Source organism: Microbulbifer jejuensis, from assembly GCF_047289955.1.
GTDB lineage: Bacteria > Pseudomonadota > Gammaproteobacteria > Pseudomonadales > Cellvibrionaceae > Microbulbifer.
This window is the reverse complement of sequence record NZ_JBLBUB010000001.1, coordinates 1-57,671: the sequence shown is the minus strand read 5'-3', so window position 1 is coordinate 57,671 and position 57,671 is coordinate 1. Positions and strand designations below refer to the sequence as shown.

The window sequence follows — 57,671 nt, the reverse complement described above, 5'->3', positions numbered from 1 at the left end:
GTGGCTGACCTTTGTGCCGACATTGGCCAACCAGTTTAATTGTCGGGTGAATAATCACGTATACTGGACCCATTAACATGGAGTTGGGGGTTGCCTCTGGGAACATCCCCCAAGTCATGGAGCGAAACACCAGCCCGATGGCGACCGTTTCAATGCTCGACCCGGAGCGACGGGGCCTATAAGGACAAGTTGAGGAGGTAGTAAGTGCACTCTACATCGGTATTAATTCTAGTTGGCATCCTCGGCCTGACACTGGGTGCCTTTCTGGCATTACTGACAGTCCGCGGGCGTACCAGTGTTGAGCGTTCCCAGGAGCTGGAGCAACGTCTGCAAGAAGCCAATGACAAGCTCCGAGACTTCCAACTCCAGGTCAACGAGCACTTTGACCAGACCGCCCAACTGGTCCACAACCTCACTGAAAGCTACAGGGACGTGCACGAATACCTGGCCAATAGCGCCCTGCGCCTCTCCAATCAGGATATCGGACGGCAAATGCTCGAAGCCGGCAGCGGCAAGCTGCAGAATGACGATAGTCAACTGAAGGATATGAAACCACCCCGGGATTGGGCGCCAAAAGAGCCGGGCACCAAAGGGACCCTGGCCGAGGATTACGGCCTGGACAAAGAGGCCCACGCCGGAAGCTGAGCGGCTGCCCCCATGCCTGGAACAGGGACGGAGCGACCCGGACTACAAACAAAAAAGACGGGGATCAACCCGCCTTTTTTGTTTGCGCCCTTACAGGCTTTGGTAGTAATCCATCAGGATTTTAGCCACTTCCGGGCGGGAGAATTCCGGCGGAGGTGCAATACCGCCCCCGAGCATTTCGCGCACCTTTGTGCCGGACAGGAGAATAAAATCCTCCCTGGAGTGATCCGGTACATCGCGCATCATCACGACTTTATTCAGCTTCTTTGAGTAGGCTGTGTGATCGGCGCGAAAAATCTCGATCTCCAAGGCGCCTTCGGGGACTTGTTCGTCGAAGATAGTCTGTGCATCAAAGGCTCCGTAGTAGTCACCCACACCAGCGTGATCACGACCGACAATCAAATGGCTGCAGCCACAGTTCTGACGAAATACAGCGTGCAGTACCGCCTCGCGCGGGCCAGCATAGAGCATATCGAAGCCGTAACCGGTTACCATCACCGTATTTGCGGGGAAATATAGCTCTACCATCTTGCGGATAGAGGCATCGCGCACCGGGGCGGGAATATCCCCCGGCTTTAACTGTCCCAGCAGCATGTGGATCAACACACCCTCTGCCCCCACGCTCTCCAGGGCCATTTTGCACAGTTCTTCATGGGCGCGGTGCATGGGATTGCGGGTCTGGAAGGCGACAACCCGGCTCCAGCCACGCTCAGTAAATTCATTGCGGATTTCAACCGCTGTGCGAAAGGTATCCGGAAAATCATTCTGGAAATAGCTGAAATTAAGCACCTCAATGGGGCCGGAAATCAGCTTGCGACCTGTTGACTGAAAAGTCGCCACACCGGGATGCTGCTTGTCCAGGGTCCCAAATACCTGTTTGGCCATCACGTCCACTTGCTCGCTGGATAGGGTTTCAATGGCTTCCACATCCATCACCGCCAGCACCGGGTTTCCTTCAACATTCGGGTCGCGCAATGCGATACGGGAGGCCCCTGCAATCGCACTAGTTTCCTCCACGAGATTTAAAATGGGCACCGGCCAGAACAAACCATCCACCGTGCGCAGTGTCTCCGCCACACTCAGGGCATCCGCCAGATTCATAAAGCCGTGCAAGGGATTAAAGTAGCCTGCACCCAGCATCACGGCATTGGCGGCAGCGGCAGAACTAACCACGATAGAGGGCAACGACTCCGCCTCATGCATTAACCGGTGATGCCTCTCACTGTCATAGACAAAGCGCGGCTGCAGCTCAACACTGCCGTGGGGGCGAACAAGGGACATTCTGGTCTCCAAAAACTAAAGTTACCGGTTAATCTTAAATTTTCGACCGGCCATTATACGCATCCATTCAAGCACACCAATGCCACGCCCATACAAAATGTGCCCGCATACTATGGGATGACAATACTGTGCTGTGGACGAGTCCCCAAGCGGAATGTCAGTGGCACCGCAACTTGCGAATGGCAACCAAGCGGCCGTGTCCCGGCTGCCACAAAACAGCCTCCCCTCGACAGCAACACCCTATTCCCAGCGAATCCTTGTCGAGACGTGTGTATAATCGGCACAAGGAGGAGTCGAGAGTGTCGCAAAATCGCTTTTTACAGGACTGGGTCCTACCCGTGTTGGTAGGCGTTGTCGTAGCAGCCCTGTTACTGGTTGTATTTCCGCAATTGCGCGGCCGTACACCCTCCCCTGCAACGGAAGATTGGCAAGGACCAATATCCTATGCCCGCGCGGTGAATCTCGCCGGCCCCGCGGTCGTCAATATCTATACCCGTACTGCCGTGCCACAACGGCGGCACCCCCTTTTTAACGATCCCCTGTTCCGCCGGCTGTTCGATAATATGAATGTGCCCCAGCGGGAACGCATGCAATCCAACCTGGGCTCCGGAGTCATCGTCAGCGATACGGGCTATATCCTCACCAATCACCATGTGGTCGATCAGGCTGACGCCATCGTCATCCTGCTGGCTGACGGCAGAGAGGCGCAGGCACGGCTGGTAGGTAGCGATGCAGATTTTGACCTGGCGGTGTTGAAGATCGAACTTACCGATCTCACCTCAATCGCCGTCGGGAAGCCGGAAACCGCTCAGGTGGGGGATGTCGTTTTGGCCATAGGCAACCCCTTTGGAGTTGGCCAGACAGTTACTCAAGGAATCATCAGCGCCAAGGGGCGCCACCTGGAAAGCTCTGGCAGGGGGGGATATTTCCAGAACTTTCTGCAAACAGACGCCGCCGTAAACCCTGGCAACTCCGGTGGCGCCCTGGTTGATTCACAGGGACGTCTGCTGGGGATCAATACCTCAATCCTCAACCAGTCCGGCTATTCCGGGGGGATCAGTTTCGCCATCCCCGCCAATATCGCCTTTAAGGTGATGCAGGACATTATTACCTACGGCCGGGTGGTACCCGGCTGGCTCGGCATAGAGGCCAGTGCTATCAACCCGCAGAGGGCCAGGGAACTCAACCTGAACCCAGCGGCTGGGGTCATGGTCACAGCCATCTACAATGAAGGCCCCGCCCACACTGCAGGACTCAGGCCGGGGGATGTCATTACACATATTGACGGTCTCCCAATCGGCGATGGCAAGCGGGGCGAGGCTACAATGGCAACCTTGCGACCAGGCGACACGGTCTCCATCACTTTTGTTCGCGACGGTTCCGCACATACCGTGGAAGCAACGGTCTCAGTCAAACCCAAGCCATCCACTGCCACGGATTAACCACTGAGATTTTATTATGCGCGCAGTATCCCTGGCCCTGCTTCTGATACTGGCCACCGCCCCGGCCAAAGCTGACGACCAGCAGAAACTTGAGCAGCTTCTAACCCACTTTCTCAGTCACGCTGCCAGCGATGCGGAAGTCCACCGCCGCTTTTGGGCCAAAGAGCTGGTCTATACCAGCTCAGCGGGCAAACGATTCGGTAAGCGCCGGCTTATGCAGGGATTGGAAAACCCAACCAGTGATCCGGTATCCGTGCGCTACACCGCCGAGGATATTGATATCCGTCTGTTGGGAGACACCGCCATTGTGGCATTCAGATTGCTGGCCAATGACAGCGCCAGCGGGGAAGCCAGCCACTATTTCAACACCGGAACCTTCGTCAAACGAAAGGGAGAGTGGCGCGCACTTGCCTGGCAAGCCACCAAAATTCCGCACAAAGACTGAATCCATCAGGGATCGACGTGAAAACTGTACAAAGGGATCAAAACGCTATTGGCCCGGCAATCCAATAGGTTGGACCAATACGGCTCAGGGCGTTGCCGCCACCGGTCGGCGCGAGTCCTGGAAGTACGAGCGACGCCTCGCAGTTACGCCAGTCATTCAAAGGCGACGGCAAGTACCCAACAGGTCATAGAGGGCTGGCTCAATTGTCGGATGCATTGCGCTTTATGCGAAAAGCTGCGGAGCGCGCATGGGCCTCGAAACCCTCGCCGCGGGCGAGCGTGCCGGCCACACGTCCCAGTTTGTCGGCGCCCTCCGCGGAACAATAAATAATGGAGCTGCGTTTCTGAAAATCATACACCCCCAACGGGGATGAGAAGCGGGCAGTACCGCTGGTCGGCAGCACATGGTTGGGGCCCGCGCAGTAGTCCCCCAGTGCTTCCGCACTATAGCGGCCGAGGAAGATAGCCCCGGCATTGCGTATCTGGGGCAGAAAGCGCTCGGGGTCGGCGACAGAAACCTCAAGGTGCTCCGGGGCTATACGATTTGAAAGCTGTATGGCCTCCTCCAGCGAGCCAACCTGTATCAGAGCCCCCCGTTCGACCAGGGATTTCTGTGCGATCTGCGCCCGCGGCAGATCGCTCAGCAGGCGTTGCAGCGAAGCCGCCACCCTATCGAGGAATTGTGCATCCGGGCACAGCAAAATCGACTGCGACAGTTCATCGTGCTCGGCCTGGGACAACAGGTCCATGGCAATCCAGTCTGGATCAGTGGCGCCGTCACAGATCACCAGTATCTCCGATGGCCCTGCGATCATATCGATGGCCACACGGCCAAACACTGCGCGCTTGGCAACAGCCACAAAAATATTGCCGGGACCGACAATTTTGTCCACCGCAGCAATAGTCTCGGTTCCATACGCCAGTGCCGCCACCGCCTGGGCACCACCGATGGTATACACCTGATTGACACCGGCAATCGCCGCAGCCGCCAGAACCAGATCGTTCAATTTCCCATCCGGCGCCGGCACCACCATATTCACACACTCAACGCCGGCAACCTTTGCCGGAATGGCATTCATCAATACCGAGGAGGGATAGGAAGCCTTGCCGCCGGGGACATAAATCCCCACCCGCGCCATCGGGCTAATCTGCTGCCCCAGCACCGTGCCATCGGCCTCGGTGTAGCGCCAGGATTTTTGCACCTGGTGTTCGTGATAGTCCCGCACCCGCCGGGCAGCGACTTCGAGCGCTTCACGCTCCTCCGGGTTGATGCGCTGCAGGGCCGCATCCAGTTCGGCCGATGTCACAGCAAAGTCACCTGCCCGAACCAGCTCACGGCGATCAAAGCGGTTGGTGTATTCGATAACGGCGGCATCGCCGCGGCTGCGTACCTGTTGCAGTATCTCCGCAACCGAGGACGCCACCGCATCGCTGGCAACCGCTTCCCAGACAAGCAATTGGTCCAGTTGCGCATCAAAGTTTTTTTCCGCTGTGCTCAACCTGCGAATGGATTTACTTGTCATGGTATCTGAAAAATTTCTATCCCTGGGTGCGGGTGATTGCCATTGCCAGCTTTTCAATCAGGTCGCTGATCGGGTGGTATTTCATTTTCATGGCGGCCTTGTTAACGATAAGGCGGCTGCTGATATGCGCAATGATCTCTCGCGCTTCGAGGCCGTTGGCCTTAAGGGTGTTGCCACTGTCCACGATATCGACGATTTCATCGGCCAGACCCATCAGCGGGGCCAGCTCCATGGCACCGTACAATTTGATGATATCGACCTGGCGCCCATTGGCGGCGTAATGGCGTTTGGCACTCTCTACAAACTTGGTTGCCACCCGGATTCGGCCATTGGGTAACTCCGTCCCCTTGAGACCGGCCGTCATCAAGCGGCAGCGGGCGACCCCGAGATCCAGAGGCTCATAGAGGCCATCGGAGCTGTGCTCCAGTAAAGTATCCTTGCCCGCCACCCCCATATCCGCTGCACCATGCTGGACATAGGTGGGTACATCCACACCCCGCAGGAGAAGCAGGCTCACGCCCTCACACTGGGTGGGGAAAGTCAGCTTGCGACTCTTTGTGAGATCCTCCAAGGGCGCCAGCCCAGCCGAGGTGAGTAGCGGCAGGGTTTCCCTCAGGATTCTGCCCTTGGTTAAGGCGATGGTGATTGGCATGGTCATTGGTATTTCTGCACCGATTTCTCGATTGTTCGCCGCCTCCGCAGTACACAGGCTGGCTCTGCTTTATAAGTGCCTAACCGGCCAGGCGGCGGATATTCGCCCCCAATTGCTGTAATTTTTCCTCGATGCACTCATATCCCCGATCGATATGGTAGATGCGATCGACAATGGTCGTCCCCTCGGCAACTATACCCGCTATGACCAGACTCGCCGAGGCGCGCAGGTCAGAGGCCATCACTGGAGCGCCTTTGAGCTTTTCTACCCCGGTGACAATCGCAGTATTGCCCTCCAGGGTAATATCCGCCCCCATGCGGTTCAGCTCGTGTACCTGGATCAGGCGATTTTCAAAGATCGTCTCCACCACCGCACCCTTCCCCTCAGCTACGGCATTCATGGCGGTAAACTGCGACTGCATATCTGTGGGAAATGCCGGATAGGGGGCTGTGCGAAAGCTGACCGCTTTCGGACGGTTGCCTTTCATATCCAGCTCAATCCAATCCTCTCCACAGCTCAGGTGCGCACCGGCCTCCTCGAACTTGAGCAGTACCGCATCGAGAATATCCGCACGGGTATGCAGCAGGCGCACTTTTCCCCGCGCTGCGGCAGCGGCTGCAAGAAAGGTCCCAGTTTCAATGCGATCCGGCATCACCGTAAAGGTGCAGGGATGCAACTTGAGAACACCGTGGATACGCAAGGTATCGGTACCCACCCCCTCAATCTGCGCACCCATGGCAATCAGGAATTCCGCCAGATCGACAATTTCGGGTTCCCGTGCAGCGTTGTGTAACACGGTTGTGCCCTCAGCCAGCACGGCAGCCATCAACAGGTTCTCTGTACCGCCAACAGTGACTTTCTCCATCACGATATTGGCGCCTTTCAAATGGCCATGGGAACGCGCACGTATAAAGCCGCCGTCTATGGTGATTTCCGCACCCATGGCCTCCAGGCCCTTGAGGTGGATATCCACAGGACGGCTGCCGATGGCACAGCCCCCTGGAAAGGAAACATTGGCCACACCGTGACGTGCGAGCAGGGGACCCAGCACAAGAATCGACGCGCGCATGGTTTTCACCAACTCGTAGGGCGCGGTCAGATCATTGACCGGACGGGGGTCAATCTCGACCCCCAGTTGTTCATCGACTGTGACATCACAGCCCATACAGCGCAGCAGCGTGATCATGGTGGTGATGTCATTCAAGTGTGGCAGATTGCGAATATGTACCGGCCCATCCGCCAACAGGGCCGCAGCCAAGATAGGCAGTGCGGAATTTTTCGCACCAGAGATTCGCAATGTTCCGGACACCGGGCTGCCGCCCTCGATTAATAACTTATCCATTCGGTCTCTTATTTGGGACGCCGCGCGTTTCAAGGCGACAGGTTAGCGACCGGCTTCTTCCGGGGTCAGGGTCTGCATCTGAACGGCGTGCAAGGTGCCATCGGCAATCTTTTCGCTGAGCGCTGCATATACCAGCTGCTGCTTTTTTAAACGGGTGAGGCCTTCGAAGGCACTGCTCACCACGGTCACCACAAGGTGGCTACCTTCAAAGGCGACATTCACAGCACTCTCGGGGATATGCCCCTCAATCAGGGCTTTGATTTCATCAGGTTGCATAGGCGGATTTGAGTTGAAGTAAAAACGGTACGCAAGTGTACTTGATTCACGCAGGACACGCAGCAGAGCGCCCCGATGCCCGCCAGTTAGCTCACTTGATCGGCAACATCCTGCGCTGCGGACCAACTGGAAATCACCTTGTCGATATCGCCATGGGTCCGCATTGACTGGGCAAACTGACTGCGGAAGGTTTTACCCAGATTGACCCCGTTGAGAATGACATTGATTAGCTTCCACTGCCCGGCGCGATTGCGCACCAGGGTATAAGACACCTTGGTAATCCCCTCTTTACTGCGCACCTCCTGTAGGACATTGACCCGGTTTCTGGTGGGAACTGTTCCCGGATTCACCACTTTCACATCCAGATCACCAAAATTCGCCACTCCACGGGCAAATGTTGCCACCAGATCCCGACGGAACGTACTGGTAAAACGTGAGCGTTGGCTCGCCGTAGCCTGTTTGGCATAGCGCCCCATAACACCGATCGCAATAAAATCAAAATCCACAATTGGTATCAGTACATTCTCTACCGCGTTGTAATACCGCTGTGGGTCACTATTGGCATATGGCGCATTCGAGCGAATCACATTCAACAATTTTTGGGATACCCCTTCGATCACCACATAGGGGTTTTGAGCGGCCTTCGCTGCGGGGCTCAGCGCAGCTACCAAGAGTGCGCAGAGCGCATACTTCAGCCACTGTGACAAACCACGTCGCTCAATCCAAAATGATGTGTTCACAAAGGGTCTCCCGTTATCCAATTTTTCCTTGGACGCAAACAGCGTAAATAAGTGCCATATCGATATTGCCGTCCGGTGCCTCAGAAGAAGCGCTTTGACGTTCGTCCATTGAATGACAAAGCTGACAGCAGCGGCGGCAGACTATACCATGGCCGCGCCTGAAGGTGTGGGGGGTGTACTGGAATGTCATTTGACCACCCCTCCCGGTTGTCTGGCCGGTTTCCGTGCCAGAAACCCGCTAATAATATAGATTAGCACGACAACAGAAGAGCAGGAGAGGGGAAGCCGGCCAGCTGGGAATCGGTATCCAAAAACCGTACGATGCCGGTGGCAAAGACTGATAGGGCGATCACAAGATGGTCACTATACAATCTGGCAGTCCAACAGGTCTTCCACGATTGATTGGGTTGCCACTTTTTGAAAACTGTCGCAGCTAGGGGTGATGCAGGTATTTCCGGGGTTTTCACAGATCCCGGAGCAGTGGCGACATTTTCCTGTGCTGCATCGTTTCCGCAGCCTATCCGGCTGAAGGATTACTATTTGTACAGGCCTTGCGTAAAGTAGGTAAACGTTAAGTAACCAGAGGCATTCGATGACCCAGGATCTAATATTGCAGGCGGGACGCCGCACCGTTCGCATGGAAACAGAGGCCGTAGCCGGACTGGAAAAAAGAATCAATGGCGACTTCCAACGCGCCTGCGAGATGATCTTGCAGTGCCCTGGCCGCACCATCGTGACTGGCATGGGAAAATCCGGGCATATTGGCCGCAAGATGGCCGCAACCCTGGCCAGCACGGGTACGCCGAGTTTTTTCGTACACCCGGGCGAGGCCAGCCACGGGGATCTGGGAATGATTACCCGCGACGATCTGGTTGTCGCAATTTCCAACTCGGGCTCCTCGACAGAAGTGCTCACCCTGCTGCCGCTGCTGAAGCGGCTTGGCATCCCGATGATAAGCATGACTGGCAAGACCGACTCGCCTCTGGCACAGGCTGCCGAGGTCAATCTGGATATCTCGGTACAAACGGAGGCCTGCCCACTCAACCTGGCCCCAACGTCCTCTACAACCGTCACCCTCGTGATGGGTGATGCATTGGCAGTGGCCCTGCTTGAGGCCAGGGGGTTTACCGCCGAGGACTTTGCTTTTTCCCACCCTGGGGGAGCCCTGGGGCGACGCCTGCTACTCAAGGTTGAGGATGTGATGCACGCCGGGGAAGAGCTGCCCCGAGTGCACCCGGAAACCTTGTTGTCCAGGGCTCTCCTGGAAATGACCAGCAAGGGTTTTGGCATGACTACGGTTGTCGACCACAGCGGGGAATTACTGGGTGTATTCACCGATGGCGACCTGCGCCGCGTAATCGATCAGAAAGTGGCACTTGACAAGGCAACCATGGCGCAAGTGATGAGCCGACGACCGAAGACAGTTTCCGCCGAAACCCTGGCCGCGGAAGCGCTGCGCATTATGGAGGATTACAAAATCACCGCCCTTGTTGTGGAAGATGCAGCACATTTTCCGACCGGCGTATTACATATGCACGATATACTGCGCGCCGGCGTCATCTGAGATACACACACGTACACGGAGCGGAAAAATAACCTACAAGGAATATTCCGGTGACCCCAGAAGAACGATTAAATAACGCATTGAAAAGCATTCGCTGGCTGGTAATGGATGTGGACGGAGTCCTTACCGACGGCAAACTCTACTTCGACAACAGCGGTAATGAACTCAAAACCTTCAACTCCCTGGATGGACACGGTATAAAAATGCTGCAAAAATCCGGTGTGCATGTGGCCATTGTTACCGGCCGACGCAGCAGTGTGGTGGAGCGCCGCGCCCACGACCTTGGCGTCAGCAAATTGATCCAGGGTCGCGAGGACAAATTTGATGCCCTACAGGAGCTTTTGGCCGATGCACCCTGCCGGCTTGAGGATATCGCCTATATCGGCGACGACTATCCCGATCTTCTGGTCATGACGCGCGTTGGCTGCCCTATTGCCCCCCCTAATGCTGCTCAACCGGTACGCGAGCACGCCCTCTGGATCACGGATGCCTGCGGCGGTGAGGGAGCTGTGCGCGAAGCTTGTGATCGTATCATGCAGGCTCAGGGTACATTTGCTGCGGCGCTTGCCCCCTACCTTGGAGAAGAGTGATGCGCCGCACCTGGCTGCCATTGCTTATGGTGATACTGCTGATCAGTGCGGGGCTCTGGTTCTCTGAAAGTCCGCCAGAGCAGTTGCTGGGCATTCGTCCCACGCCCCAGCAGCAGGACCGTGCCGCCGAACTCATTATTCGCGACGCTAAGACCCGGCACTTTGATCAAGAGGGAAACCTGGCCTACCGGGTGGATGCCCAGCAGATTACCTACTACCAGTTCAAACCCCGTGACCGGGCCGACCTGACCGAGCCGCGCCTGCTCTTTTACGAGGATGACCAGCCAAAGTGGCACACCGAATCTCGGCGGGGTACGGCTTACAATCGCGGTGAACGGGTGGTTCTAGACGGAGAAGTGGTCATTGATGAACTACCCGCCCCAGGTGGTATCAAACTGGAAACACCCAGTATGACCATCCTGCCAGACAGGGAGTTCGCCGAAACCGACGAAGTTGTTAGTATCACCTCCGGCCCCAACCGCACTACCGGCAAGGGCATGCGCGCCTACCTGAATGAAGACCGGGTGGAAATCCTATCCGATGTTAAGAGCAGCTATGACACCAACTAATCTATTCCGTCACCTGTACAAGATTTCCACCGCTGCGACCCTGATATTCCTCACCGCAGCGGTCTATGCATTACCCGAGGACCGTGAGCAGCGCGTCAATATTAAATCCGACGCGATGAATGCCGCTTTGAGCAGCAACCTGGTCGTTTACAGCGATAACGTCATCATTACCCAAGGCTCCCTACAAATACGCGCAGATCGTGTCGAGGTCTACTTCACCCCCGACAAAGAGGTCCAACGCGTCATCGCTGAGGGAAAGCCCGCTCACTTCGAACAGAAGATCCTCGAAGGGGAAAACCCCGTCAAGGCGCGCGCCCGGCGCATTGAGTATTCTGTCAGCTCGGAAGAGCTTTATCTTACCGGCGAGGCCCTTGTAGACCGGGATGGTAATACTCTGGCAGCCGAAAAGATCAACTATGACCTCACCACCGAGCAAATGAGCGCCCGGGGGCAGACCGGCAAGGGCCGCGTGGAGATGATCTGGAAGCCGGAAAAGAAAGAGAGCCCTGACAACGGGAGGAGAGGCCAATAGATCCCGACCCGGGCCTGGATACAGCACCAAATAACTGCCAAACCTTTATCGGAGGGCACTCTGTGCCCACGGCAAGGAAAGATTTCGGAACACACTATGCCAACGCTCAAAGCGTTACACCTCGCCAAGCAATACAAGAAAAGAAAAGTCGTTCAGGATGTCTCCGTCAGCGTCACCAGTGGCCAGATAGTCGGCCTTCTGGGCCCCAATGGTGCCGGGAAAACCACCTGCTTTTACATGATCGCCGGCCTGGTCCGGGCCGATACCGGGCGGGTATTAATCGATGATGAAGACATCACCGGCCTCCCCATGCACGGTCGTGCACGCAAAGGGATCGGCTATTTGCCCCAGGAGGCCTCGGTATTCCGCCGCCTGTCAGTGCGCGACAATATTCTCGCCATCCTTGAGACCCGCAAGGACCTGCCCCGCTCTGAACGCCAGCGGCAGGCCCAGGCACTGCTCAAAGAGTTCAATATTGCCCATATCGAGCACAGCCTGGGTATGGCCCTATCCGGCGGGGAACGCCGCCGGGTGGAGATCGCCCGGGCACTCGCCACAAACCCCAGGTTCGTCTTGCTGGACGAACCCTTCGCCGGGGTGGACCCGATCTCGGTCAACGATATCAAAGACATTGTTCGCCACCTGCGCGATAGGGGCATCGGTGTCCTGATCACCGACCACAATGTGCGCGAAACCCTCGATATCTGTGAAACCGCCTATATCGTCAGCGAAGGCCATATTATCGCCGCCGGCACCCCGGACGAGATACTCGTCAACCAGCAGGTACGTGAGGTCTATTTGGGACACGAATTTACCATCTAGAGAAAAGCTGCCACTTTTACGATCGAATCCCGCGTATGGCAGGATTTATAGGCACGTTTATTGCTTGTGTTATCCTGGGAAGCGGGGTAGTCTGCGCCATTTCGGGTAACTTTTGCTGAATACCGGCCACCTCGGTTTGTAGCGCCCCCAAATATGAAGCAGTCTCTTCAGCTTAAACTCGGCACCCAGTTGACCATGACTCCGCAGTTGCAGCAGGCAATACGCCTATTGCAACTGTCGACCCTGGACCTGCAACAGGAAATCCAGGCCGCTCTGGACGGCAATCCAATGCTGGAGGTCGAGGCTGACGAGGCCCTTTCAACAGTCAGCGTCGCAGAAAGTAACACCCAACAGGAGCGAACAGCTGACTCAGAGAGCGCAATCGCCCCCTCCAGTGGTGAGCACGAAATCGGTGAAGACAACTGGAGCCAGAATATTCCCGACGAGTTACCACTGGACTCCCGCTGGGATGACATCTACGGCAACTACAGTAGTGGCGTCGACGGTGACAAAGTAGATATTGAGCACAATGCCGCAGGAAGCAGTTTACAGGATCATCTGCACTGGCAGCTCAACCTCACCACACTATCCCGACACGACAAGCTGATTGGCGAAAACCTGATTGATGCGATCAAGCCCTGCGGAATGCTGGGCACTTCCATTGCACAGATCACAGCCTCACTCCATGCTGATGAGGACGAGGTCCTCGCCGTGCTCAAAGCGATCCAACAGTTTGAGCCCACTGGCTGCGGCGCGCGCAACCTGCAGGAATGCCTGCTGCTGCAGTTGCAGCATTTTCCAGCCGCTACGCCCTGGCTTCAAAAGGCCAAGGACATTATCGAACGCCATCTCGAACTGCTCGGCAAACGGGACTTCCGCCAACTGAGCCGGCGCACAAACCTCAGTGAAGCCCAGTTGGGCGCGGTGATTCGCCTGATCCAAACCCTAAACCCCACCCCCGGGGAGCGCTATGGCAGAGAGGAGACCGCCTATGTCATTCCCGACATCCTTGTTACCCGCAAAGGGCCGCGCTGGCAGGTCGACTTGAATGGGGAGATCACCCCGAAAATCCGTATTAACAATCACTATGCCGCCCTGGTCAGACGTGCAGACAATTCCACAGAAAACAGCTTCCTGCGCGACCATCTCCAGGAGGCGCGCTGGTTTTTGAAGAGCCTGCAGAGCCGCCACGAGACCCTGCTCAAGGTGGCGACCTGTATTGTTGAGAAACAGCGGGCATTTCTCGAAGAAGGCCCCGAGGCCATGAGGCCGATGGTACTGGCAGATATTGCCAAAGCCATCGGCATGCATGAATCCACCATCTCCAGAGTCACCACGCAGAAGTACATGCTGACTCCCCGGGGTGTATTCGAGCTCAAATACTTCTTCTCAAGCCATGTCAGCACCGATTCCGGCGAGGACGCCTCGTCAACAGCCATTCGCGCATTGATTCGCAAACTGATCGATACGGAAACCCCGCGCAAGCCCCTTTCCGACAATAAAATCGCCCAGAAACTCGACAAGCAGGGAATCAAAGTGGCACGCCGCACAGTAGCAAAATACCGGGAATCCATGGGAATCCCCTCTTCCAGTGAGCGCAAACGCCTGACCTGACCTGCTACCACCCGCTCTTAACGGCAATGCTGCCCGTTGCCGGACCTATCACAATGCCAAACCCGCCCCGATTGTTTATATGACTTAAGGATTTCATGCAGTCACAAACTGATTGGCGTCCTGTCTGTTCAATCCCCAACCGAAACCCAAACTTTGAGTGTATCCTTCCATTCTGACCCACTTCCTAGTAGGGTTGCGGCCCGAAAGGTAGCCGCATGCCGGTAGGCGATGCACTCGGTAAGGAGAAATCCATGCAGATCAACATTAGTGGTCACCACGTCGATATCACCCCGCCCATGCGCAGCTACTGCGAAAACAAACTGGAAAAGCTGTCCCGACACTACGGCAAAATAACTAACGCCCAAGTTATCCTATCCGTTGAAAAACTGATCCAGAAAGCTGAAGCCCGGGTACATATCAATGGTCATGATCTCTGCGCCGGCTCAGAGGATAGCGACATGTACGCGGCCATTGATGCACTCACGGACAAACTGGATCGCCAACTCAAAAAGCACAAAGAGAAGTTGCAAAACCACCGCTGAATTATGACACTCGAAGCATTACTTTCACCCCGCCTCAGCCTTTGCCATCTGGCCGGGAGCAGCAAAAAGAAGTTACTGCTCAATATTGCCCAGGCGATCGCCGAACAATATCCACAACATGACGCCGATACCATCTTCAATCAGTTGATTGCCCGCGAGCGCCTGGGTTCCACCGGTATCGGGGATGGTGTCGCCATACCACACTGTCGCCTGCCTGGTTGCAGACATCCCATTGGGGTACTCTGCACCGTCAAACCTGCAGTAGATTTTGACGCTACAGATCGCCAATCCGTGGATTTACTGTTTGCCCTGCTGGTCCCCGAGGATGCAGAGCAACAACACCTTGAGACTCTCGCGGAAATCGCCGCTCTGTTTTCCGACAATCTGGTGAGGGATAAGTTAAGGCAGGCGAAAACCAGCGATGAACTCTATGCGCTGGCCATAGATAGCGCCGCCGCCGCCTGAACTGAACGCTAAACTTCAGCGCAAGTAACCCAACATCGGCGAAGCAATGATTCCGGTTTACAACCTCAGTGTGTCGACCTCACAAGGGGATACCCCATGCGCCTGGTGATTATCAGTGGCCGCTCCGGCTCCGGTAAAAGCTCCGCTCTTCAGTTGCTGGAGGACGTGGGATTTAACTGTATCGATAACCTGCCAGCCAGTCTGCTTCCCGAACTGGTCAAATGGGCAGGGGGCCAGCCGCCACAGGAAAATACCCGTTTGGGCCTGGGTATTGATGCCCGCAACCTGTGGCAGGATATCAAACAGGCGCCTCAGGTGATTGAATCCCTGCGTGCAAATGAAGTGCAGTGCGATGTGATCTATCTGGATGCGCGCGAGCCGATACTGGTGCAACGTTTCAGTGAAACCCGTCGCAAACATCCCCTTAGTAATAACTGCACCCATCTGCTCGAAGCGCTCAATCAGGAGAGGGAACTGCTCTCCCCCATCGCAGCCATGGCAGATATAGTGATCGACACAAGCAGCCTGAGCCTGCACGACCTGCGTGAATTGATAAAAAACCGCGTGGTGGGTAAACAGTCTGAGGGCATGGCCATTCTGTTCCAGTCATTTGGCTTCAAATACGGGGTACCGGTGGACGCGGATCTGGTATTCGACCTGCGCTGTCTGCCCAACCCCTATTGGGAGCCGGCCCTGAGAGAAAAAACCGGCCGGGACCCTGAGGTGATACAGTTTCTGCGCGCCCACCCAGAAACCGATAAGATGGAGGCCGATATCACCCGGTTCCTGCAACAGTGGCTGCCTTCCTACCAGAAAAGCAATCGTAGCTACACCTGTATCTCCATTGGCTGTACCGGCGGACGCCACCGCTCTGTGTATATGGTGGAACAATTGGCCAAAACCTTCTCACCGCAGTTCGACAGCTTGCAGATCCGCCATCGCGAGCAGCGGAGATAGCCACCCCAGTGCGTGAAAGCCCCCTATGCAAAAACAGCACCTCACCATTATCAACAAGCTTGGCTTGCACGCTCGCGCAGCCAGCAAACTTGCACAGGCTTCAGCGCGCTTTTCCTCCGATATCAAGGTGCACTGCCAGGGCAAGTCCGTCAATGCCAAAAGTGTGATGGCGCTGATGCTGCTGGCAGCGGGCAAGGGTACCGAGTTGGAACTGGAAATTAACGGCCCCGATGAAGATGAAGCGCTCAGCGCCATCTGCACTCTGATATCGGACCGCTTTGGCGAAGCCGAGTAGACTGCAAAGGCAGGCGGCTGGCTTGAGTCCCTCGAAGCACATAAAATCGCCACAGCTTTATCGCGGCGGCTGCCGCCTTCCCAACCACCGCAGTAAGGATTCGTTGTGTCCAGCCCACCCCAAGCCGAAATCAAGTTCCGTGCCCAAAACCAGCTGAGCACGCTGTTTGCCGCGCTCGATAGCGGCACAGGGCAGGAAGTACGGCGCATGCTCAAAACTCTGACACCCCAGAGCATCGCACAACTGCTGGAGAGTTCTCCCCCCCGCATCCGCCAGGTTCTGTGGGGCCTTATCGACCGGGATATCGAAGGTGAGGTGCTGCAGGAGCTCAGCGACGAGGTGCGCAGCCAAATCCTTAACACCATGGATACCGAGGAGATGGTGGAGATCATGGAGGGGTTGGATGCGGACGATATCGCCGACATCCTCCAGCAACTTCCCGAGCGCATCGTCGCAGAAGTACTCTCATCCATGAGCGAGACAGACCGCCTGCGGGTGGAGAGTGTGCTCGCCTACGATGAGAATACCGCCGGTGGCCTGATGGACACCAATACCATTTCCGTGCGCCCCAACCTGAGTCTGGATGTCGTCCTGCGCTACCTGCGCCGCCACGAACAACTGCCGGAATCCACGGACAGCCTGTTCGTGGTAAACCGCAAAGGGGAATATATCGGTCTGCTGCCCCTGTCAAAACTGCTTACTACAGATCCTTCAGTCACGGTGCGCGAGGTGGTCAATACCGATGTGGAACCCATCCCCGCGGACATGCCCGATACCGAAGTGGCCCGATTGTTTGAGAAATACGACTGGATCACGGCCCCGGTGGTAGATGAAGATAAACGCCTGCTGGGGCGTATCACCATTGACGACGTGGTGGATGTGATTCGCGAGGACGCCGATCACTCGCTGATGAGTCTCGCCGGCCTGGATGAGGAGGAGGACACCTTTGCCCCCGTACGACGCACCGCCCGCAGGCGCGCCCTGTGGCTGGGTATCAATCTGCTTACCGCCCTTCTCGCCTCCTGGGTGATCAGCCTGTTTCAGAATACCCTGGAGAAGGTGGTGGCCCTGGCTGTACTGATGCCCATCGTCGCCAGCATGGGCGGTGTGGCCGGCAGCCAGACACTCACCGTGGTTATCCGGGGCATGGCACTTGGGCAAATCGGTAAAAGCAATCTGAATTGGCTGCTCTCCCGGGAATTGGGTTCGGCCGCCCTGAATGCCCTGCTCTGGTCTCTGGTCATTGGACTGATTGCGGCCCTGTGGTTTGGCGACATACACATCGCCCTGATCCTTGTCGCAGCAATGGTGATCAATCTGATCACAGCAGCCCTGGCTGGAGCCATACTTCCAGTAGTACTGCGCGCCATACACATTGATCCAGCCCTCGCTGGCGGCGTGGCCCTGACAACTGTGACAGATGTTGTGGGTTTTATGTCCTTTCTCGGGCTCGCCACCTGGTACTTTGGCTAAATGAACAAACACCACCAGAGGCTGAGCAGAGCCGGGGTAGCCTCCGAAATAAACACACGGAATCCACAATGACCGAGTACGACGACCTGTCGAAGAGCAAAACCCAGATCAAGAAGGAAATGCACGAGCTGCAACGCCTGGGAGAACAGTTGACTGAACTCTCCAAGGCCCGCTTGGCCAAAGTGCCAATGGGTGAAACTCTGCGGGAAGCAATCATGACCTTCGCCCGCATCAAATCCAATGAAGCCCGCCGCCGCCAGATGCAGTACATCGGAAAATTAATGCGCAGTGCTGACCACCAAGCCATAAGCGCTGTTCTGAACAGGTTCAAGGAGCGGGACCAACGGCATCTGCCCTTCGAAAAAATGGCCGAGGACTGGCGCAATCGCCTCCTTGGAGAGGGCACCGGTACCCAGGGGGATTTTTTTAATCAGTATCCAGACGTGGACCACCAGCAATTGCGCCAACTGCTGCGGGACGCCAGCCGTGAGATTAAAAACGGCAAGCCCCCCACCAACCAACGCAAGTTGTTTCGCTATCTGCGGGATTTCTTTTCGCAAAAAGCCCAGGATTAGTCCGGGTATGGATACCGGGATGATCGGGCCTGAGTCGACACAGACCTTTGCGGATAAAAGATAGCGCTTTACCGGGCCAGGCAACGATTGCCAACCAGTCCCGCAGAAATCGGCACTACAGCTTTCTTTCAGCGGCCGGCTCGAAATCCAGTGCCAGGGAGTTCAGGCAATATCGCAGATTGGTCGGTGCGGGGCCGTCCTTAAAGAGATGCCCCAGGTGTTCACCACATTTGGACAATACTTCGGTGCGCCTCAAGCCCCAGCTGAAGTCATCTTTCAGAACAATATTTTCCGGGTAGGCCACATCCCAAAAACTGGGCCAACCTGTACCGGATTTATACTTTTGTGCCGAACTGAACACCGGCAGGCGACAACCGGCAGTGACATAAACCCCCTCTTCGTTGTTGTAGAGTAATTTACCACTAAACGCCCGCTCCGTATCTTTCTCCCAAAGCACCTTGTACCGGTCTTTCGGCAATAGTTGCTTCCAAACAGATTTTGGTATCTGCTCCAAATCTTTGCCTTCGCTGATGCGCACCTTGGCCTCATCCACTGTCATGGCCTGGGTTTGCCGCACATCGGCCTCAGAACAGGCTGAAACCGCCAGAACGGCAACCAGTAGTGGACCAAGTACTCGGGACTTCTCCATCGCGGAAACTCCTCTCTTCAATGTTTAGTCATTACCCCAGAGTTAGAGTGTGGCAGATGGTGCCAGTTCAATGGAAATACTGGCAGCCAATATCGGCGGGGGTTTCCCTGGCTGTTTCCCAAGGGGAGGCATACGGCATCGGGCAGTGCCCCTGTTGGCTGCAGGTTAGGGCAACCCATTGAAATGATAAAACCCCGACCAGTCGTGCAAGAGCGGCTATGCGCCCAGCCGAGGAAATTGCAACAGGTTACCGGGTGAACAAGGTGTCACGGAGCAATTACCGGCCGCCGCTGCCAGCTTACTCTTCTGGTGGAAGATTCTGTGGCTGCCCGGAGGTCACGTCCTCACGCTTGGCGCCATCGCCACCAAAGAGTCTGTCAAAACGAATTTGCGGCCCGGCCCAGTCACCGCTGATGCGATAACTGACACTGGCCATTTTATTGACCTGCTTCTTAAATGCTTTACTGATCAGGTAGACCCCCGCAGCGGCGGGAAGACCGCCGGCCAAAGCGGCCACCAGAGCGAGATTGTTGCCCACTGGCAGCGTTGCCACCAGGGTGAGATCCAGATCCTCTCTCAGTAAATTGACCCTGCCCGCCATCTGCAGCTCACTGGTGGGCCCCTCCACCTGAATCGGCACTGCGATCAACAACTGGCCATCCCCCTCGAAAACCACTTCACCGCGCACCCGGTCAAAGGCCATACCACTTTTGTAGAGGTCGGAGAAGTCCAGTCGCAAACGGCGCGCCCAGGTGTCAAAGTTAAACAGAGACAACAGACGCAACACCGTGGAGCCCGCTGTGCCTGTGGAACGCAGGAAGCGGCCGTCTCTGATGTCGATTTTTAATGCCCCTGAGAGCAGACTGCCCTTCACCTGGGCCGGCGAGCCATCCCAGCGCAAGGCGGTATCGAAGCTGGCGGATTTACTTTCGATCAGGGGCTGGTGTCCCATGGAGCGCTGGATATCGGCGAGATCATCGGCAACCAGGCGACCGATAAACTGGGAAGAGCTGTTGCCCTCAACATCGCGCATCCACATCAGCTGAGCGCCAAGGCGTGCCTCCCCGGTGCCGCGCCCCTCCAGGCGGAAGCCGCGTACCGCACCGCGAATATCACTCAATACGAGACGGTCCGATGAGGGCCGCACCTGAAAGGACCAGCGCCCCAGCGACTCATCCCCCAGTTGCAGGTTCTCTGTACTGAAGTCGATGGCCGGCAAACTGTCGAAATCAAAATCCCCCCAGGGATCCTCTCTCTTTGCAAAGAAGGGGTTCAGGGCAGGCGGACTACTATTGGTAAATTCCTCTTCTTTTTTCTTCGGGGCTGGTAACCGCAAATGGGCCAACTGTAAGCGCAGCGGCACCTCGTCACCCAGCACCCCGGAAACATTGCCCGCCGCCATTTCACTGTCGAAATCCAACTGCCATTTGGTGCCAACACTTTGCCCAGTGATATGGATATGTTCAATATCAACCGCGCCCAGCTGCAGGCGGTCAGTGCTGAGATCCAGGCTAACCGGTAGCGATGTGGGCGTATTTTTTACAACAGCGCCGCCGTCATGGACGGCACATTTCGGACTCTGGTCAGATATACAGTTTGCACTCACTGCCCCAGCCAGATCAGATGAGGTGACCCCATCCTTGAAATAGACATCCAACCGCTTTTGCCAGCGCGGCAAATCGATACTGGATATATCTCCAGTGACTACCAGCCCCCGCTGTGCGGGTAGTTCTGCCTCGGCGTTCAGAGCGATAGCAGCGCGGTCCAGAACGCCCTTCACCACCCAGAACTGCCCCTGCAGGTGCTCACCATAATCCAGGTGGAACAGGCTGCCCTGCGCGCCAATCGGTGCGCGCAGTACGAAATTTGTCTCGTCCTGGGCCGCTTTTCCCAGCGGCTCCGGCAGGTTGACCGCCACACCGGCCAGGTTGGATGTCAGCTCGAAAACCGCAGCGTATGGCGCGCCCTTTTCTTTAGCGGGAATAGTGACCAATGCCTGGTAATCCAGGACACCATCCAGCCAATGCAGCTCCGGCCGTCTGCCCCAGGCGGTGATAGACTCAGCGGTAGCGCTTCCATCCACAACAATCTGGGTATCGCGCAAATTCCCCTCGCCAAAATGGCGGATATGTGCCGCGACCGGCCGTCCCCAGAGTTTTCCATCCAGCCGTGTGCCGACGAGCCCGTTACCGCTGTCATAGACGATATCCCCGTTCAACGCTTTGGTGTGCAGTCGCAGGTCTTGCATCTGCAGCTCCCCATTGTGCAATCGCAATTCAACCCGCTGACTGGGAGACAGGGCACCGTCTCCAAGGGGCTGGGACAGGCTGATCCCCCCTTTGAGATCACCCGTCATTTTCCAGTCATCAAAGGCACTGCCCAATTGTTGGCGCAGTGGCGATTCCCGCAACAGGCGCAAGCCATCAGCAGCAGGGCCCGATAACTGGGCCTTAACATCCAACTGGGAACCTTTATCAGGCAGTGGTGTGACCCCTACAAGAATGTCACTGGCATCGATACCCCAAAGTTTGGCCCGGTTGGCATTGACCAGTACGATGCTGTCATTGACCAGCAGGCGACCCTCTGCGCCCCTCACAGAGGGCCAGTCGTGTGCATATTTCAGGTTGCCATCGGCAAAGTCTGCCATCAGTTGCACAGTCTGGCGCTTGTTATGCGTCCCCAGTGCCCTCAGGGCATCCCTTTTACCTTCTTTTGGATAGCTGCTGCCACGGTAGATAAATGCGGCACTCTCCACGCGTCCCGGATTGTTCGTACCCAAGCCCTTAATTAACCAGTTGCGCAGATCTTCACTGACCGTCTTGGGCACCAACTGTTCCTGTGCCGTGACGGGCGCATCGCGCAGCGACAGGGCCAGAACAAAATCCGTTGCGCGGCTTTGCGGGTGAAAGGGCAGTGTCAGCAAAAACTGCCCCTTGACCTCACCCAGAACACTGTCCAGCTGCAGAGGCCCCGAAAGCACGCTGACCTCGTTCGCTTCCTTTTCCACAGCCCAAGCCACAGTGCCGCTGGCGCGCTCGAAAGAGAAAGCGCTGGCGTACAAAGTGGGAAAATCGACCCCCAGTGTAGTGCCATCCAGTTCCACCCGGCCGTCAGCACCATCAAGTTCCAGATAGCCACTCAGATCAGACACCGCAGGGGCGCCCCGGAATGCCCGGGTACTGATATCCTGCAGGTTGGCGCTCAGGCGAACGGAACCTCCTGTGCCCTGCACAAGTTGCACCCGGCGCAGCTGGCCACTGGGCTCCAGAGCACGCAGCCAGTCATCGGCCGCGCCATCCAGAAGATCCAGCCGCTTGACGATTTCGCGCCAGCCACCCAGTTCAATCACATCTGCCGCCAGGGCCAACCCCTGTCGGTCACTGCGCACCTGCAGGTTGAGAGGCGGCATCTGCAGGTTCTGCCATTCGATCTGTATATCCTGCAGGGTCAACTGCCAGTGTTTGCCGGGCAGCCAGCGCCCGGATATATCCCCGGAAAAGGTCCGCAGTGGAGCCATAATCCGGTCAGTATCGGCCACAGTCCCCTGTTTCGCTCCCAGCGCTTTTTCCAGGTTTTCCACCTGGGCAAGATCCACACGCCCCAACAGACGATACCCATTGTCAGCATCTTTCTGCAGCCACAGGCGCCCGTCCGCCCACTTGCGGCCGCGCCAGTGGAAGCGATCCGGCAATGGTGTGAGTTCATGCAGGAGCGTGACGATATCGTCATCAATCAGCAGCTCGTTCAACTGCAAATAACCGCGCAGAGAGAAATGCTGTTTTTCACGGGGATTACCGCGCCCCTCAAGAACCAACCGTAATGTCTCCGAATCAATCCGCTTGTCCTCGCCCTCGCGGGAGATAAAAGCGCGGGCGATAAGGCGGCGGAAGTCACCCTGATGCTCCAGTTGGATCTGGGGCAGATTGATCTCGGCCAATTGGCTATCCGGGAGTTGTACGGTAATCGCCGCATCGCGTATCTGGATTTTGGGACTGAGTTGAAAAATACGCGCAGGGTCTGTGGCACTCGGGTCTGTTGTGAGATTGCCACCGGGTTTTAGGGAAATCCCCGGAAAGCCGTTGAGGCGCCACTCCCCCTGTTTATCGCGACTGAGACCAGCCGCGAAGGTGTGTATCTGCAGGTCTTTCCACACCAGCTCCCGGTTCCACAAAGTGGCGAGCAAATCCAGTTGGAAGAGACCACGCCCCATACGCAGCTCTCCATTGTTGCCAAGGCGCAATCCATCCAACCGCAAAGCGACTTCCAGGGCCTCCCAGCGCAGAGAGATACGCTCCATATACACCGGTACACCTAGGCGATTGGAAAGCCAGTGACTGATTTGCGGTCGGTAGTTTTCCACCTGAGGGGACAACAGGCGTCCGGTTTGCACAATGATTGCCAGGACGATCACCAGGCTGACGATTAACAGCCAGAACTTTCTCGCTAGCCAACGCAGGGCAGCCATCAACAATGACTCCCCAGCATCGGGCAGCGGTAAGCGCCTGCACCCTTGGTATAGAGCGTCGAAAGAGCGCGCGTGAAAAGACTAGACGAGCACAATATCGTACTGCTCCTGGTTGTAGATAGGTTCAACCTGAAACTGTATCGGGCGGCTGATAAATTCCTCCAGATCGGCGACATTGGCCGATTCCTCATCCAGTAACAAATCAATAACCACTTGGCCCGCCAGCACCATGATCTTTTCGCTATCGTATGCTCTCGCCTCGCGGATAATCTCCCGGAATATCTCGAAGCATACCGTTTCCGCACTTTTTAGCGTGCCGCGGCCCTCACAAACCGGGCAGGGCTCACACAGGATCTGGCCCAGAGACTCCCGTGTCCGCTTGCGGGTCATTTCGACCAGCCCCAGTTCGGAAACACCGGTGATACTGGATTTCGCATGATCCCGCTCCAGCGTCTTCTCAAGCATCCGCAATACCTGGCGCTGGTGCTCGGCATCTTTCATATCGATAAAGTCGATAATAATGATTCCCCCCAGGTTGCGCAGACGCAACTGGCGGGCGATGGCCGTAGCCGCTTCCAGATTGGTCTTGAAGATTGTTTCTTCCAGGTTGCGGTGACCGACAAATGCGCCCGTATTGACGTCGATGGTACTCATCGCCTCTGTCTGCTCGATGATCAGGTAACCACCGGACTTCAGCGTCACTTTGTTTTGCAGGGCCCGGCCTATTTCCTCCTCTACACCGTAGAGGTCGAACAGGGGACGCTCGCCGGGATAGTGTTCCAGGCGGCCCGCGATTTCCGGCGCATACTTGCCGGCAAACTCCGCCGCTCGGCCGTGGGCCTCGCGGGAGTCTATGCGGATCTTTTCTGTGTAGGGCCGCGCGAGGTCGCGCAGCGCGCGCATAGACAGCGGCAGGTCCTCGTAGATTGCCGAGGGTACCGGTCGCGCCTTGATACTCAGCTCCAACTCAGCCCACAGTTTGTAGAGAAAGGGGATATCGCGCAGCAGCTCTTCCCCGCTCACCCCTTCGGCCACAGTGCGTACAATAAATCCGCCATCGGCTGAGAGCCCATCCTGCGCAAGCTGGGATGCTGCCGCCTCCACCAATTGGCGCAACCGTTCGCGCTCACCTTCCTCCTCGATCCGGTTGGAAATCCCAATATGGCGGGTTTGCGGCATATACACGAGGTAGCGTGCGGATACCGACAGATGGGTGGTGAGTCGTGCACCCTTGCTGCTGATCGGGTCCTTGACCACCTGTATGACCAGAGACTGGCCCTCGCGCACCAGCGCGCGAATATCCGCCACCTCCGAGTCCCGTGCCTCCATCCCCTCATCATCCAGCGGCGCAATATCGGAGGCATGGATAAACCCTGCGCGCTCCAGTCCGATGTCTACAAAGGCCGCTTGCATCCCCGGCAGCACCCGGATCACCTTGCCCTTGTAGATATTGCCAACAATACCGCGGCGCGCACTGCGCTCCAGATACACTTCTTGCAAAACACCGTTTTCCACCACCGCGACGCGGGTTTCTGTGGGTGCAACATTGATCAACAACTCCTCGCTCAAAGCCGGGCCTCCTGCCAATAGGGAATCCCGGCGTGCTCCAGCATGGGGATCAGGGCTTCCAGGGGCAGTCCCACCACATTGCTGTAACTGCCACTGATGGATTCCACCAGCGCAGCACCCAATCCCTGGATAGCGTACCCACCGGCCTTGTCGGCGGGCTCGCCGGTGCGCCAGTAGGCTTCGATCTGTACTCTGACCAAATGGCGAAAGCGTACCCGTGTCTCCACCAGGCGGCTGAACTGCCTCGCTTTGCTGCGCAGGCAAATGGCACTCAGAGCGGAGTGCTCAGCTCCCGACAGGGCCAGCATCATGGATTCAAAGTCACTGAAATCCCTGGGCTTCTCCAACACCGTCTCCCCCGCGAGCACCACCGTGTCGACCCCCAGGGCCCAGAGCGCTGGGGGTCCCGCAGCCGCCAGCAGGCCCGCCTCGGCCTTGTCGTGGGCGAGGCGCTGGATATATTCCTGGGGGCTCTCTGTCTGCTGCTGTTGCTCCACTACTGAGGGCGTTAATTGAGAAAATGAAACCCCAATCTGCGTGAGCAATTGTGCCCGGCGCGGTGATCCCGAGGCGAGAAGTAGACGGTTTGCGGTGGTGGTATTCGTCACTCTACTGCATATTCCCTGTGGGCCAGCGGCTGATTATAGCGGAAGTGTCTAAAATTTGATCAAAATTTTACTCTGCTTTACAACAGACCTCATGGTCAGCGAATATCCAGACGTCTGGACATGCCCCGCAACATTGGCGCTACCCAGGGCCAGAGCAATGCTGTGGTGAGCGCTGGCCAGAGAAAGGTCAACCCCGGCACCGTTTTCCCTTCCAGGCCATGCACCCAATTGCCCACAACCTGATTGATTCCAACCAGTACAAAGACCCACAGCAATTGTTGCAGCGGATTAAAGGCCCGGGTGCGCCGGTAGGTTAACAGGCTGAAATAGGCCAGCACTGCCAGGGCCAGGGCGTGGGTACCAAGACTGGCTCCTGTGGCCAGGTCTTCAAGGATACCCACCAACCAGGCGAAGCCCACCCCCAGGGCCTGGGGCAGCTGGCTGATCCAGAAGATGACCAGCAGAGCGGGAAAAGCGGGCCGGAACCAGAGCCACTGCTGCGGCAGGGGCATCACTGCAAGCAACAGCGACAAAAAAATGGTGGCGGCGACAAGCCAACGGTTATTCGCCTGCAAGGCCCTGCCCTCTTTCACTCACGACAGCCAGTACAAAGCGGCTGCGATTCATACGCCCGCGAGGAAGCACTTCCGCCTCGGCAAAAGGCCGACCGGGGTCTCGCGTGACCGAAACCACCTCACCCACCGGGTATCCCGCAGGAAAACGGCCGCCAAGGCCGGAGCTGAGCAGGAGATCCCCCTCGCGGATGTCGCTGGTACTGGCCAGGTGACGCAACTTGAGATGGTAGAGATGCCCCGTTCCCTCCGCCACGGAGCGCATGCTGTTACGCAGCAGCTGCACGGGAATGGCGTGATTCGCATCGGTGATCAGAAGGACCCGGGAGAATGCATCCCCCGCCTCGATCACCTGCCCGAGCAGACCGCTGGCGTCCATGACTGGCGTACCTACATCGAGGCCATCATCACGGCCTTTGTCAATCAGCAGCACATGCTCCAGCGGGTCGGGAGAAATGCCGATCACCTGGGCCACCAAAACCCGGTCATCGACCATTTCCGCTGCATTCATCAATTCCTTAAGCTGGGTATTCTCCGCCTTCACTGCCGCCAGCAATTGGCTGCGCTGCTCCAGTAACAGTACCTGGCGCTTGAGTCGGCTGTTTTCTTCCTGCAGCTCTTCGCGGGAACGAAACTGTTCGCCAGCCCAATCGCCCACGCGCTCCGGCGCGTCGGTGAGCCAGTAGAGTGGAGCAACAAAGCCAGAGAGACGTTCGCGGGTGGACTGGAACCAATTCGTGTAGTGATCCGCCGCAATGAGCACCACCGCCAGCAAGCCCAGTACCAGCAGGCGAAACTCAGGGGAGGGGCCGCGGGTAAACAGCGGTTTCAAAAGCAGCTCCCTTTGTACAGGTCAATGAATATTGGTGCCACCATAGATAGGATGTCGCTGGAACTGTGAAACCGGCCGCCGACAGCGGGGTCGCAGAGCGTTTAAAGTAACATCAAATCCATCAGTTCGACATCAGATACAGGCGGCTCCGATCCAGCATATCCAACGCCTTGCCACCGCCGCGGGCTACACAGGTGAGCGGGTCGTCAGCAACAATCACCGGCAGACCGGACTCTTCCATCAACAGGCGATCCAGATCCCGCAATAGGGCGCCACCCCCGGTCAGTACCATACCCCGCTCAGCGATATCGGAGGCCAGCTCCGGTGGAGACTGCTCCAGGGCACTTTTCACTGCCTGCACGATACCGGTGAGAGGCTCCTGCAGCGCTTCGAGAATCTCATCGGAATTCAGGGTAAAGCTGCGTGGCACCCCTTCCGCCAGGTTGCGACCGCGCACATCGATTTCGCGCACTTCACTGCCCGCATACGCACAGCCAATCTCCTCTTTGATCCGCTCCGCAGTGGCATCACCGATTACACTGCCGTAGTTGCGGCGCACATAATTCACTATGGCCTCATCGAAACGGTCGCCGCCGATACGGACTGAATCGGAATAGACAACGCCATTGAGGGAGATAATCGCGATCTCTGTGGTGCCACCGCCGATATCCACCACCATTGAACCGCTGGCTTCTTCCACATTCAAACCGGCACCGATCGCCGCCGCCATGGGTTCCTCGATCAGGGACACTTCCCGGGCACCGGCACCCAGGGCGGATTCGCGAATCGCACGACGCTCCACTTCAGTAGACTGGCAGGGCACGCACACCAGCACCCGCGGACTCGGGCGCATCCAGCTGTTTTCGTGTACTGTCTTGATAAAGTGCTGCAACATTTTTTCCGTCACCTGGAAATCGGCGATAACGCCATCCTTCAAGGGGCGGATCGCGGAGATATTACCAGGCGTGCGGCCGAGCATCCGCTTGGCTTCGACACCCACAGCCTCAACGATCTTCTGGCCATTGTAGTGGCGGATAGCGACAACGGAGGGCTCGTCGAGGACAACGCCGCGATCGCGAACGTAAATCAGCGTATTGGCCGTCCCCAGGTCGATAGAAAGATCACTGGAAAACATGCCCCGCAAACGTTTAAACATGGAATTCGATTACCTTGTAGTCTTTGTCAGCCCTCGGGCCGGGCTCGGCAAACGCGGCTAATTTTATGGATGGAAATTTTAATTAGTCCACGTGAATAAATCTGAGTTCCGAGCCGCATTTCGGACCGGGGTTTACACAACTGACCGGAGTCCCCCCGCCCGGCAGGATTCGACAAACTCTAACAACCGCACCGACTCAGAGCAAGGCTGAAGCCGGGCCAATTGATGACAACCGGCCATAGGCACCGGAGTCGATGAGAATAACGGCCCATTGTGCTAAATTGACCGGCCCTGCCCGAAGCCCGCCCAGAGCGGTCTTCGATTCGCAACGCAACAGGAGGAATTCCATCGCCATGGCTGTGGATACGCAAACCGTAGAGAAGCTGGCGGAACTGGCCCGCATTGCCATATCCAAGGAAACCCTGGAAGAGGTCAGCGACCGTCTCGGCGAGATCCTGCAACTGGTGGATCAGCTACAGGCAGTCAATACCGACGGGGTCGCGCCCATGGCGCACCCGCTGGACGAAGAACAAACGCTGCGCACCGATGCCGTGACAGAGTCCGATAGACGCAAAGACTTCCTCGCCCTGGCGCCGCAGGCGGAGCAGGGCCTCTATTTAGTGCCCAAAGTGATCGAGTGAATGGGTTTTCATCAACAAACTCTGCACGACACGCCCCAGTCCCCCGGTTCGTCTAAAGTCTTAAAGGAATAATATGCATCAGCTCACTATCGCCGAGATCATCCTCGGACTGCGGAGAAAGGCGTTTTCCAGCACTGAACTCACCCGCCACTTACTCGACCGCATTCAACAACTGGATAGTGGTTTCAACAGTTTTATCACGGTGACCGAAGAGCGGGCTCTGGCCCAGGCCAAAGCCGCCGACCAACGCCTGGCCAGGGGAGAAGCACCGGCACTGTGTGGCGTACCGATCGCCCACAAGGATATTATCTGCACCAGCGGTGTGCGCACCAGTTGCGCTTCGAAAATGCTGGATAACTTTGTACCCCCCTACAACGCCACCATTGTTGAAAATTTGAATGCGGCAGGCGCTGTCACCCTTGGGAAAACCAATATGGATGAGTTCGCCATGGGCTCCTCCAGTGAAAGCAGCTACTACGGCCCGGTAAAAAATCCCTGGGACACTAACTGTGTTCCCGGCGGCTCCTCCGGGGGTTCTGCCGCGGCTGTGGCAGCGCTGCTGGCACCAGCTTCTACCGCAACCGACACCGGCGGCTCTATCCGCCAGCCGGCCGCCCTGACCAATACCACCGGCCTGAAGCCCACCTACGGACGCGTTTCACGCTGGGGCATCGTGGCCTATGCCTCCAGCCTGGACCAGGCCGGGCCCATCGCGCGCACTGCCGAAGATGCCGCCTACCTCCTGTCCGCCATGGTCGGTTACGACCCCAAGGATTCCACCAGCCTGAACCGACCGCAAACCGACTTTGGCAAAGGTCTGAATAACGCCCTTACCGGCCTCAAGATCGGCATCCCCACCGAGTACTTTGGTGAAGGACTAAACCCTGGTATCGCTGATCGCATACAGGAGGCCCTGCGTGAGTACGAGCAGCTCGGGGCACAATTGCAGGACATCAGCCTGCCCCACAGTAAGCTGGCGATTCCCGCCTACTATGTGATCGCACCGGCAGAAGCCTCCGCCAACCTGTCCCGTTTCGACGGGATACGCTACGGATATCGTTGCCAGGCACCTGAAGATCTGCGCGACTTGTACAGACGTTCCCGCGGCGAAGGCTTTGGCGAGGAGGTACAACGACGCATTCTGGTCGGCACCTATGCGCTGTCTGCGGGCTATTACGATGCCTATTACAACAAGGCTCAACAGGTGCGCCGCCTGATCAAACAGGACTTTGCCAGCGCTTTCGAGCAAGTGGATGTGATTATGGGACCCACTACACCCTCTCCGGCTTTTAAACTGGGCACCAAGAGCGCCGATCCGGTGGCCATGTATCTGGAAGATATCTACACCATTGCCACCAACCTGGCGGGTCTGCCGGGTATGTCCATCCCCTGCGGACTGGTTGACAATCTGCCTGTGGGCCTGCAAATCACCGGTAACTACCTGGATGAGGCGCGCATACTCAATATCGCTCACCGCTATCAGCAGGTCACCAACTGGCACACAGCCAGCGCTGTGGCTGTATAAGGAAAGGAGCCTTCACCGTGGAATGGGAAGTTGTGATCGGGCTGGAAGTACACGTCCAGCTCTCCACCAAGTCGAAACTCTTCTCCGGGGCCAGCACCCGCTTCGGTGCAGAGCCCAATACCCAGGCCTGTGCCGTCGACCTGGCCATGCCGGGCACCTTACCGGCACCCAACGAAGAGGCTTTCCGCTGTGCGGTCCTGTTCGCCCTGGCCATGAATGCGCACATCGGCAAGCGCTCCGTTTTTGAGCGCAAAAACTATTTTTATCCGGACCTGCCCAAAGGCTACCAAACCACCCAGTTGGATCAGCCCATCGTCGGTGCCGGCGAAGTGGAAATCTATCTTGCAGACGGCAGCAACAAGACAGTGCGCCTCCACCACGCACATCTGGAAGAGGATGCCGGCAAATCCCTGCACGAAGACTTCCACGGCATGTCTGGTATCGATCTCAATCGCGCCGGCACGCCACTGCTTGAAATCGTGTCGGAACCCGATATGCGCAGTGCAGCCGAAGCGGTCGCCTTCCTGAAAAAAATCCACTCTATTGTGACCTATCTGGACATTTCCGACGGGGATATGTCCCAGGGCTCAATGCGTTGCGACGCCAACGTCTCAGTGCGGCCCAAGGGCGAGGCTAAGCTGGGCACGCGCACAGAATTGAAAAACATCAACTCTTTCCGTTTCGTTGAGCGCGCCATCAAGGCGGAGGCCGGACGCCAGATTGATGTTCTAGAGGACGGCGGCAACATCGTGCAGGAAACCCGCCTCTACGACGTCGATAAAGATGAAACCCGTTCACTGCGCAGCAAGGAAGCGGCCAATGACTACCGCTATTTCCCCTGCCCGGATTTACTTCCGGTGGTACTCAGTAACGACTATATCGAACAATTGCGCCATCAGCTCCCCGAGTTGCCTGACGCCAAGACCGCACGCTTCCGGTCGGAGTACTCACTCTCCGCCTACGATGCCAACCTGCTCACCCAGGAGCGTGCCAATGCCGATTATTTCGAAACCGTCTGCAGGGTTTGCAACGCGCCCAAACTGGCCGCTAACTGGATTACCGGTGAGATCAGCGCGTTGCTGAAACGGCGAGAAATCACCATTTCCCAATCGCCGGTTTCCCCGGAACAATTGGCCAGCCTGATTGTACGGATCAAGGACAACACCCTTTCCAGCAAGATTGCAAAGCGGGTCTTTGACGCTTTGACGAAGAGCGCAGACATGGCCGACGACATTATCCAGAAACATGGCTACATACAGCTATCCGATAGTCGCGTTATCGAGAAAATGGTGGATGAGGTCATCGCAACCAACAGCGCGCAGGTGGAAAACTACCGAAAAGCAGACGAAGCCAAGCGGCCAAGAATGATGGGCTATTTTGTTGGCCGGATCATGAAAGCCTCCAGTGGGCAGGCAAATCCGAAAATACTCAACAAAATCCTCAAAGAAAAGCTCGATGCCCTGCTTTGAGCGTCGATGAAAGAAAACCAATTGATCGGTTAGCCAAGGCCGCCGCAAACTCGTATTGCATGAAATAAGGATGAGATTTTGAACCTTAAAAAAGACAAGCAGAAAGTCCTCGGGGAAGTCTTTGATGAGAAACGCATTGCTGGATTCCTGGCTGGCGAGGCACCTGAAGGCATCAACCGGGATTACCACCTTCTTGAGCGCGCCTACCGCAGTATGCGGGTAGAGAATTTTGCCACCTTTGTGCAGCTTTTCCAGGCCCAGGGGCTGGATCTGGACAGTCCGGGCCCGGATGGCAAAACCCTGCTGGCCCGTATCAATGAACACCGCCTGGGTGATGACTACAGCGAGATCCTGAAAGCCGCCGGAGCCCGCTCCTGACCGCTGGCATGAGGTAACAGTATGACTTCCAACCCTATACACGGTATCGACGCCCTGGTGCGCGGTGCCCGCCTGATCGCCCGCCGTGAGCTGCGCCCCTTTATTCTGGTGCCACTACTGATCAACCTTGTGCTGTTTATTGTGATCAGTGCCATTATGCTCTCGCAACTCGGCGGCCTTACCGACTATCTCGGCAGTCTGCTCTCACACACACCGGTCGACACGGAAAATATGCCCTGGTGGGAAACAATGATGGCCAAGGGGGCCGCCTGGGCTGCCGGCGTGTTTCGCTGGCTCGCCTGGACCATTGCCCTACTGGTACTGTTCTTGTTTCTTCTTGTATATGGCTACCTGTTTGGCGTCATCACCAATATCATCGCCGCTCCTTTTAACGGCCTGCTCGCGGAAAAAGTGGAAGCGCTGCTGACTGGCAAGGCACCACCGTCAGAACCCCTGCTGAGCATGGTTTGGCGCACACTCGGGCGGGAATTGCGCAAACTGGGATATTTTATTGTCTGGGGCCTGGTTATTTTCCTGATCGCCACCGTCACCAGCTGGACCGTCATTTTTCCCGCAGTATTAACCGCGCTTTGGGGCGCCTGGTGCATGGCGATTCAGTATGTGGATTATCCTCTGGACAATCACCAGCGCCCCTTCTATGAACTGAAAAGGATACTGCGCCGCCGCAAACTCACCAGCCTCGCCTTTGGTGGAACCGTCATGCTCGCAAAGATGGTGCCAATTTTAAATATTTTCGTGATGCCTGCGGCAGTGGCGGGGGGTACCGCGCTGTGGATTGAGCGCTTGCGCAAGGAGGGAGACCCAGGGACAGAAACACATTCTGCCATACAACCCAATTAGGTATTGGTCGATCAACAAACTGCTGCCGGTTACTAAATACGGCAGGGGGAAAGCATACCCCCTCCCTGGATCGTATGAGGCATAGATGCCGATCACGAGCCTACAGAGATGTATTCACAGCGCGTCCTGGGAGGCGGATATTCATCCCTTCCGGCCCGGTAGTATATATTACGCACTGCCCAAGCCTGCGGCAGAACTCCCGCTCTGTCATTTTCTATTATTCCCGCTTTAGCCAATACTTCCTTGACCGGTCAAAATGTTGTAGGCTGCCATGCATATTTTACAGCCACATGATTATGCTCAGTTTCCCTAGTCTCCTTTCCAGGCCCACCGCAAATACTCGACATAGGCTTTTCTTTCGCCTTCTTGGCAATGATCGTGAGCCAAATTCGTGAAGAAACTACCTCCCGGATCGTTTTCTTCCCTTTAGCAGCCGATACCATGGCTCTCGCACCTGGGCAATATGTGCTGTCGAGGCCAGGCACTGGGCCAAACCCTTTAGTTCCTCTGCCAGTGCAGCGTCTTTTAATTTTTCCGCCAACAATGCCTTAATCCGGCCAATCAGCAGCGTGTCCCGCAGCCCCTCCGGCGCTTGCACCCCAGCTGAAAATAGCTCGGGAACCCAAGCAGCCAGATCCTGTGAGCACAAGCGATCATTACCCCGCACAGGGTAACTGCTGAAATTGTCGTTAAATGCCAGGCCGGAACCATGTTGCAGGTAGTGGTCATTGAGCTGTTGGTTGGATTGTTTAAATTGCATAAAAAAATCCACCGCGGCACTGCGCGAAGGTTTCAATACCGTCTTGTCACCGGCCATTGCTGGCTTGAGTTTTTTAATCTCAGATTCCGCCACCCCCAGCTCAAGTAGCTTGTGGGTCAACAGGAACTGTTTGCGGCCTATTCCCTCGTTCACCCGGCAGTGGGGAATGGCCAGATCCCCCCCTAAAAAGGTCGAGAAGTCACTGAGAATATCCCCGCCCCTAAGCGCCTCGCTGGAGAACCCCCTGATCGTAAGGGACGCTTTGCCAAAAACCCTCTCCCACAGCTGCAGTTTGGCAAAATAATCATAATAAATTTTTATATTGTCATCTATCCGGGGGAAAGCGCCTTCACTGTGTCCAAGCAGTTTGCTCGAAGAACTCATGTTCAAAGCACATCCGCGCGCGGACTGTTTTTTAAAGGAAACTGCCTGTAAATCCTGCCTGCGCAGATAGATAACGACCCGAATATCATCAAAATAGTTTGAGCAGATTGTATGGACCTGCTCTATATCCCGGCGCAAATGCAGGAAACACAGGTGCTCGGCAGAGACGATTGCTCTCTCACCAGTGCTGCTCGCCAGCAGCATATCAAGGCGCTGATTCAGCTGGAAATACACGCGCTCACCGCGCTTAAAAACTTCAACGGCACCGGAGGAATTGCCTTTTTTACCAAGGCCCAGAAACTCAAACCCCATTGCCTTTAATTGCTGTGCATAGCGCTTCAAAGCCAGTTGCAGCGAGCTGGAGCCTGTCTTGTGAAAACCAATATGCAGATAGAGCGTACGCATCCGAAATCCAGTCATTTCACATGAAAGAGAAAATATCCGAATGCAAGGCAGGCTCTGGTGCGAAGAGAGCCGCTTAAGCCTATAGGATGTCGATAGTGTGATTACCCCAACAGCAGAGGCTGCCAGTAAGATTTTAGGACAGAAATAAAAGGCGTGAAGGAAAAACGGGCTGATACAGTGAAAACTGATACTTTCGCCACAGTTTCAACACCACCCAAGCCTGAGTCTTTGGTTATTCAGGGATGTCGATGGGTCGGATCACCCTGTTTGCAGACAATGGGCGGATTAACGCGGACGGCCCCGACCGCCGCTGCGGTGTCTGCCATGGCTGCTTCTAGAGCCCCTGTCACTTCCGCTATGGCGGACTTCGACCGCGGGGGGCTTTTGTACCAGCGCTTCCGGTGGGACCTCGCATTTTAATTTTTGTCCCAGTAACTGTTCTATCGGCTCAAGGCGCATAGCATCATCTTCACAGGCGAAGCTGATAGAGGTACCCGTTTTACCGGCACGGCCGGTACGGCCAATGCGGTGCACATAATCCTCCGGTTCCTCTGGCAGTGTGAAGTTCACCACGTGGCTGATGCCGTCGATATGGATACCGCGGCCGGCAACATCAGTGGCCACCAGCACCTTGGTCTTGCCGGATTTGAAGTCTTCCAGGGTGCGCACGCGCTTGTTCTGCGCCACTTCTCCGGAAAGCAGGCCCGCAGAAAAACCGTGGGCAAGCAGTCTTTCGTGCAGGCGACGGCACTGGTCTCGGCGGTTGGCGAATACGATCAGGCTATCCACATCGCCGCTCTGCAGTATGTTATACAGTAGGGCGTATTTTTCTTTGCTTGCGGCTAAGTACACATGCTGTTCTACGGAATCGGTGGCCACCCGCTCCGGTTCGATTTCCACCAGGACAGGATCATCGGTCCACTGCTCAACCAGGGCATCGACTTCCGGGGTAAAGGTGGCAGAAAAGAACATCGTCTGGCGGTGGGTTTTGCGCGGCGTCTGGCGCACGATACGGCGCACCTGGGGAATAAAGCCCATATCCAGCATACGGTCGGCTTCATCGATCACCAGGACTTCCACCTGATCCAGAAAACAATCGCGGTTGCCGACAAAATCCAGCAGACGTCCGGGCGTAGCGACCAGGATATCCACCAGACGACCATTCAAGTTGCGCTGCTGTTTATCGTATTCCATCCCGCCCACCAGCGTGTGAATTTCCAAGCCGGTATATTTGCACAGCGCCTTGGCATCATCGGCAATCTGCATCACCAGTTCACGGGTCGGAGCAATGATCAGAGAGCGGGCTTCGCCGGCATAGCGCTCTCCCTCAAAGGGATGACGCAGCAGGTCTTCAATGATGGTAATCAGGAAGGCTGCGGTCTTGCCGGTACCGGTCTGTGCCTTGCCCACCAGATCATGGCCGTTCAGAGTGTGTGGCAGAGAACGCCCCTGAATAGGCGAACAATACCGGAAGCCCAAGTCGGAAATAGCACGCATCAGCTCCAGGGGCAGGTTCAGGTCGTGGAAGCGAACCTTGCCCACCTGTTCCGGAACCTGAAACGCATCCAGCGACCAGGGTGAGGCAACCTGTTCGGCTTTCGGCTTGCGGTTACGCTGGCGCCCCCTGCTGTGAGATGTCTTGCCGCCGCTTTGGCGAAATTGCCCCCCGCTTTGGCCGGATTCATGCCTGGGCACCTGGCCTGTGGCGGTCTTTCCAGGCGATTCCGTACCCTCGTTAGGGCGCCGGGAGCGCTTTTCGCCCCCGGGCGGATTTTCATCCTCTGCAGAGGTGGAACGGCGAAACAACTTGCCTATCAAGGTCAACACTCACTCAAATTTTCAAATAGCTGGCGAGTATACCATCTCTAGCTGGGGTCCCGCCCGCAATAGCGCCGGCACAGCCAGTAATCAATACTGAAAAAGCGACCCGCTCCGCTGCAGAGCAGCACCAGCAACATAATGAAGTAGGTCGCAGCGAACTCAATGCCGTTTTTCAGGATGGTGATATTGCCAGCCCCGGCCAGCCACTCGTAATTACCGTGCTCCTTTAGAAGCGCGACCACCCGCTCCTTGCGCAGGACCGCCTCATCGATCAGATCCTCACGCCACTCCCAGGGCGCTGTCAGTGTCTTGTCCGGCAGGGCCGACCAGCCGTTTTCCCAGTGTGCCGTCACTGCTGCAATCGCCATTACAAACATCAGCGGAATCGCCACCAGACGGGTGCCAAAGCCAACCAGAATGGCAATACCGCCAAAGAACTCCACCAGCGCCGCCAACCAGGCCATCAGCATTGGGGCCGGCAGGCCCAGGCCCCAATCGGGATTGCCAAACCACGCCGCTACATCTTCAATATTGCTCATCTTGTTGAGGCCGGCCATTATAAAAATCGGCGCCAAATAGATACGCAGTGCCAGTGGGCCCAGCCAGTCAATCTTGCGTACAAAATGCAGGAAACAAGCATACCAGCGACCCAGGCTATTCATCGCACCACTCATTTTATTCACTCTCCCATTCGGTCCATTTGTTCACTTTAGTCGAGCGGGCACAGTATCTGTTACACAGGGATTCCACTGCCTACACGCGGGTCAGGCAAAAGCCCCCTTCATTACAACCATGGAGATAGGTGCCTTGATATCAAGATCTGGCCATCGTGCCCGAATACCCCGGACAGGGACCACCCCGCGCTTTTCTCCTCTGACGGAGCCCGGTTGCCCGCCCGCGGACATCGGCAGTGGGCACCCACGCAGACTTTGGGTGGCGCCTTTGGCCGAAAGCCGAGTTTGCAGTATCCAGGTGCCGCAGGCCACGCCCGAACCGTTGCAAGTCGCCCCAACAAATAGTCGCTGGGCCAAATCCGGGTTTCACCGTAAAATACCGGCTCTTCTATGGGTGACGGGCTACCCGTGCGATCAAACCCCTTTTGCAGAGCCAGCCGGTTAACCAATACCACACGCTTAGGTTGATACTGGCTGGTTTCCCACAATCATCGGCTGATACACAGCGCTGAAACCTGGTTTTTTCTTTGTTTAAGCTTTATCGACACGCCATTACCACCGAATTGTCCCGCCTGACCACGCTGGGTGGGCCCCTGGCGGTCAGCAACCTGGCCGTTGTGAGCATGGGCGTTGTGGATACCATCGTAGCCGGTCGCGCCGGCGAAGTGGATCTGGCGGGCCTGGCTCTCGGCTCCAGTATCTGGGCGGTATGCGCTGTAACCCTGATCGGTTTGCTCGCGGCGGTATCTCCACTCGTGGCCCACCTGCGCGGTGCGAGGGATGAGAAAGGTTGTGCCCGACAACTGCAGCAGGGACTTTGGATCGCATTCGCCGGTGGTCTCCTGGTGGTTCTGGCCCTATTGGCCGTACCGGTCTGGAGTCAGTGGATAGATACGGAAGCCCCTGTACGACAGGTTTTGCAAAACTATATCCTGGCCCTGACCGTCGGCACCCTGCCCTTCGCCCTGGGTACGGCACTGCGCGGTTACTGCGAAGGCATGGGACAGGTGCGCCCGGTTATGCGCATCTACCTCGCCGCGGCAGTACTCAACATTCCGCTGGATATACTCTTAGTATTCGGCGCCGGTCCGATACCCGCCATGGGGGGTGCGGGTTGCGGCTGGGCCACTGCCGCGCTCAGCTGCCTGATCGCCCTGGCGCTGTTCTGGCACGCCTGCAGCGACCCCGCATACCGTGCGCTTAAACTCAAGTTGACGCCCTCCAAGCCCCATTGGCCCACCCTCGTGCATCTGCTGGCAGTGGGTTTGCCGGTGTGTGTCGGTGCCGCCAGTGAGGTCACTTTTTTTGCGAGCCTGACCGTCTTGCTGGCGCCATACGGTGCAGCAATCGTCTCCGCCCACCAGATCGGTATGAACGTGGGCTCCATCTTCTATCTGGTGGCCCTGGCACTCGCTCAGGCTCTGAGCATACGCACTGCCCAGCTACTGGGTCAGGGGCGACCCAAGCGGGCCCTGTTTGCGGGCAAGGTGGGCATTGGCACCGGCGTGCTTTACGCGCTTGGTACCGGGGTCCTGTTGATCAGCCTGCGCGGATTTTTCGTACAGGTCTACACCAGCAATACAGAGATTGTCGCCGTGGCCACCAATCTACTGTTGTTGTGTGCGGCATTCCAGCTGGTTGATGTCGCCCAGGCCATGACCTGGGGCGCCCTGCGGGGATACAAAGACACCCGCGTGCCCATGTTTATCCAGCTGTTCTCCTACTGGCTGGTGGGGCTCTCCAGTGCCTATTGGCTGGGGGAGAACTTGTGGGGGGTTTATGGCTACTGGGCCGGGGTCTGTATCGGCCTCGGCACCGCCTCGATCCTGTTGGCAATGCGTTTTTGGCGCACCAGCCGCAGAGCCATCACAATCGCGCGGGAACCCTCTATCGCCAGAGAAACTTCACCATTCCAGGGAACGCCCTGAGCCGGTCCGTGCTCCAAGTTTGCACCTGTGTCGGGCAGAAACAGTACCGTCGGCACGGCCCAGAATAAGAAACTGACCGGAGTAAACCATGATCCCGCGCCGCTCCCCGCGCAGATTCCAGCGCTTGCTGGGTCTTGCCCTGCTGGTAACCGCCACTCAGGCCCAGGGTCTGAATGGGGCCGATCCGGCGCAAAATACCATGGTATCCCCGGCGGAAAACCTGCATCTGGATCAACCGGTTATCTCTCTGTCCGCACCGTCAGTGGCCAACGGCGATACACCGCGCTCGCCTGACGCCAGCCCGAACAGCAGTACACAGGCACCCCTGCCCCAGGCGGAAAACCTGCAGCTGGACCAGCCCATCGCAGAACTGGAGCCCGCGCATACAGCCAAGAGAGAGGCGAGGGCGCAACCTGTGCGGGAAATCGCCAGCAATTTGGAAACCCCCACTGCGGTAACCCTCTCACCAGGGCCCAGGGAGGACGCCAAGCCCCTGCGCCTGCTCGGCGCTGAAGTACCGCCGGCAACCGCTACCCGCCTGGCCTGGTCTCCCAGCCAACACTTTGAAGGAGTGTACAGTCCCACCCCTGTACTCGTGGTGAACGGCGCCAAACCGGGTCCGGTACTGTGCCTTACCGCCGCAGTGCACGGCGACGAGCTCAACAGCATAGAAACCGTGCGGCGGGTACTGTATGACCTGGATGCCGAACACTTGAACGGCACTGTTGTCGGGGTGCCCATCGTGAACCTGCAGGGCTTTCACCGCGGCTCCCGCTACCTCACTGATCGTCGCGACCTGAACAGGTACTTCCCTGGCGATCCCCATGGCTCCTCCGCGGCGCGCATCGCCCATTCGTTTTTCCACGAAGTGATCAGCCATTGCAATGCGGTGGTCGACCTGCACACGGGCTCTTTTTACCGAACCAACCTGCCGCAGCTGCGCGGCGACCTGAGCAATCCGAAAGTCGTGAAACTGACCCAGGGCTTCGGTGCCACCGTGGTACTGCACAGCACCGGCGCCAAAGGCACACTGCGCCGCGCCGCGGTAGAGGCGGGCATTCCTACCGTTACACTGGAGGCGGGCGCACCCATGGTGCTCGACGAGTTGTCTGTCAGTCACAGTGTGAAAGGGATTCGCACCCTCCTGCACCAACTGGGCATGGTGAGCAAATTTCGCCTGTGGGGTGACCCGGAGCCGGTGTATTACAATTCCACCTGGCAGCGCGCCACCACCGGCGGCATCATCTTCAGTGCGGTACAACTCGGCGCGTTTATAGGCCGGGGGGACCTGCTCGGCACGGTCACCAACCCCATCACCAACGTGCGCAGCGAGATTCGCTCAGAACACAACGGGCGTATTCTCGGTATGGCGCAAAACCAGGTAGTACAGCCCGGTTTCGCCGCCTACCATATCGGTATCCAGACCCCGGGGGAACAGATCAGCCAACCCCAGGAAGTGGTCGCAGAAACCCCCGCAGCCGAGCAGGCCCAGGCGCTCAAACCGCCACGCACACCCTCTGCCGATACGGTCCCGGAACCGCTGAACGAGGAAGATTGAGCCCCGGTATCAGGGTGCGCTGACCCTGTCGATAATCACCGGCTCGACCTGCTCAATCGGTTCCGGCTGCAGGGTGATATGTTCGATACCAAAGCGCTTGATCAGAGTTGCCCGCAGGCGCGCCAGCACCGCCGGCCAGGCCGACAGATCGTCCACTACAATATGTGCCGAAAGTGAAACGGTACTGGAGTCCAGCCGCCAGATATGCAGATCGTGCACGGAGCGCACCCCGCTGACCCGCGCCAGGGTCTCACCCACCACCGGCAGGCTCAGCTCCCGCGGTACCCGCTCCATCAACACATCGACCGCATCGCGCAGCAGGCGCACACAGGAAATCAGGATCAGCAGGCAGATCAACAGCGACAGCAGTGGATCGATGGGCAACCAACCGCTCAGATAGATCACCGCCCCGGAGATGAGCGCCGCCACCGAGCCCAGCAAATCCCCCATCACATGCAACAGAGCCCCGCGGATATTGAGTGTGCGCTCACCCCGGTAAAGTGCCCATGCCGCCAGAATATTGACCAGTAGCCCGACAAACGCGATCAGCATTACCATACCGCCCTGCACCGGCTGCGGGTTGCGCAGCCGGTCGATCGCCGCAAAGGAGATAGCTGCAACAATCAGCAGCATAAGCAGGCCGTTGATCACCGCCGCCAGCACTTCCGCCCGACCCCAGCCAAAAGACAGATCGCGATCCGCCGGTTTTTTTGCCAGCGCCGCAGCGACGGCCCCGAGCGCCAGAGCAAAAGCGTCCGTGAGCATATGTCCCGCATCGCTCAGCAGCGCAAGGGAACCGGACAGCCAGCCTCCCACCACTTCCACAAAGGAGAAACCCAGCGTGAGCAGGAAAGCGATCAGCAGCGGGCGCAAGGCGCCGTTGCCGCTGCGGTGATGGACGTGATCGTGCACAGATTCCCCCTCCTTTCAGCGCCGGGATGCTTATGTGCTGGCAGGCAACTGCGGTTGTATTCGCCCCCGTGTCCCCAGTGTTATTCTTTCCCTGCGGCAATAATCCCTGCGGCTTTGCACATCGATAAAACCGGCCGCGGTAAAAATCTTCCGCACCCGCGCCGCCTGCTGCCAGCCGTGCTCCACCAGCAACCAGCCCCCCACCTCCAGGTAATCACCGGCACACGCCGCGATATGCTCGATATCCGCGAGGCCCCGACGTCCCGCCACCAGTGCAGAGCGCGGCTCGAAGCGCACATCACCCTGTTGCAGGTGTGGATCGGCACTGTCGATATAGGGAGGGTTACTGACGATCAGCGCGAAGCGCTGGGGTGGCAACTGTGCGAACCAGTCACTCCGGTGTATCTCCACATTGTGAAAGCCGAGGTTGCGACGGTTTTCCTCGGCCAGCGCCAGGGCCGTGCCAGATCTCTCCGCGGCAATAATCTGCCAGCCCGGTCTCTCTGCAGCCAGCGCCAGTGCTATGGCCCCGCTGCCAGTACCCAGATCCAGTGCGCGCACCTTTTCCTGCGGGCAGAGCGCCAGGGCCGTCTCCACCAGCAGCTCCGTGTCTGGGCGGGGAATCAGAGTGGAGGCATCGACTTTTAATCTGAGCGACCAGAATTCCCGCTTGCCGGTCAGGTGTGCCACCGGCTCCCCACGTCTGCGACGCGCCAGCAGCCCATCGAATGCGCTTTGCTGGGCCGGTGTCAGCTGGTATTCCGGCCAGGTGTAGAGCCAGGCGCGCCCGCGAGCCAGGATATGGCCGAGCAGAATCTCAGTATCCAATCGCGCCGACTCGCTGTGGGTCAATTCCCCCCAGCGAGCAATATTGTCCTTGACACTGGCCATACGCAAACAGCTACCTGTAGCGGCGTAGAAACATCAGCACTACTGGCCCATGGCTGCCAACTGGTCCGCCTGGTGCTCGGTGCGCAGCGGCTCGATCACTGCCTCCAGAGCGCCCTGTATCACCTCATCCAGCTTGTACAGGGTCAGACCGATACGGTGATCGGTCACCCGCCCCTGGGGAAAATTGTAGGTGCGAATGCGCTCGGAACGGTCACCGCTGCCCACCAGGCTTTTGCGCGCATCGGAAATTTCCTGTGCCGCTGCCGCTTCCTGCGCACTGGAGAGTTTGGCCTGCAACAGTGCCATGGCCTTGGCGCGGTTCTTGTGCTGGGAGCGTTCGTCCTGGCACTCCACCACGATGCCCGTGGGGATATGGGTCAGGCGCACGGCGGAGTCGGTTTTGTTCACATGCTGGCCACCGGCGCCGGAGGCGCGATAGGTATCCACGCGCAAATCGGCCCGGTTGACCTCAATGGCATCGCGCTCATCCGGCTCCGGCATGATTGCCACGGTGCAGGCGGAGGTGTGGATACGCCCCTGGGACTCGGTCTCCGGAACCCGCTGTACACGGTGGGCACCGGACTCGAACTTGAGCTTTGCATAGACATTCTCGCCCGCCACGCGGGTAATGATTTCCTTATAACCGCCGTGCTCACCGGGATTTTCACTGATAATCTCCAGGCGCCAGCCCTGTTTTTCCGCGTAGCGGGAATACATGCGAAACAGATCGCCGGAAAAAATCGCCGCCTCATCGCCACCGGTTCCAGCGCGGATCTCCAGGAAGACATTTTTGCGGTCATTGGGATCGCGGGGCAGCAACAGGGTCTGCAGTTCACGCTCCAAAGGCGCCACCTGAACCTGTGCCTCGCGCAATTCCTCCTGCGCCATCTCGCGCATTTCTGAATCCTGCTCGCTGAGCATCTCCCGCGCCGCGGCCATATCCTCCTGCAGTTGCCTGTAGCGGCCGTAGCATTTCACCACTTCCTCCAACTCGGCATACTCTCGCGACAGGTCGCGGAACTGTTCCTGATCGGCGATCACGCCGGCATCACCGAGCAGCGCGGAAATCTCCTCGTGGCGCTCCTGCAGGTGATCCAGCTTGTTCAGTAGCGACTCTTTCATTTGTGCTTTTTCTCTAGTGCTATATCGGCGAGGTCGTCCAATCCCACAACCTCGCGCACAATGCGCAGGCGTTCCAGATCGCCATCGGCAGTAGCTTTCTTTAAGCTGACGGTGGGCGCGTGGATCAGTTTGTTCGTCAGTGTCCGGACCAGTTGTTCCATCAAACGGCGCGGGTCCCCGCCCTTGTCCAGTTGCAACAGCACCCGCTCCAGTTCCGCGCCGCTGATTTCCTGGGCGCGCTGGCGGTAGCTGCGAATGGTATCCACCGCCCCGAGCGCCCGGCTCTCTTTGGTAAATTCTGCCGCGGCTGCGTCCACTATCGCCCCGGCAGCTTCAGCGGCTTTCTCGCGGGAGCGCATGCCCTCATCAATTACACCGCGCAGATCGTCCACCGTATACAGATAGACATCATCGAGCTCCCCCACCTGGGGTTCTATATCCCGCGGTACGGCGATGTCGACCATAAACATCGGACTGTGGCGGCGCTTGCGCAGCGCTGATTCCACCGCGCCTTTGCCCAGAATGGGCAACTGGCTGGCGGTGGAGCTGATGACAATATCCGCGCGGACCAGATGCTCGGGAATATCGGCAAGCAGAATAGCCTCCGCACCGAAATTCTCCGCCAGCACCTGTGCGCGACTCAAGGTGCGATTGGCCACAATCAACTGCCTGATTCCCTGATCCAGCAGGTGTCGCGCCAACAGTTCAACCGTCTCACCGGCGCCGATCAACAGCACCGTCTGTCTTTTCAGGTCGGTAAAAATACGCGAGGCCAGGGACACCGCGGCATAGGCCACGGACACCGGGTTTTCACCGATGGCTGTCTCAGTGCGCACTTTTTTCGCCACAGTAAACACCCGCTGGAACACCCGGTGCAGCGCACTGCCGACGCTGCCGGATTCCCGCGCCACCGCATAGGCCGACTTGATCTGCCCGAGAATCTGCGGCTCGCCCAGGACCAGGGAGTCAAGGCCGCAGGCGACGCGCATCATATGTCGTACCGCCGCCTCCCCGCTATAGCGGTAACTGCAGCCTTGCAATTGCTCCAGCGGTATACAATGGTATTCTGCGAGCCACCGGAGCAGAGACTCCGCGTCGATGGTCCCATAAAGCTCGGTGCGGTTGCAGGTGGAGAGGATGGCAAGCTCCCGACAGTCAGGCATTTTTCGCGCATCCCCCAGGGCACCGGGCATCACCTCGGGCGCGAAAGCCACCCGCTCGCGTACCTCTATGGGTGCGCTGTCGTGGTTGATACCCAGGATAACAAATGGCATAGCGTTTCGTCGGTGTTCAATCTCGAAGTGCGAAGTTCACATTGGGGGCGCATTTTCAGGGGCCGCCGCCTCGCTTGCAAGGCCGGCGGGCGGTTAAATTGCGCGCTGATTTGCCCGGGATACCCGGAGCCCGCCGTGCGGAGACCGATTCACGACTAGAATTATATGGCCTTAATCGGTTAAAACACGTCACTCGACCCCCGCTCCCGCGCCCAGCAACGTATGGACACGATCTATGCTCCCACCCCGCCTGTTATCCGCAAAGCCCCAGGCCACCAGTTTCACCCTGCTCTTAAGTCTCTGCTTTCTACTCATGCTGGGGGCCTGTAATCGGGTACCATTGAGGGAGGATACAGGCGAGCCCCCCGGCCAGGCCGTACAGAGGCAAAAGACAAAAACAGTGGGCTCATCCCGGCAGGCCGTTACGCGGGCCTTTCCCATCGATACCTTCTACACCCTGCTGGTGGCGGAAGTTGCCGGTATTCGCAAGCACTACGATGTCGCTCTGGCCAATTACTACCACCAGGCGGAGGTCACCAAGGATGCCGGCGTGGCCGCTCGCGCCACGCGCATTGCCCGCTTCCTCAATGCCCGCCAGGCAGCCCTGCGCTCAGCCCAGTTATGGGTCGAACTGGAGCCGGAAAACACCGAGGCCCAACTGGCGGTAACTGCGGAACTGACCCTGGCCGGGGTTTTGCCGACCGCCCTGGCGCATGCAGAAAAAGCCCTGGCATTGGGTGGCAAGCCGCCTCTGCAGTCCCTCGCCTCCACCGCCATCGCCCAGCAAAAGCTCGATGCACAAACCCTGGCAAAGCTTGCCCTTCTGGCACAGGAATACCCCCTTAACGATGAAGTGATTCTGGCCTATGCCATGGCATTGCGCGCCGGCAAGCAGTACGGTCGCGCACTCACCCTAGTACACCAGGTCCAGGAGCAGCATCCGGATCAGCTCGATGCACCACTGCTGGAGAGCCACCTGCTGGTCGATCTCGGCAAGCGTCGCGACGCCATCGAACTATTGGAAAATCTGGTCAACATCCACCCCGGCGAGGGCCGCTTGCGCCTGCAGTATGCGCGCTTGCTGATTCGCGAGGATCTGGCTCTGGCACGCCAGCAGTTTGCCGAACTGGTCAAACAGCGCCCCGAAGATGGCAACCTGATCCTGTCCCTTGCCCTGATTGAATATGAAACCAACCAGATAGACGCGGCCAAGCCACTGTTTACAAAGTTGCTGGAATTGAGACAACACGAATCCTCAGCGCATTTTTATCTGGGCGGCGTAGCTGAGAAGCAGCAGGAGATCACCACCGCTGTCGAACATTTTCGCCAGGTCCAACCCGGCAACGATTACCTGGAAGCCATCACCCGCGGCACCCGTTTGCTCGCCGCCACTGGCCAACACATGAACAACCGGCAGTGGTTTGCCGAACTTCGCCAAGAACACCCTGTGCAGGAAGAACACTTCTACCTTATGGAGGTTGAACTGCTGCGTAAAAACGGCGAGCCGCAACTGGCACTGGAGAGAGTCGAACAGGGGCTCGCAGCCAACAGTGCCAGTAGCCGCCTGATGTATACCCGCGCCTTACTCAACGATCAACTCGGCAATGCCACCGCCTTTGAACGCGATCTGCGCAGCTTACTCAAGCGCGACCCACAAAACGCCACCGTGCTGAACGCACTGGGCTACAAGTTGATCGGCGATCCGTCGCGCCGCGGGGAAGCACTCCAACTGATCCGCCAGGCCCTGGCGCTGAAACCGGAAGATCCCGCCATCCTCGACAGCATGGGCTGGGTACAGTACCGTCTGGGTAATTACACCGCGGCGGAAAAATATTTGCGCAAGGCACTGGGGAGACTGCCCGATCACGAAATCGCAGCCCACCTGGGCGAGGTTCTCTGGGTACAGGGGGATCGTACGGGTGCACTCAGGGTCTGGAAAGACGGGCTTGCAACCCATCCGCACAGCGACATTATTCCGGCCGCAATGAAGCGCCTGCAAATCCAAGAGTCACCACAACAGCATGTATCCGATCACTGAAGTATCCTCCGCGCGCACCTATTATTTTCTACTGGTCGCAGCCCTCACCCTCCTGTTCTCCGCCTGTGCCAGTCAGAAAACCAGGGAACAGCACACACCGGAGGTGCCTCGGGATACAGCCGCACCAGAAACGGTGGCGCAGTTGAAACAGTGGACCATGAAAGGAAAGCTGGGTGTGCGCTCTCCAAAGGATAACGGCAGCGCCAACCTGGTCTGGACACAAAACGGTGTACAGAATTACCGGATTCACCTCAGTGGTCCTCTCGGCGCCGGCACCACGGTCATTACCGGCTCCGCCGGCGGCGTCAGCCTGATGCGCGGCAACGAACCGCCGGTTGTGGCACGCAACGCGTCGCAACTCACCGCGCAAACCCTGGGCTGGCCTCTGCCCGCTGCTGAGATGTTTTACTGGGTGCGCGGACTGCCGGCCCCCGGGGCCAAAGGCGCTGAGAGGCACAATGCCCAGGGACAACTGCAGAGCCTGCAACAATCCGGCTGGTTGCTCCGTTTCAGCGACTACCGCCAAAATGGCCCCTACCGTCTGCCCACCCGCATCAAGGCTCAGACCAACGCCAGCACCGGCCCTGTGCAGGTCACCCTGGTGATCAAGGCGTGGGAGTTTTGAATGCTGAAACACCCTTGAGAAGGTATGATTGGCCGACCAGATTCAACCGGCCCGACCCTCTCCCATGCTGCAGTTACCCGCGCCCGCAAAACTCAACCTGTTCCTGCGCATAGGCGGTCGCCGCGCGGACGGCTACCACGAGCTGCAGACGCTGTTTCAATTGCTCGATTATGGGGACACGCTGACATTCTCAGTGTGTGAAACAGGTAAAATCCACGTGGATGCCGGTGCGCTCAAAATCCCGCTGGAGGACAACCTCGTATACCGCGCAGCCCGGCTGCTGCGAGAAAAATCCCTGCACAACCATCACCAGGTGCCGGGCGCACATATTCGACTGATCAAAAACCTGCCCCACGGCGGCGGTATCGGTGGCGGCAGCAGCGATGCCGCCACCACACTGTTGGCCCTCAACTACCTGTGGCAGTGCGGCCTGTCTATCGACGCGCTGGCCGAACTGGGCCGCCAGTTGGGTGCAGATATTCCGGTATTTGTGCGCGGGCACACCGCCTGGGCCGAGGGCGTTGGAGAAAAATTAACCCCGATCACCACGGTAAAACGCCACTACCTGGTGGTGTCTCCCGGTTGCGAAGTACGCACCGCAAACATTTTTTGCGACCCGCGTTTGACAAGAGATTCCCCCCCAATTACATTAGCGGCCCTTCGCGAGAAGCTGCGTTCGGAGAAAGCGCTGAGCGGAGAAAAGCGGCAAGTTTTTCCCGGTAACGACTGCCAGACACTGGTAGAGCATCTCTACCCTGAAGTCCGCGATGCCAGAGTGTGGCTGGAGCAATTCGCACCGGCACAACTCACCGGTACCGGCGGCTGTGTATTCGCAGCTTTCCATACCGCATGCGCTGCCAATACGGTGTTTGCACGGCTTCCGGACAAATGGCGGGGATTTATAGCATCTGGCGTACCAATTTCTCCCGCTCACCAGGTGCTCGCGAAATTAACCTCAAGCGAATGAGGACAGATACTGGGGCGTAGCCAAGCGGTAAGGCAGCGGGTTTTGATCCCGTCATGCGTAGGTTCGAATCCTACCGCCCCAGCCACTTTCTGTTTATTGGCAGTGGCGCTATTGAAAACCGGTTCCCCATGTTTCAGTCGACATCGATCCAACCGGCCCAGGTTACCCGTGCAGGGCTGAACACAGCCCGCCCCCCATTCCACAATGGCGAAGGCGAACTTGCGCGCAAACCCCTATCGACGACCGGGGCACTCCGTGAAAGTCGGCGCAACTATCCGGATAACGGGGAGCGGCCAACAGAATACTCCTATCCCGCCCCGTCTCTCCCGCAATAGGCAAGAACGGGAAATGCCCTACGCCAACTGCTGGCAAAATTGTGCACACACCTACACTTCAAGACAAACTAAAGGAACTCGCAGTGGCTGACTTAATGGTCTTTACCGGCAATGCAAATCCGGAGCTGGCACAAAAAGTGGTTGACCATATGGCGATCCCCCTCGGAGAGGCATTGGTCAAACGCTTCTCCGATGGCGAAATTGCCGTTGAAATTACCGATAACGTGCGCGGCCGCGACGTTTTTGTGGTGCAATCCACCTGCCAGCCCACCAACCGCAACCTGATGGAGCTGATTCTGCTGGTAGACGCCCTGCGCCGCGCGTCTGCCGGCCGCGTCACCGCCGTGGTGCCCTACTTCGGCTACGCCCGCCAGGATCGCCGCGTCAGGTCCCAGCGCGTACCCATCTCCGCCAAAGTGGTCGCCGACATGATGGTCAGCGTGGGTATTGACCGCGTATTGACCGTAGACCTGCACGCCGAGCAGATCCAGGGCTTCTTCGACGTACCCGTGGACAATGTCTACGGCTCCTCTGTGCTGCTGGACGATATCGAGCGCCGGAAATACGAGAATCTGGTGGTCGTTTCCCCGGACATCGGCGGCGTAGTGCGCGCCCGCGCCGTGGCCAAGAGCCTCGACTGTGACCTGGCCATCATCGACAAGCGCCGCCCCGACGCCAATGTGGCGGAAGTGATGAATATCATCGGCGAAGTCAGCGGTCGCACCTGCCTGCTGGTGGACGATATGGTGGACACCGCCGGCACCCTGTGCAATGCCGCCAGCGCCCTCAAGGAGCACGGTGCCCAGAAAGTCGTCGCCTACTGTACCCACCCGGTGCTATCGGGCAATGCCATCGACAATCTGAACAATTCGGTACTCGACGAGCTTGTCGTCACCGATTCCATTCCCCTGGGCGACAAGATGGAAAGAGCGCCAAAGATTCGTCAGCTGACCCTGTCCGCGATGCTGGCCGAGTCCATGCGCCGCATCAGCAACGAGGAATCCCTCTCCGCAATGTTTCGCTAACAGCCCGGCCCCGGCGGCTACCCGATTATCTTTTACCCGCCGGAGCACTTTGCCTTCGGCGTCGATTCCCGTAAAATACGCGCCCGCCCGGCCTGCCGGGCGATTCCTGTTGGGTCCAAAAACCCAATTTCAACAACGCCAGCGCGGTCCGGTCGCAGGTCGCCCTGGACAGACAATCCGAGGTTTAACCCATGTCTGATATCAAATTGAACGCCATTGCCCGCAGCGATGAGGGGAAAGGTGCGAGCCGCCGCCTGCGTCGCCTGGAAGGCCGTGTACCCGGCATCATATACGGCGGCAAAGCCAAGCCACAATCCGTATCCTTAATGCAAAAAGACCTGTTCAAGGCCCTGGAAAATGAAGCCTTCTTCTCTTCCATGCTAACCCTGGACATCGACGGTAAAGCCGAGAAAGTGATCCTGCGCGATCTGCAGCGCCACCCCGCCAGGCCGTTGCTGCTCCACGTGGACTTTCAACGGGTTTCCGCCAACACCAAGGTACATGTGAAAGTGCCCCTGCACTTCCTCAACGAAGACGCCTGCAAGGGGGTAAAGGCCGGCGGCATCGTCTCCCACACACTGACCGAGCTGGAAGTACGCGCCCCCGCCGCCAAGTTACCCGAGTTTATCGAAGTGGACCTGGCGGGCCTGGAAATGGGCGACATACTGCACATTTCCGACCTGAAACTGCCGGCAGCGGTTGAGTCTGTGGACCTGAGCCACGGCGAAGACCACAATCTGGTTGTCGCCTCTATCCACAAACCACGCGGCGCTGTTGATGCTGAGACCGAAGCCGAAACCGAATCCGGTGAAAGCGAAGAGTAAGCGTTTTGGCAGCGGCACCGGACACCCCGATCCAGTTAATTGTCGGCCTGGGAAACCCCGGCCCGGAATACGACCGGACACGGCATAACGCCGGTGCCGATTTTGTTGCCGAGCTGGCACGCCACCACGGCGTCCAGCTCAATCAGGACAGCAAAGTCCACGGCCTGACAGGCCGCCTGCGCATCGGCAGCCGGGATATTCGCCTGTTGATCCCCACCACTTATATGAATCGCAGTGGCCGGGCAGTAGCCCCGCTGGTGCATTTTTTCAAAATTCCCCTGGAGGCCATTCTGGTCGCGCACGATGAACTGGATCTGCCCCCCGGTACCGCGCGCCTGAAATCCGGCGGCGGCCACGGTGGTCACAACGGCCTGAGGGACATCATTGCCGCGCTGGGCAACAATCGGAATTTCATGCGCCTGCGGCTCGGCATCGGTCATCCCGGCCGCGGCGGTGACGTGGTCCGGTTCGTACTGCAGCGGGCCCCCAGAGCGGAGCAGGAAACACTGGCCGAAACCATTGAGCGCGCGATCAGTGTACTGCCCTCTGCCGCCAGCGGCGACTGGGGCGGGGCTATGAAGACACTGCATACGGCGACCCCGGCAGGCCAATAGACCCTGTTGGCCGGCTTGCTTTTTGTCCCGGAAACTTGCTAGTGTGCTGCGCCAAATCGCCGGTATTGCGCCGGCTGGCCCGGTTTTTTTGGTGGCCATACACCCCACCCAGGCTCCCGCCAGCGCCGTCACGACCGGACTCTCCACCACAGATCAGCAGCGCGTGCAGACGCGCCTCAGGCAAACGGAAAAATAGCACTATGGGTTTTACTTGCGGTATCGTCGGCCTGCCCAATGTGGGCAAATCCACCCTGTTCAACGCACTGACCAAGGCGGGTATCGACGCTGAGAACTTCCCCTTCTGCACCATCGAGCCCAATGCCGGCGTTGTGCCGGTACCGGACAGCCGCCTCGACAAGCTGGCGCAGATCGTCAAACCGCAAAAAGTGATTCCAACCACCATGGAATTCACCGATATCGCCGGTTTGGTCGCGGGTGCCTCCAAAGGCGAGGGCCTGGGTAACAAATTCCTCGCCAACATCCGCGAAACCGACGCCATCGCCCACGTTGTGCGCTGCTTCGAGGACGACAACGTGATCCACGTAGCCAACCAGGTGCACCCTCTGTCCGATATCGAGGTGATCAATACCGAGCTGGCCCTGGCCGACCTGGATACTGTGGAAAAGGCCCTGCAACGCTACACCCGCGCCGCCAAGGGGCAGGACAAACACGCGATCAAAATGAAGGCGCTGCTGGAAAGGATCCAGCCACACCTGAACGAAGCCAAGCCACTGCGCTCTTTTGGCCTGTCCGAAGAAGCGCTGTCCGATCTGCGCGAACTGAGCCTGCTCACCGTGAAGCCCACCATGTATATCGCCAACGTACACGAAGAGGGCCTTGAGCAGAATCCGCACCTGGATGCGGTCGCCGCTATTGCCGCCGAAGAGAACGCCGTACTGGTACCCATTTGCAACAAGCTGGAAGCGGAGGTCGCCGAACTGGACGACGACGAAAAGCAGGAGTTTCTACACGAACTGGGCATGGAGGAACCCGGCCTCAACCGAGTGATTCGCGCTGGCTATCAGTTGCTGGGCCTGCACACCTACTTCACCGCGGGCGTCAAAGAGGTGCGCGCCTGGACCATTCCCCTCGGCGCCACAGCACCCAATGCTGCCGGCAAAATCCACACAGATTTCGAGAAGGGCTTTATCCGCGCGGAAGTGGTTGGCTACAGTGACTTTGTTGCCTGTGACGGCGAGGCCGGCGCCAGGGAAGCCGGAAAGTGGCGCCTGGAGGGCAAGGATTACATCGTTGCAGATGGAGATGTCATCCACTTCCGCTTCAACGTCTGATCTTTTTCTTTCCTCGCCGCCCTGTCACCGGGGCGGCTTTCCACCGACCGGGAACTCATGGCGCAATCAAACTGGAAAATCGGCCTTCCCCTGGCCCTGGTAACCGTTTTCATGTGGGCCGCCCTGCCCATCGCCCTCAAAGGTCTGCTGGAGCATGTCAGCCCGGAAACGGCCACTTGGTACCGCTTTGCCGGCGCCGCTCTGCTGGCGGGCGCCTACTACGGCCAGTCGCGACAGCTGAAGCTCGGGGCGCTATTTGGCCGCGCCCTGCTGCCTTTTACCCTGCTGGCTGTTTTGGGACTGTTGGTTAATTACCTCACCTATGCCAGTGGCCTCGATTACATCACCCCTGGCGCTGCACAAATTGTGATTCAACTGGCGCCATTGCTGTTGTTGATTTCCAGCGTACTCTGCCTTGGGGAGCGCTTCTCGCCGCGCCAGTGGTGCGGCGTGGCCATGGTGGTGACCGGCCTGCTGCTCTTTTTCAACCAGCGCCTGGGCAATTTGACCGACGGCGGCGAAAACTATCTTCTGGGTCTGGGATATATCCTGGTGGCGGCTGTGGCCTGGGCCGTATACGGCTTCTTCCAGAAAAAAATTCTCTGCCGGGCCACACCACAGGATCTTCTGGTATTGATTTACATCGCCGGTACCCTCTGCTTCCTGCCCATGGCTGATCCACTGGCGGTCACACATCTCAGCGGGCTCGAGTGGGCACTGCTGGCTTTCCTCACCGCCAATACCCTGATCGCCTACGGCGCTTTCAGCAAGGCCCTGGTCCATTGGGAGGCATCCAGCGTCAGCGCCACCCTGTCGCTGGTGCCGGTCATTACCCTACTGTTGAGTACATTGATCAGCGCCACCTGGCCGGACTATATCGCCGTGGAGCCGCTCAACTGGATCAGCTGGTCCGGCGCCGGCGCCGTAGTGGCGGGCTCCGCCCTCGCCGCTATCACCGGCCCCAGGCGTCGTTCGGGCCCTGCGCCGGACACAAAAGAAAACCTCCTAACTAACTGAAAAGAATACAAAAAAGAGTTGACACGCCCGACCTGGAGCATGATAATGCGCGCCCTCGGTCAGGCCCGGGCAAGAACAGGGAAAATGGCAAGGTAGCTCAGCCGGTTAGAGCGCAGCACTCATAATGCTGAGGTCGGGAGTTCAAGTCTCCCCCTTGCTACCATTTCAAGCCAAAGGCCCACCTTTACAACTCTGAAACTGGGGCGTAGCCAAGCGGTAAGGCAGCGGGTTTTGATCCCGTCATGCGTAGGTTCGAATCCTACCGCCCCAGCCATCTCTTCCGACCAATTCAGCCCCCGCTCAAACCAAGTACAAAAAAGCCCTTACCAGCAACGCAGGAACCTACGGCTCGACTGCACCGCGACCAAGACTGGCAGGCATACCACAACTCCGTAGGAAAGCACCAGCCAGGAAAATCAGTAGCGGATGGAAAACCGCGCCCCCCCTTCTTTCACCTTATGATTTGAGCGCGAATCATTGAGGGGAGAATCATCGCACACAGTACAGCGGGTGCTGGAGGCATAACCCAGAACCCGCATTGTAGATACGCAACACCCGCCAACCATCGCTACCGGGCAATAGGGATCAGCCGGCCCGTTTTTTGCGAATCAGGCTTTGAACCTGCATGGAAGACATCACGGAAGCATAGATAGCCGGCAGCGCGCCACGTTTGCGCAACCCCAAGAAATCCTCATCGGACAACTTATTCAGCTTCTCTTCATCCACCACAAAGAAACCGGTCAGATCGTAGGGCTTGTCGTTCTCGGTAACACGCAGGGTCAATTTCTTCTGGGTGAGCAAATCCTTGGATACCAGAAATTCGACAAACTGCTCGGTAACACTCACGCGCTGGGCGGCCTCTACAACGGCCTGAGCACAGTTTTTCAGGTAGTCGGTTTGCTCGCCATCCTCTTCAAACAGTGGCTCACCCTCGGATTCACTCAGCATCTTGGAATCTTCATCGATGCAGAGCACCGCCTGATCGGCATCTTCGGGGTTCTTCACCAGCACAAAGGGATAGGTGCGTACCTGCAGTGGTACATAGCTGCCATCCCAGCCTTCGCTACCGGAGAAGAGGTTTTCACCGGGGCGCAGGCCTGTCAGGGCAACCACTTTGAATTGATCGGTGTCCTGGTCTTTTACGAACAGGATCGGGTAGCTCTGGCTCGCCTGTACCATCTCTTGCACCACCAGCGGCAGGATATGGTTGCCGCTGACATGGTCAAACGTGATGTCCTGGGTGAATTTCAGGTTGGCATGTGCCTTTTTATCCAAAGCTTTGATCTGTGCCATAAGTACAACTCCTAGCTACATAAAGTGTTATTCAATTATTAGGGGTGCCTACCGTACCACTTTATTCGCCAATTAACGATAAGGGACACTATTCCCCCTCCCCAGCAAGCAACTCCCTGCAGAGAACCGGCAAAGGCAGCGCAAGACAGCCGGTCCGGCAAATCCGGCCTTGGCTAGGCAGACCGAAGCGCACAAACAGTTTCAGTCGTGTATCTGTAACGAATACATAGAGGGAGCCAACACCACCAGAGAGTACTGATGGCAACAGAGGCAGACAGGGTAGCGATGATTGATTGAAGCAATCATGATTAAAAATCAGATAAATAAATACTACAGCATAAAGACCCTAAATCCAGCCAAAACCCACTGCCGGTCAGACTTCAAATACTCAGATACACACTTGGTGTTGGAGTTTTCCTGTGGGAGAATGGCTAGACCACCGCTCACCGGTAGACGCTCCGCCGCGCAGGAGGGCCGGAAACCTTTCAGTTTGAATATATAGCGATTGACAGGCGTTTTTGGGCAGGTGGCACAATAGTGCAAACTAAAGAAGCGTCATCACTATTTTAACTATTGCTTCAAATTGACACGCCTTTGCTGGTAAAGAACTGTTCAGAAAAGTAGGAAAGAGAGGGACCGCTGTAAACAATACCCTACAGAAAAAGGTGAGCTATGCGCCGGGAAATAGAATGGATACTTTTCGACCTTGGCGGCGTCCTGATAGAGCTTTCCGGCTCGCCGTTCCCTGCGCATAAAATGCCGTTTTCTGATTGGCTTTCATCAGAAACTGCAAGAAAATTTGAGAAAGGCCTTATTTCTCCAGATGCGTTTGTCAATACGATGAAACAGGATCTGAAACTTGATCACACGGTTAATGAGATCCTCTCCCACTTCGAGCAATGGCCAAAAGGATTCTATCCCGGCGCAACGGAGCTATTGATGAACGTCAGCAGAGAATTTGGCGTATCCGCACTTTCCAATACGAACGCCATCCACTGGCCAAGAATCACACTGGAATTTCGTGCCCATGACTATTTTGAACTTATCTTTGCTTCACATAAAATTGGGATGGCAAAACCGGAGATAGCGTTTTTTCTATTCGCTATCGAAACATTAAAAATCCACCCAAAAAAAATTGTATTTTTTGATGATAATCCCGGCAATATCGCTGCCGCCAGGAAAGCAGGCATGCAGGCTTATCTTGTTCAGGGAGTAAATTCAACTTTGAACATGCTTGAGAGTATTTGCAGTTCACCTAAGAACTGACCCCACCTCTTAACAATTCCGTTTACAGCTGATAAGCGCAATAGATCAAACAGAAACAATACTCAGCATCCATGATTTAAACAGGATATGATTTTGGAGTATTTATGCACAAAGAACAAGTACGCCGATTCTATGAAGAGATCTGGAACATGAACAATAAGGCAATCATTTCTTCGGTGCTCCTTGAATCCTTCACCTTCCGTGGATCTTTGGGCCAAGAGACGCAGGGTTACCGTGGCTTTTTGGAGTACGTGGATAGCGTCCACAATGCGCTTGGTGACTATCGCTGCACGATCAATGAGATCGTTTCCGAGGGAAAGCAAGTATTTGCCAAAGTGACTTTTTGCGGAATTCACCGAGGTGAGTTGATGGGATTCTTTCCGACTCAACATATCGTAAGCTGGGTTGGGTGTGCATTGTTTACATTTCAGGGTAATCGGATATCGGACGCATGGATTCTTGGTGATTTACAGGGTTTAGAAACACAATTGAGACGAAATGCCCAAAAATTAGTCGCCAAACAAGGTAGTGGGCTATAAACAAACTGATCTGATGATCAATTTCCAACCACAAGCTTCCTAGAAAGATACAATAAGAAAGATGAACATGAAGAAACGATTCACCAAAGAACATTTCGTCTCGATTTTGAAAAATGTAGAGTCCAGCTTCTGAAGCTGACCTGACTGAGAACTTTCTAAAAAGCCGGTAACTGTCAGATCAAGTCTAAACTACTATAGCCTAGGGGCTGTTCCCGTTTGGATGTAGCCTGTTGATTTGTAAGAGCAAGCTCGCATTGTTGAGGTTCTAACACAACGACAAAACGAGCTTGCAATGCCCCGATTAATGCTCAGCGATGAGCACTGGTCGAAGCTGTGGGGAATTCTGCGGCAACTGGCCATCTATAACAAGCGTGATCTCCGTATGATCGTTGAGGGCATGCTCTATCGAATGCGTACAGGTTGCCCATGGAGAGATCTACCGAAGGATTTCGGATGTTGGAGTAAGGTGTACAAGCGCTTCAATGCCTGGTCAGCATCAGGCAAGTGGCAGAAAGTATTTCAAGCGCTGGTAGTAGATCCGGACATGGAATGGGCTTTCATTGATGGAAGTTACGCTAAAGCACACCAACACAGCAGCGGTGCTGCCAGTGATCAGGATGAGGCGATAGGGAAAAGTCGGGCGGGAAACACAAGCAAAATCCATTTAGCGGTTGACGCTTACGGGCTTCCGGTTGCATTTGAGGTCACGGGTGGTCAGGTAAATGATTGCACGCAAGCTCCAAGCTTGATCGCCAAGATTGAGGGTGCGGAAACAATTGTCGCGGACAAAGGTTATGATAGCGAGGATCTACGGAAGCAGATTGCAGAACAGGGTGCCAAGGCAGTGATCCCTAGAAGGCGCAATTCTGTGAAAGGCAACGCGGATTTGGATAGAGCTATAACCAATTTTGGTGTTTGAAGGTTTGAAAGAAAGCAGCGTATCTGGTTGATTTGTTGTCGCCAAACAGTCAACCAACCAGGAATACGCTGCTATGGATAAGAATACCGTTGTTGAGTTTGCAGGTCGACATGAGACAGT

Annotated in this window: 55 protein-coding genes, 3 tRNA genes and 1 pseudogene; 38 read left to right on the top strand and 21 right to left on the bottom strand. The window is 57.1% G+C overall.

Annotated features, from left to right (window positions below; genetic code table 11):
- The first annotated feature begins 204 nt into the window (after nt 1-204).
- Complete coding sequence (locus ACL7TT_RS00295; protein WP_413392201.1) at nt 205-645, top strand: Z-ring associated ZapG family protein; 441 nt, start codon at nt 205-207, stop codon at nt 643-645.
- 90 nt (nt 646-735) lie between these two features.
- Here ACL7TT_RS00295 and sat read toward each other — a convergent pair whose 3' ends face one another.
- Nucleotides 736-1,926: a sulfate adenylyltransferase gene (gene sat / locus ACL7TT_RS00290; RefSeq protein WP_413392199.1), complete on the bottom strand. Its 1,191-nt coding sequence runs from the start codon at nt 1,924-1,926 to the stop codon at nt 736-738.
- 299 nt (nt 1,927-2,225) lie between these two features.
- Between sat and ACL7TT_RS00285 the strand changes: the two genes are divergently transcribed.
- Nucleotides 2,226-3,368: a S1C family serine protease gene (locus tag ACL7TT_RS00285; protein ID WP_413392197.1), complete on the top strand. Its 1,143-nt coding sequence runs from the start codon at nt 2,226-2,228 to the stop codon at nt 3,366-3,368.
- Nucleotides 3,369-3,384: 16 nt separating this feature from the next.
- The gene (locus tag ACL7TT_RS00280) at nt 3,385-3,813 is read left to right on the top strand and encodes a nuclear transport factor 2 family protein (protein ID WP_413392195.1); all 429 of its coding nucleotides are present in this window, start codon (nt 3,385-3,387) and stop codon (nt 3,811-3,813) included.
- Between the two features lie 199 nt (nt 3,814-4,012).
- Here the strand turns inward: ACL7TT_RS00280 and hisD are convergent, their stop codons facing one another.
- The 5 genes from hisD to ACL7TT_RS00255 all read right to left on the bottom strand — a co-directional run bounded on the left by hisD (nt 4,013) and on the right by ACL7TT_RS00255 (nt 8,345).
- Nucleotides 4,013-5,335, bottom strand: a complete 1,323-nt coding sequence (gene hisD / locus ACL7TT_RS00275; protein ID WP_413392193.1) for a histidinol dehydrogenase — start codon at nt 5,333-5,335, stop codon at nt 4,013-4,015.
- 16 nt (nt 5,336-5,351) lie between these two features.
- Nucleotides 5,352-5,993 (bottom strand): ATP phosphoribosyltransferase, encoded by a 642-nt coding sequence (gene hisG / locus ACL7TT_RS00270; protein ID WP_413392192.1) that lies wholly within the window; start codon nt 5,991-5,993, stop codon nt 5,352-5,354.
- 73 nt (nt 5,994-6,066) lie between these two features.
- Nucleotides 6,067-7,329, bottom strand: a complete 1,263-nt coding sequence (gene murA, locus ACL7TT_RS00265) for a UDP-N-acetylglucosamine 1-carboxyvinyltransferase (RefSeq protein WP_413392191.1) — start codon at nt 7,327-7,329, stop codon at nt 6,067-6,069.
- Between the two features lie 42 nt (nt 7,330-7,371).
- Nucleotides 7,372-7,605 (bottom strand): BolA family protein, encoded by a 234-nt coding sequence (locus ACL7TT_RS00260; RefSeq protein WP_413392190.1) that lies wholly within the window; start codon nt 7,603-7,605, stop codon nt 7,372-7,374.
- An 86-nt stretch (nt 7,606-7,691) separates the two neighbouring features.
- Nucleotides 7,692-8,345 carry an MlaC/ttg2D family ABC transporter substrate-binding protein gene (locus ACL7TT_RS00255; RefSeq protein WP_413392188.1) on the bottom strand — a complete coding sequence of 218 codons (654 nt, stop codon included), beginning with the start codon at nt 8,343-8,345 and terminating at the stop codon, nt 7,692-7,694.
- Between the two features lie 592 nt (nt 8,346-8,937).
- Here ACL7TT_RS00255 and ACL7TT_RS00250 point away from each other — a divergent pair.
- The 12 genes from ACL7TT_RS00250 to yjgA all read left to right on the top strand — a co-directional run bounded on the left by ACL7TT_RS00250 (nt 8,938) and on the right by yjgA (nt 18,343).
- Entirely contained in the window at nt 8,938-9,909 is a 972-nt protein-coding gene (locus ACL7TT_RS00250; RefSeq protein WP_413392186.1) for a KpsF/GutQ family sugar-phosphate isomerase, read from the top strand.
- Between the two features lie 50 nt (nt 9,910-9,959).
- Nucleotides 9,960-10,499: a KdsC family phosphatase gene (locus tag ACL7TT_RS00245; RefSeq protein WP_413392185.1), complete on the top strand. Its 540-nt coding sequence runs from the start codon at nt 9,960-9,962 to the stop codon at nt 10,497-10,499.
- A complete protein-coding gene (lptC, locus tag ACL7TT_RS00240; RefSeq protein WP_413392184.1) occupies nt 10,499-11,068 on the top strand; it encodes an LPS export ABC transporter periplasmic protein LptC in 570 nt (189 codons plus the stop codon). The genes ACL7TT_RS00245 and lptC overlap by 1 nt, the downstream gene beginning before the upstream one ends.
- Nucleotides 11,055-11,600 (top strand): lipopolysaccharide transport periplasmic protein LptA, encoded by a 546-nt coding sequence (lptA, locus tag ACL7TT_RS00235; protein ID WP_413392182.1) that lies wholly within the window; start codon nt 11,055-11,057, stop codon nt 11,598-11,600. Before lptC ends, lptA begins: the two co-directional genes overlap by 14 nt.
- A 96-nt stretch (nt 11,601-11,696) precedes the next feature.
- On the top strand, nt 11,697-12,422 hold the full coding sequence (gene lptB / locus ACL7TT_RS00230; protein WP_413392180.1) for an LPS export ABC transporter ATP-binding protein: 726 nt from the start codon (nt 11,697-11,699) through the stop codon (nt 12,420-12,422).
- A gap of 153 nt (nt 12,423-12,575) precedes the next feature.
- On the top strand, nt 12,576-14,036 hold the full coding sequence (locus ACL7TT_RS00225) for an RNA polymerase factor sigma-54 (RefSeq protein WP_413392178.1): 1,461 nt from the start codon (nt 12,576-12,578) through the stop codon (nt 14,034-14,036).
- Between the two features lie 251 nt (nt 14,037-14,287).
- Complete coding sequence (gene hpf / locus ACL7TT_RS00220; protein ID WP_413392176.1) at nt 14,288-14,578, top strand: ribosome hibernation-promoting factor, HPF/YfiA family; 291 nt, start codon at nt 14,288-14,290, stop codon at nt 14,576-14,578.
- A gap of 3 nt (nt 14,579-14,581) precedes the next feature.
- A complete protein-coding gene (gene ptsN, locus ACL7TT_RS00215) occupies nt 14,582-15,043 on the top strand; it encodes a PTS IIA-like nitrogen regulatory protein PtsN (RefSeq protein ID WP_413392174.1) in 462 nt (153 codons plus the stop codon).
- Between the two features lie 96 nt (nt 15,044-15,139).
- The gene (gene rapZ, locus ACL7TT_RS00210; protein ID WP_413392172.1) at nt 15,140-16,000 is read left to right on the top strand and encodes an RNase adapter RapZ; all 861 of its coding nucleotides are present in this window, start codon (nt 15,140-15,142) and stop codon (nt 15,998-16,000) included.
- A 25-nt stretch (nt 16,001-16,025) separates the two neighbouring features.
- On the top strand, nt 16,026-16,295 hold the full coding sequence (locus ACL7TT_RS00205; RefSeq protein WP_413392170.1) for an HPr family phosphocarrier protein: 270 nt from the start codon (nt 16,026-16,028) through the stop codon (nt 16,293-16,295).
- Between the two features lie 105 nt (nt 16,296-16,400).
- A complete protein-coding gene (gene mgtE / locus ACL7TT_RS00200; protein ID WP_413392169.1) occupies nt 16,401-17,768 on the top strand; it encodes a magnesium transporter in 1,368 nt (455 codons plus the stop codon).
- A gap of 68 nt (nt 17,769-17,836) precedes the next feature.
- Entirely contained in the window at nt 17,837-18,343 is a 507-nt protein-coding gene (yjgA, locus tag ACL7TT_RS00195; protein WP_413392168.1) for a ribosome biogenesis factor YjgA, read from the top strand.
- Between the two features lie 115 nt (nt 18,344-18,458).
- Here yjgA and msrB read toward each other — a convergent pair whose 3' ends face one another.
- From msrB to ACL7TT_RS00160, 7 genes are all read right to left on the bottom strand, one after another.
- A complete protein-coding gene (gene msrB / locus ACL7TT_RS00190) occupies nt 18,459-18,992 on the bottom strand; it encodes a peptide-methionine (R)-S-oxide reductase MsrB (protein ID WP_413392166.1) in 534 nt (177 codons plus the stop codon).
- A 298-nt stretch (nt 18,993-19,290) separates the two neighbouring features.
- Nucleotides 19,291-23,457 (bottom strand): YhdP family protein, encoded by a 4,167-nt coding sequence (locus ACL7TT_RS00185; RefSeq protein WP_413392164.1) that lies wholly within the window; start codon nt 23,455-23,457, stop codon nt 19,291-19,293.
- Nucleotides 23,458-23,538: 81 nt separating this feature from the next.
- Entirely contained in the window at nt 23,539-25,026 is a 1,488-nt protein-coding gene (gene rng, locus ACL7TT_RS00180) for a ribonuclease G (protein ID WP_413392162.1), read from the bottom strand.
- On the bottom strand, nt 25,023-25,634 hold the full coding sequence (locus ACL7TT_RS00175) for a Maf family protein (RefSeq protein WP_413392160.1): 612 nt from the start codon (nt 25,632-25,634) through the stop codon (nt 25,023-25,025). Before ACL7TT_RS00175 ends, rng begins: the two co-directional genes overlap by 4 nt.
- Nucleotides 25,635-25,729: 95 nt before the next feature.
- Nucleotides 25,730-26,209: a rod shape-determining protein MreD gene (gene mreD, locus ACL7TT_RS00170; protein ID WP_413392158.1), complete on the bottom strand. Its 480-nt coding sequence runs from the start codon at nt 26,207-26,209 to the stop codon at nt 25,730-25,732.
- Nucleotides 26,196-27,038: a rod shape-determining protein MreC gene (mreC, locus tag ACL7TT_RS00165; protein WP_413392156.1), complete on the bottom strand. Its 843-nt coding sequence runs from the start codon at nt 27,036-27,038 to the stop codon at nt 26,196-26,198. The genes mreD and mreC overlap by 14 nt, the downstream gene beginning before the upstream one ends.
- A 121-nt stretch (nt 27,039-27,159) precedes the next feature.
- Nucleotides 27,160-28,194: a rod shape-determining protein gene (locus tag ACL7TT_RS00160; protein ID WP_299941513.1), complete on the bottom strand. Its 1,035-nt coding sequence runs from the start codon at nt 28,192-28,194 to the stop codon at nt 27,160-27,162.
- Nucleotides 28,195-28,547: 353 nt separating this feature from the next.
- Here ACL7TT_RS00160 and gatC point away from each other — a divergent pair, with 353 nt between their 5' ends.
- From gatC to cysZ, 5 genes are all read left to right on the top strand, one after another.
- Nucleotides 28,548-28,835, top strand: coding sequence for an Asp-tRNA(Asn)/Glu-tRNA(Gln) amidotransferase subunit GatC (gene gatC, locus ACL7TT_RS00155; RefSeq protein ID WP_413392154.1), 288 nt, complete (start codon nt 28,548-28,550; stop codon nt 28,833-28,835).
- A 73-nt stretch (nt 28,836-28,908) separates the two neighbouring features.
- Nucleotides 28,909-30,360, top strand: coding sequence for an Asp-tRNA(Asn)/Glu-tRNA(Gln) amidotransferase subunit GatA (gene gatA, locus ACL7TT_RS00150; RefSeq protein ID WP_413392152.1), 1,452 nt, complete (start codon nt 28,909-28,911; stop codon nt 30,358-30,360).
- Nucleotides 30,361-30,377: 17 nt separating this feature from the next.
- The gene (gene gatB / locus ACL7TT_RS00145) at nt 30,378-31,829 is read left to right on the top strand and encodes an Asp-tRNA(Asn)/Glu-tRNA(Gln) amidotransferase subunit GatB (RefSeq protein WP_413392150.1); all 1,452 of its coding nucleotides are present in this window, start codon (nt 30,378-30,380) and stop codon (nt 31,827-31,829) included.
- Between the two features lie 78 nt (nt 31,830-31,907).
- Nucleotides 31,908-32,207, top strand: coding sequence for a PA4642 family protein (locus tag ACL7TT_RS00140; RefSeq protein WP_413392148.1), 300 nt, complete (start codon nt 31,908-31,910; stop codon nt 32,205-32,207).
- 21 nt (nt 32,208-32,228) lie between these two features.
- Nucleotides 32,229-33,068, top strand: coding sequence for a sulfate transporter CysZ (gene cysZ, locus ACL7TT_RS00135; protein ID WP_413392146.1), 840 nt, complete (start codon nt 32,229-32,231; stop codon nt 33,066-33,068).
- A 400-nt stretch (nt 33,069-33,468) separates the two neighbouring features.
- On the opposite strand, the gene ACL7TT_RS00130 is transcribed toward cysZ, so the two are convergent.
- The 3 genes from ACL7TT_RS00130 to ACL7TT_RS00120 form a co-directional block, all read right to left on the bottom strand.
- Nucleotides 33,469-34,617 (bottom strand): hypothetical protein, encoded by a 1,149-nt coding sequence (locus ACL7TT_RS00130; RefSeq protein WP_413392144.1) that lies wholly within the window; start codon nt 34,615-34,617, stop codon nt 33,469-33,471.
- A 285-nt stretch (nt 34,618-34,902) separates the two neighbouring features.
- Nucleotides 34,903-36,444 (bottom strand): ATP-dependent RNA helicase RhlB, encoded by a 1,542-nt coding sequence (gene rhlB / locus ACL7TT_RS00125; RefSeq protein WP_413392143.1) that lies wholly within the window; start codon nt 36,442-36,444, stop codon nt 34,903-34,905.
- A 38-nt stretch (nt 36,445-36,482) separates the two neighbouring features.
- Nucleotides 36,483-37,112, bottom strand: a complete 630-nt coding sequence (locus ACL7TT_RS00120) for an HvfX family Cu-binding RiPP maturation protein (RefSeq protein WP_413392141.1) — start codon at nt 37,110-37,112, stop codon at nt 36,483-36,485.
- Between the two features lie 527 nt (nt 37,113-37,639).
- Here ACL7TT_RS00120 and ACL7TT_RS00115 point away from each other — a divergent pair.
- Entirely contained in the window at nt 37,640-39,040 is a 1,401-nt protein-coding gene (locus ACL7TT_RS00115; protein WP_413392139.1) for an MATE family efflux transporter, read from the top strand.
- 88 nt (nt 39,041-39,128) lie between these two features.
- Entirely contained in the window at nt 39,129-40,598 is a 1,470-nt protein-coding gene (locus ACL7TT_RS00110; protein ID WP_413392137.1) for a succinylglutamate desuccinylase/aspartoacylase family protein, read from the top strand.
- Between the two features lie 9 nt (nt 40,599-40,607).
- On the opposite strand, the gene ACL7TT_RS00105 is transcribed toward ACL7TT_RS00110, so the two are convergent.
- The 4 genes from ACL7TT_RS00105 to hemA are packed head-to-tail and all read right to left on the bottom strand — an operon-like array spanning nt 40,608 to nt 44,797.
- Nucleotides 40,608-41,510 carry a cation diffusion facilitator family transporter gene (locus ACL7TT_RS00105; RefSeq protein WP_413392135.1) on the bottom strand — a complete coding sequence of 301 codons (903 nt, stop codon included), beginning with the start codon at nt 41,508-41,510 and terminating at the stop codon, nt 40,608-40,610.
- Nucleotides 41,511-41,540: 30 nt separating this feature from the next.
- Nucleotides 41,541-42,401: a peptide chain release factor N(5)-glutamine methyltransferase gene (gene prmC, locus ACL7TT_RS00100; protein WP_413392133.1), complete on the bottom strand. Its 861-nt coding sequence runs from the start codon at nt 42,399-42,401 to the stop codon at nt 41,541-41,543.
- A gap of 39 nt (nt 42,402-42,440) precedes the next feature.
- Nucleotides 42,441-43,523, bottom strand: coding sequence for a peptide chain release factor 1 (prfA, locus tag ACL7TT_RS00095; protein ID WP_413392131.1), 1,083 nt, complete (start codon nt 43,521-43,523; stop codon nt 42,441-42,443).
- Nucleotides 43,520-44,797 carry a glutamyl-tRNA reductase gene (gene hemA, locus ACL7TT_RS00090; protein WP_299941475.1) on the bottom strand — a complete coding sequence of 426 codons (1,278 nt, stop codon included), beginning with the start codon at nt 44,795-44,797 and terminating at the stop codon, nt 43,520-43,522. The genes prfA and hemA overlap by 4 nt, the downstream gene beginning before the upstream one ends.
- Nucleotides 44,798-45,032: 235 nt before the next feature.
- Here hemA and ACL7TT_RS00085 point away from each other — a divergent pair, with 235 nt between their 5' ends.
- The 13 genes from ACL7TT_RS00085 to ACL7TT_RS00025 all read left to right on the top strand — a co-directional run bounded on the left by ACL7TT_RS00085 (nt 45,033) and on the right by ACL7TT_RS00025 (nt 53,808).
- On the top strand, nt 45,033-46,835 hold the full coding sequence (locus tag ACL7TT_RS00085; protein WP_413392129.1) for a tetratricopeptide repeat protein: 1,803 nt from the start codon (nt 45,033-45,035) through the stop codon (nt 46,833-46,835).
- Nucleotides 46,819-47,460 carry a lipoprotein insertase outer membrane protein LolB gene (lolB, locus tag ACL7TT_RS00080; RefSeq protein ID WP_299941469.1) on the top strand — a complete coding sequence of 214 codons (642 nt, stop codon included), beginning with the start codon at nt 46,819-46,821 and terminating at the stop codon, nt 47,458-47,460. Before ACL7TT_RS00085 ends, lolB begins: the two co-directional genes overlap by 17 nt.
- Nucleotides 47,461-47,488: 28 nt before the next feature.
- Nucleotides 47,489-48,427 (top strand): 4-(cytidine 5'-diphospho)-2-C-methyl-D-erythritol kinase, encoded by a 939-nt coding sequence (gene ispE / locus ACL7TT_RS00075; RefSeq protein WP_413392127.1) that lies wholly within the window; start codon nt 47,489-47,491, stop codon nt 48,425-48,427.
- Between the two features lie 10 nt (nt 48,428-48,437).
- Nucleotides 48,438-48,512, top strand: a tRNA-Gln gene (locus ACL7TT_RS00070).
- Nucleotides 48,481-48,762 carry a hypothetical protein gene (locus ACL7TT_RS00065; RefSeq protein ID WP_413392126.1) on the top strand — a complete coding sequence of 94 codons (282 nt, stop codon included), beginning with the start codon at nt 48,481-48,483 and terminating at the stop codon, nt 48,760-48,762. The genes ACL7TT_RS00070 and ACL7TT_RS00065 overlap by 32 nt, the downstream gene beginning before the upstream one ends.
- A gap of 95 nt (nt 48,763-48,857) precedes the next feature.
- On the top strand, nt 48,858-49,787 hold the full coding sequence (locus tag ACL7TT_RS00060; protein WP_413392583.1) for a ribose-phosphate pyrophosphokinase: 930 nt from the start codon (nt 48,858-48,860) through the stop codon (nt 49,785-49,787).
- A gap of 191 nt (nt 49,788-49,978) precedes the next feature.
- Nucleotides 49,979-50,611 carry a 50S ribosomal protein L25/general stress protein Ctc gene (locus tag ACL7TT_RS00055; protein WP_413392124.1) on the top strand — a complete coding sequence of 211 codons (633 nt, stop codon included), beginning with the start codon at nt 49,979-49,981 and terminating at the stop codon, nt 50,609-50,611.
- 5 nt (nt 50,612-50,616) lie between these two features.
- Nucleotides 50,617-51,225, top strand: coding sequence for an aminoacyl-tRNA hydrolase (pth, locus tag ACL7TT_RS00050; protein WP_413392122.1), 609 nt, complete (start codon nt 50,617-50,619; stop codon nt 51,223-51,225).
- Between the two features lie 43 nt (nt 51,226-51,268).
- Nucleotides 51,269-51,421 (top strand): hypothetical protein, encoded by a 153-nt coding sequence (locus ACL7TT_RS00045; protein WP_413392120.1) that lies wholly within the window; start codon nt 51,269-51,271, stop codon nt 51,419-51,421.
- Between the two features lie 4 nt (nt 51,422-51,425).
- Nucleotides 51,426-52,517: a redox-regulated ATPase YchF gene (gene ychF / locus ACL7TT_RS00040; protein ID WP_413392119.1), complete on the top strand. Its 1,092-nt coding sequence runs from the start codon at nt 51,426-51,428 to the stop codon at nt 52,515-52,517.
- A 57-nt stretch (nt 52,518-52,574) separates the two neighbouring features.
- Nucleotides 52,575-53,534, top strand: coding sequence for a DMT family transporter (locus tag ACL7TT_RS00035; RefSeq protein WP_413392117.1), 960 nt, complete (start codon nt 52,575-52,577; stop codon nt 53,532-53,534).
- Nucleotides 53,535-53,620: 86 nt separating this feature from the next.
- Nucleotides 53,621-53,697, top strand: a tRNA-Met gene (locus tag ACL7TT_RS00030).
- A gap of 36 nt (nt 53,698-53,733) precedes the next feature.
- Nucleotides 53,734-53,808: transfer RNA gene (locus ACL7TT_RS00025), tRNA-Gln, on the top strand.
- Nucleotides 53,809-54,119: 311 nt separating this feature from the next.
- Here ACL7TT_RS00025 and ACL7TT_RS00020 read toward each other — a convergent pair.
- The gene (locus tag ACL7TT_RS00020; protein ID WP_413392115.1) at nt 54,120-54,827 is read right to left on the bottom strand and encodes a SapC family protein; all 708 of its coding nucleotides are present in this window, start codon (nt 54,825-54,827) and stop codon (nt 54,120-54,122) included.
- 672 nt (nt 54,828-55,499) lie between these two features.
- Here ACL7TT_RS00020 and ACL7TT_RS00015 point away from each other — a divergent pair.
- The 3 genes and pseudogenes from ACL7TT_RS00015 to ACL7TT_RS00005 form a co-directional block, all read left to right on the top strand.
- Nucleotides 55,500-56,093 carry an HAD family hydrolase gene (locus ACL7TT_RS00015; protein WP_413392113.1) on the top strand — a complete coding sequence of 198 codons (594 nt, stop codon included), beginning with the start codon at nt 55,500-55,502 and terminating at the stop codon, nt 56,091-56,093.
- Between the two features lie 104 nt (nt 56,094-56,197).
- Nucleotides 56,198-56,632, top strand: coding sequence for an ester cyclase (locus tag ACL7TT_RS00010; protein ID WP_413392112.1), 435 nt, complete (start codon nt 56,198-56,200; stop codon nt 56,630-56,632).
- Nucleotides 56,633-56,924: 292 nt separating this feature from the next.
- Nucleotides 56,925-57,533, top strand: a pseudogene (locus ACL7TT_RS00005) (IS5 family transposase); the annotation flags it as partial.
- Nucleotides 57,534-57,671 lie beyond the last annotated feature (138 nt).

Excerpts from the sequence above, each read along its gene's own strand:
- sat (WP_413392199.1), bottom strand. The coding sequence starts at position 1,926 with ATGTCCCTTGTTCGCCCCCACGGCAGTGTTGAGCTGCAGCCGCGCTTT.
- ACL7TT_RS00280 (WP_413392195.1), top strand. The coding sequence starts at position 3,385 with ATGCGCGCAGTATCCCTGGCCCTGCTTCTGATACTGGCCACCGCCCCG.
- hisD (WP_413392193.1), bottom strand. The coding sequence starts at position 5,335 with ATGACAAGTAAATCCATTCGCAGGTTGAGCACAGCGGAAAAAAACTTT.
- hisG (WP_413392192.1), bottom strand. The coding sequence starts at position 5,993 with ATGACCATGCCAATCACCATCGCCTTAACCAAGGGCAGAATCCTGAGG.
- murA (WP_413392191.1), bottom strand. The coding sequence starts at position 7,329 with ATGGATAAGTTATTAATCGAGGGCGGCAGCCCGGTGTCCGGAACATTG.
- ACL7TT_RS00260 (WP_413392190.1), bottom strand. The coding sequence starts at position 7,605 with ATGCAACCTGATGAAATCAAAGCCCTGATTGAGGGGCATATCCCCGAG.
- ACL7TT_RS00250 (WP_413392186.1), top strand. The coding sequence starts at position 8,938 with ATGACCCAGGATCTAATATTGCAGGCGGGACGCCGCACCGTTCGCATG.
- lptC (WP_413392184.1), top strand. The coding sequence starts at position 10,499 with ATGCGCCGCACCTGGCTGCCATTGCTTATGGTGATACTGCTGATCAGT.
- lptA (WP_413392182.1), top strand. The coding sequence starts at position 11,055 with ATGACACCAACTAATCTATTCCGTCACCTGTACAAGATTTCCACCGCT.
- lptB (WP_413392180.1), top strand. The coding sequence starts at position 11,697 with ATGCCAACGCTCAAAGCGTTACACCTCGCCAAGCAATACAAGAAAAGA.
- ACL7TT_RS00225 (WP_413392178.1), top strand. The coding sequence starts at position 12,576 with ATGAAGCAGTCTCTTCAGCTTAAACTCGGCACCCAGTTGACCATGACT.
- hpf (WP_413392176.1), top strand. The coding sequence starts at position 14,288 with ATGCAGATCAACATTAGTGGTCACCACGTCGATATCACCCCGCCCATG.
- ptsN (WP_413392174.1), top strand. The coding sequence starts at position 14,582 with ATGACACTCGAAGCATTACTTTCACCCCGCCTCAGCCTTTGCCATCTG.
- rapZ (WP_413392172.1), top strand. The coding sequence starts at position 15,140 with ATGCGCCTGGTGATTATCAGTGGCCGCTCCGGCTCCGGTAAAAGCTCC.
- ACL7TT_RS00205 (WP_413392170.1), top strand. The coding sequence starts at position 16,026 with ATGCAAAAACAGCACCTCACCATTATCAACAAGCTTGGCTTGCACGCT.
- yjgA (WP_413392168.1), top strand. The coding sequence starts at position 17,837 with ATGACCGAGTACGACGACCTGTCGAAGAGCAAAACCCAGATCAAGAAG.
- msrB (WP_413392166.1), bottom strand. The coding sequence starts at position 18,992 with ATGGAGAAGTCCCGAGTACTTGGTCCACTACTGGTTGCCGTTCTGGCG.
- ACL7TT_RS00185 (WP_413392164.1), bottom strand. The coding sequence starts at position 23,457 with ATGGCTGCCCTGCGTTGGCTAGCGAGAAAGTTCTGGCTGTTAATCGTC.
- ACL7TT_RS00160 (WP_299941513.1), bottom strand. The coding sequence starts at position 28,194 with ATGTTTAAACGTTTGCGGGGCATGTTTTCCAGTGATCTTTCTATCGAC.
- gatC (WP_413392154.1), top strand. The coding sequence starts at position 28,548 with ATGGCTGTGGATACGCAAACCGTAGAGAAGCTGGCGGAACTGGCCCGC.
- gatA (WP_413392152.1), top strand. The coding sequence starts at position 28,909 with ATGCATCAGCTCACTATCGCCGAGATCATCCTCGGACTGCGGAGAAAG.
- cysZ (WP_413392146.1), top strand. The coding sequence starts at position 32,229 with ATGACTTCCAACCCTATACACGGTATCGACGCCCTGGTGCGCGGTGCC.
- ACL7TT_RS00130 (WP_413392144.1), bottom strand. The coding sequence starts at position 34,617 with ATGCGTACGCTCTATCTGCATATTGGTTTTCACAAGACAGGCTCCAGC.
- ACL7TT_RS00120 (WP_413392141.1), bottom strand. The coding sequence starts at position 37,112 with ATGAGTGGTGCGATGAATAGCCTGGGTCGCTGGTATGCTTGTTTCCTG.
- ACL7TT_RS00110 (WP_413392137.1), top strand. The coding sequence starts at position 39,129 with ATGATCCCGCGCCGCTCCCCGCGCAGATTCCAGCGCTTGCTGGGTCTT.
- prmC (WP_413392133.1), bottom strand. The coding sequence starts at position 42,401 with ATGGCCAGTGTCAAGGACAATATTGCTCGCTGGGGGGAATTGACCCAC.
- prfA (WP_413392131.1), bottom strand. The coding sequence starts at position 43,523 with ATGAAAGAGTCGCTACTGAACAAGCTGGATCACCTGCAGGAGCGCCAC.
- hemA (WP_299941475.1), bottom strand. The coding sequence starts at position 44,797 with ATGCCATTTGTTATCCTGGGTATCAACCACGACAGCGCACCCATAGAG.
- ACL7TT_RS00085 (WP_413392129.1), top strand. The coding sequence starts at position 45,033 with ATGCTCCCACCCCGCCTGTTATCCGCAAAGCCCCAGGCCACCAGTTTC.
- lolB (WP_299941469.1), top strand. The coding sequence starts at position 46,819 with ATGTATCCGATCACTGAAGTATCCTCCGCGCGCACCTATTATTTTCTA.
- ACL7TT_RS00065 (WP_413392126.1), top strand. The coding sequence starts at position 48,481 with ATGCGTAGGTTCGAATCCTACCGCCCCAGCCACTTTCTGTTTATTGGC.
- ACL7TT_RS00060 (WP_413392583.1), top strand. The coding sequence starts at position 48,858 with ATGGTCTTTACCGGCAATGCAAATCCGGAGCTGGCACAAAAAGTGGTT.
- ACL7TT_RS00055 (WP_413392124.1), top strand. The coding sequence starts at position 49,979 with ATGTCTGATATCAAATTGAACGCCATTGCCCGCAGCGATGAGGGGAAA.
- ychF (WP_413392119.1), top strand. The coding sequence starts at position 51,426 with ATGGGTTTTACTTGCGGTATCGTCGGCCTGCCCAATGTGGGCAAATCC.
- ACL7TT_RS00035 (WP_413392117.1), top strand. The coding sequence starts at position 52,575 with ATGGCGCAATCAAACTGGAAAATCGGCCTTCCCCTGGCCCTGGTAACC.
- ACL7TT_RS00020 (WP_413392115.1), bottom strand. The coding sequence starts at position 54,827 with ATGGCACAGATCAAAGCTTTGGATAAAAAGGCACATGCCAACCTGAAA.
- ACL7TT_RS00015 (WP_413392113.1), top strand. The coding sequence starts at position 55,500 with ATGCGCCGGGAAATAGAATGGATACTTTTCGACCTTGGCGGCGTCCTG.
- ACL7TT_RS00010 (WP_413392112.1), top strand. The coding sequence starts at position 56,198 with ATGCACAAAGAACAAGTACGCCGATTCTATGAAGAGATCTGGAACATG.